The organism is Chitinophaga sp. SVR4-12A (assembly GCF_056754765.1).
In genome coordinates, this window is record NZ_JBPGWP010000001.1 from 5,570,511 (window position 1) to 5,628,181 (window position 57,671).

The 57,671-nt window shown below is 49.9% G+C and carries 43 protein-coding genes (1 of these 43 only partly in view); 27 read left to right on the forward strand and 16 right to left on the reverse strand.

Translation table 11 applies throughout. The features are described from left to right. The 9 genes from ACR9Y8_RS22670 to pckA all read right to left on the reverse strand — a co-directional run. Positions 1 to 2,046, reverse strand: partial view of a PKD domain-containing protein gene (locus tag ACR9Y8_RS22670; RefSeq protein WP_481215536.1) — the 5' portion only. The gene continues 594 nt to the left of window position 1, outside the view; the window shows 2,046 of its 2,640 coding nt (coding positions 1-2,046); it begins with the start codon at positions 2,044 to 2,046; its stop codon lies off the left edge, out of view. A gap of 117 nt (positions 2,047 to 2,163) precedes the next feature. Further along, positions 2,164 to 2,961 (reverse strand): alpha/beta fold hydrolase, encoded by a 798-nt coding sequence (locus ACR9Y8_RS22675; RefSeq protein WP_481215537.1) that lies wholly within the window; start codon positions 2,959 to 2,961, stop codon positions 2,164 to 2,166. Next, entirely contained in the window at positions 2,945 to 4,585 is a 1,641-nt protein-coding gene (gene lnt / locus ACR9Y8_RS22680; protein WP_481215538.1) for an apolipoprotein N-acyltransferase, read from the reverse strand. Before lnt ends, ACR9Y8_RS22675 begins: the two co-directional genes overlap by 17 nt. A 146-nt stretch (positions 4,586 to 4,731) precedes the next feature. After that, positions 4,732 to 6,204 (reverse strand): IMP dehydrogenase, encoded by a 1,473-nt coding sequence (gene guaB / locus ACR9Y8_RS22685; RefSeq protein ID WP_481215539.1) that lies wholly within the window; start codon positions 6,202 to 6,204, stop codon positions 4,732 to 4,734. A gap of 137 nt (positions 6,205 to 6,341) precedes the next feature. Continuing rightward, positions 6,342 to 7,460 carry a DNA-processing protein DprA gene (dprA, locus tag ACR9Y8_RS22690; RefSeq protein WP_481215540.1) on the reverse strand — a complete coding sequence of 373 codons (1,119 nt, stop codon included), beginning with the start codon at positions 7,458 to 7,460 and terminating at the stop codon, positions 6,342 to 6,344. Between the two features lie 56 nt (positions 7,461 to 7,516). After that, positions 7,517 to 9,400: an OmpA family protein gene (locus ACR9Y8_RS22695; protein WP_481215541.1), complete on the reverse strand. Its 1,884-nt coding sequence runs from the start codon at positions 9,398 to 9,400 to the stop codon at positions 7,517 to 7,519. 52 nt (positions 9,401 to 9,452) lie between these two features. Beyond that, positions 9,453 to 10,109, reverse strand: a complete 657-nt coding sequence (locus tag ACR9Y8_RS22700) for a 7-carboxy-7-deazaguanine synthase QueE (protein WP_481215542.1) — start codon at positions 10,107 to 10,109, stop codon at positions 9,453 to 9,455. A 25-nt stretch (positions 10,110 to 10,134) separates the two neighbouring features. Further along, entirely contained in the window at positions 10,135 to 11,022 is an 888-nt protein-coding gene (gene folD / locus ACR9Y8_RS22705) for a bifunctional methylenetetrahydrofolate dehydrogenase/methenyltetrahydrofolate cyclohydrolase FolD (protein ID WP_481215543.1), read from the reverse strand. A 467-nt stretch (positions 11,023 to 11,489) separates the two neighbouring features. Continuing rightward, positions 11,490 to 13,097, reverse strand: coding sequence for a phosphoenolpyruvate carboxykinase (ATP) (gene pckA / locus ACR9Y8_RS22710; protein ID WP_481215544.1), 1,608 nt, complete (start codon positions 13,095 to 13,097; stop codon positions 11,490 to 11,492). A gap of 250 nt (positions 13,098 to 13,347) precedes the next feature. Here pckA and ACR9Y8_RS22715 point away from each other — a divergent pair, with 250 nt between their 5' ends. From ACR9Y8_RS22715 to ACR9Y8_RS22755, 9 genes are all read left to right on the forward strand, one after another. Further along, positions 13,348 to 14,640 carry an aminopeptidase P N-terminal domain-containing protein gene (locus ACR9Y8_RS22715; protein ID WP_481215545.1) on the forward strand — a complete coding sequence of 431 codons (1,293 nt, stop codon included), beginning with the start codon at positions 13,348 to 13,350 and terminating at the stop codon, positions 14,638 to 14,640. Positions 14,641 to 14,699: 59 nt separating this feature from the next. After that, positions 14,700 to 15,080 (forward strand): four helix bundle protein, encoded by a 381-nt coding sequence (locus ACR9Y8_RS22720; protein ID WP_481215546.1) that lies wholly within the window; start codon positions 14,700 to 14,702, stop codon positions 15,078 to 15,080. Positions 15,081 to 15,167: 87 nt separating this feature from the next. Then, entirely contained in the window at positions 15,168 to 15,947 is a 780-nt protein-coding gene (locus ACR9Y8_RS22725; protein ID WP_481215547.1) for a CDP-alcohol phosphatidyltransferase family protein, read from the forward strand. Positions 15,948 to 16,003: 56 nt separating this feature from the next. After that, entirely contained in the window at positions 16,004 to 16,249 is a 246-nt protein-coding gene (purS, locus tag ACR9Y8_RS22730; RefSeq protein WP_298732030.1) for a phosphoribosylformylglycinamidine synthase subunit PurS, read from the forward strand. An 80-nt stretch (positions 16,250 to 16,329) separates the two neighbouring features. Continuing rightward, positions 16,330 to 16,998: a 16S rRNA (cytidine(1402)-2'-O)-methyltransferase gene (gene rsmI / locus ACR9Y8_RS22735; protein WP_481215548.1), complete on the forward strand. Its 669-nt coding sequence runs from the start codon at positions 16,330 to 16,332 to the stop codon at positions 16,996 to 16,998. A 115-nt stretch (positions 16,999 to 17,113) separates the two neighbouring features. Then, the gene (locus tag ACR9Y8_RS22740) at positions 17,114 to 18,979 is read left to right on the forward strand and encodes a M1 family metallopeptidase (RefSeq protein ID WP_481215549.1); all 1,866 of its coding nucleotides are present in this window, start codon (positions 17,114 to 17,116) and stop codon (positions 18,977 to 18,979) included. 172 nt (positions 18,980 to 19,151) lie between these two features. Continuing rightward, positions 19,152 to 20,756 carry a hypothetical protein gene (locus ACR9Y8_RS22745; RefSeq protein WP_481215550.1) on the forward strand — a complete coding sequence of 535 codons (1,605 nt, stop codon included), beginning with the start codon at positions 19,152 to 19,154 and terminating at the stop codon, positions 20,754 to 20,756. Positions 20,757 to 20,834: 78 nt separating this feature from the next. Beyond that, complete coding sequence (locus tag ACR9Y8_RS22750; RefSeq protein WP_481215551.1) at positions 20,835 to 21,515, forward strand: immunoglobulin domain-containing protein; 681 nt, start codon at positions 20,835 to 20,837, stop codon at positions 21,513 to 21,515. A gap of 134 nt (positions 21,516 to 21,649) precedes the next feature. Further along, positions 21,650 to 24,016 (forward strand): ABC transporter permease, encoded by a 2,367-nt coding sequence (locus ACR9Y8_RS22755; protein ID WP_481215552.1) that lies wholly within the window; start codon positions 21,650 to 21,652, stop codon positions 24,014 to 24,016. Positions 24,017 to 24,019: 3 nt separating this feature from the next. Here the strand turns inward: ACR9Y8_RS22755 and ACR9Y8_RS22760 are convergent, their stop codons facing one another. Genes ACR9Y8_RS22760 through ACR9Y8_RS22780 form a run of 5 tightly spaced genes read right to left on the reverse strand, consistent with a single transcriptional unit; the run spans position 24,020 to position 26,818 of the window. Further along, a complete protein-coding gene (locus ACR9Y8_RS22760) occupies positions 24,020 to 25,021 on the reverse strand; it encodes a patatin-like phospholipase family protein (protein WP_481215553.1) in 1,002 nt (333 codons plus the stop codon). Positions 25,022 to 25,027: 6 nt separating this feature from the next. Continuing rightward, entirely contained in the window at positions 25,028 to 25,567 is a 540-nt protein-coding gene (locus ACR9Y8_RS22765) for a hypothetical protein (RefSeq protein WP_481215554.1), read from the reverse strand. A gap of 39 nt (positions 25,568 to 25,606) precedes the next feature. After that, positions 25,607 to 25,855 (reverse strand): hypothetical protein, encoded by a 249-nt coding sequence (locus tag ACR9Y8_RS22770; RefSeq protein ID WP_481215555.1) that lies wholly within the window; start codon positions 25,853 to 25,855, stop codon positions 25,607 to 25,609. A 12-nt stretch (positions 25,856 to 25,867) separates the two neighbouring features. After that, positions 25,868 to 26,239, reverse strand: a complete 372-nt coding sequence (locus ACR9Y8_RS22775; RefSeq protein WP_481215556.1) for a hypothetical protein — start codon at positions 26,237 to 26,239, stop codon at positions 25,868 to 25,870. Between the two features lie 21 nt (positions 26,240 to 26,260). Then, positions 26,261 to 26,818 (reverse strand): RNA polymerase sigma factor, encoded by a 558-nt coding sequence (locus tag ACR9Y8_RS22780; RefSeq protein WP_481215557.1) that lies wholly within the window; start codon positions 26,816 to 26,818, stop codon positions 26,261 to 26,263. Positions 26,819 to 27,046: 228 nt separating this feature from the next. Between ACR9Y8_RS22780 and ACR9Y8_RS22785 the strand changes: the two genes are divergently transcribed. Further along, positions 27,047 to 27,949 (forward strand): cation diffusion facilitator family transporter, encoded by a 903-nt coding sequence (locus ACR9Y8_RS22785; protein ID WP_481215558.1) that lies wholly within the window; start codon positions 27,047 to 27,049, stop codon positions 27,947 to 27,949. Between the two features lie 120 nt (positions 27,950 to 28,069). Continuing rightward, positions 28,070 to 29,095 (forward strand): lipase family protein, encoded by a 1,026-nt coding sequence (locus ACR9Y8_RS22790; protein ID WP_481215559.1) that lies wholly within the window; start codon positions 28,070 to 28,072, stop codon positions 29,093 to 29,095. 232 nt (positions 29,096 to 29,327) lie between these two features. Here ACR9Y8_RS22790 and rsmG read toward each other — a convergent pair whose 3' ends face one another. Both rsmG and ACR9Y8_RS22800 read right to left on the reverse strand, forming a co-directional pair. Next, complete coding sequence (gene rsmG, locus ACR9Y8_RS22795; protein ID WP_481215560.1) at positions 29,328 to 29,948, reverse strand: 16S rRNA (guanine(527)-N(7))-methyltransferase RsmG; 621 nt, start codon at positions 29,946 to 29,948, stop codon at positions 29,328 to 29,330. Positions 29,949 to 30,060: 112 nt separating this feature from the next. Further along, positions 30,061 to 31,194 (reverse strand): glycosyltransferase, encoded by a 1,134-nt coding sequence (locus ACR9Y8_RS22800; RefSeq protein WP_481215561.1) that lies wholly within the window; start codon positions 31,192 to 31,194, stop codon positions 30,061 to 30,063. A gap of 145 nt (positions 31,195 to 31,339) precedes the next feature. On the opposite strand from ACR9Y8_RS22800, the gene tgt reads away from it, so the two are divergent. The 16 genes from tgt (at position 31,340) to ACR9Y8_RS22880 (ending at position 57,541) form a co-directional block, all read left to right on the forward strand. Further along, positions 31,340 to 32,470, forward strand: a complete 1,131-nt coding sequence (tgt, locus tag ACR9Y8_RS22805; RefSeq protein WP_481215562.1) for a tRNA guanosine(34) transglycosylase Tgt — start codon at positions 31,340 to 31,342, stop codon at positions 32,468 to 32,470. Positions 32,471 to 32,599: 129 nt separating this feature from the next. Next, a complete protein-coding gene (locus ACR9Y8_RS22810) occupies positions 32,600 to 33,679 on the forward strand; it encodes an LptF/LptG family permease (protein ID WP_481215563.1) in 1,080 nt (359 codons plus the stop codon). Positions 33,680 to 33,908: 229 nt separating this feature from the next. Then, positions 33,909 to 35,234 carry a citrate (Si)-synthase, eukaryotic gene (locus ACR9Y8_RS22815; RefSeq protein ID WP_481215564.1) on the forward strand — a complete coding sequence of 442 codons (1,326 nt, stop codon included), beginning with the start codon at positions 33,909 to 33,911 and terminating at the stop codon, positions 35,232 to 35,234. 197 nt (positions 35,235 to 35,431) lie between these two features. Next, the gene (gene recG, locus ACR9Y8_RS22820; protein WP_481216241.1) at positions 35,432 to 37,525 is read left to right on the forward strand and encodes an ATP-dependent DNA helicase RecG; all 2,094 of its coding nucleotides are present in this window, start codon (positions 35,432 to 35,434) and stop codon (positions 37,523 to 37,525) included. 159 nt (positions 37,526 to 37,684) lie between these two features. Continuing rightward, positions 37,685 to 41,356 (forward strand): DUF7948 domain-containing protein, encoded by a 3,672-nt coding sequence (locus tag ACR9Y8_RS22825; RefSeq protein WP_481215565.1) that lies wholly within the window; start codon positions 37,685 to 37,687, stop codon positions 41,354 to 41,356. A 239-nt stretch (positions 41,357 to 41,595) separates the two neighbouring features. Further along, the gene (locus ACR9Y8_RS22830; RefSeq protein ID WP_481215566.1) at positions 41,596 to 45,261 is read left to right on the forward strand and encodes a DUF7948 domain-containing protein; all 3,666 of its coding nucleotides are present in this window, start codon (positions 41,596 to 41,598) and stop codon (positions 45,259 to 45,261) included. Positions 45,262 to 45,267: 6 nt separating this feature from the next. Next, the gene (locus tag ACR9Y8_RS22835; protein ID WP_481215567.1) at positions 45,268 to 46,290 is read left to right on the forward strand and encodes a PorP/SprF family type IX secretion system membrane protein; all 1,023 of its coding nucleotides are present in this window, start codon (positions 45,268 to 45,270) and stop codon (positions 46,288 to 46,290) included. A 134-nt stretch (positions 46,291 to 46,424) separates the two neighbouring features. Then, positions 46,425 to 47,009: a hypothetical protein gene (locus ACR9Y8_RS22840; protein ID WP_481215568.1), complete on the forward strand. Its 585-nt coding sequence runs from the start codon at positions 46,425 to 46,427 to the stop codon at positions 47,007 to 47,009. A gap of 150 nt (positions 47,010 to 47,159) precedes the next feature. Continuing rightward, on the forward strand, positions 47,160 to 47,840 hold the full coding sequence (locus ACR9Y8_RS22845) for an HAD hydrolase-like protein (RefSeq protein WP_481215569.1): 681 nt from the start codon (positions 47,160 to 47,162) through the stop codon (positions 47,838 to 47,840). 154 nt (positions 47,841 to 47,994) lie between these two features. Further along, positions 47,995 to 49,122 (forward strand): TIGR03364 family FAD-dependent oxidoreductase, encoded by a 1,128-nt coding sequence (locus ACR9Y8_RS22850; RefSeq protein ID WP_481215570.1) that lies wholly within the window; start codon positions 47,995 to 47,997, stop codon positions 49,120 to 49,122. Between the two features lie 205 nt (positions 49,123 to 49,327). Beyond that, on the forward strand, positions 49,328 to 51,709 hold the full coding sequence (locus ACR9Y8_RS22855; RefSeq protein ID WP_481215571.1) for an alpha-L-rhamnosidase-related protein: 2,382 nt from the start codon (positions 49,328 to 49,330) through the stop codon (positions 51,707 to 51,709). Positions 51,710 to 52,142: 433 nt separating this feature from the next. Beyond that, positions 52,143 to 52,841 (forward strand): LOG family protein, encoded by a 699-nt coding sequence (locus ACR9Y8_RS22860; RefSeq protein WP_481215572.1) that lies wholly within the window; start codon positions 52,143 to 52,145, stop codon positions 52,839 to 52,841. 115 nt (positions 52,842 to 52,956) lie between these two features. Next, positions 52,957 to 53,601: an O-methyltransferase gene (locus tag ACR9Y8_RS22865; RefSeq protein ID WP_481215573.1), complete on the forward strand. Its 645-nt coding sequence runs from the start codon at positions 52,957 to 52,959 to the stop codon at positions 53,599 to 53,601. 112 nt (positions 53,602 to 53,713) lie between these two features. Next, on the forward strand, positions 53,714 to 55,087 hold the full coding sequence (locus ACR9Y8_RS22870; protein ID WP_481215574.1) for a glucosaminidase domain-containing protein: 1,374 nt from the start codon (positions 53,714 to 53,716) through the stop codon (positions 55,085 to 55,087). Positions 55,088 to 55,114: 27 nt separating this feature from the next. Further along, positions 55,115 to 55,651 (forward strand): hypoxanthine phosphoribosyltransferase, encoded by a 537-nt coding sequence (gene hpt / locus ACR9Y8_RS22875; protein ID WP_481215575.1) that lies wholly within the window; start codon positions 55,115 to 55,117, stop codon positions 55,649 to 55,651. Between the two features lie 117 nt (positions 55,652 to 55,768). Then, on the forward strand, positions 55,769 to 57,541 hold the full coding sequence (locus ACR9Y8_RS22880; RefSeq protein ID WP_481215576.1) for a YfbK domain-containing protein: 1,773 nt from the start codon (positions 55,769 to 55,771) through the stop codon (positions 57,539 to 57,541). Positions 57,542 to 57,671: the final 130 nt, after the last annotated feature.

Here is a 57,671-nt window from a genome sequence, read left to right on the forward strand (position 1 = left end):
AAGCGGCCTGGCCGTGGTGACTGCCCGTGCAGGAGACGTCACTACATCAGCCGGCGTCCAGGTATAGATGCTGCCGCCGCTGGCCCGGAGAGTTACACGGTCGCCGTAGCAAATGGTGGTATCTTCACCTGCGTATGCGTTAGGTGGATCTACTACACGATAATTCACCAAATCACGCGAACTGCAGGAACCCAATGTTACCTGGATAGCGTAGGATGCCGAGGGGGCAGGCGGCGTTACAAGCGCTTCGCTGTTATTACTGATGATACGGCCGTTGCTGAGATCATACCAGGCAAAGGCATAGGCGCCGTCTGCATGAGCTTTGAGCAGTATTGAATCGCCGGTGCAGACGGTGCTGTCTACCGGCCCGTATACCAGCAAAGTATCTTTCACATCAATGGCTACACGTTTACTGTTCACGCAGCCCGTAACATCGGTGAAGGTAACGGTATAAGCAGTATCCACGTCGGGGTTTACCGTCGGGGTGGCGGTGTTGGCGCCTGTAATGAAATAGTTGTTGGGTGTCCAGGCATAGCTGCCGTTCACAATACTTTCAGCACGGAGCTGCACGGCGTCTTTATGGCAAAGCGGCGTATCGCTGGTGGTGGTAAGCGGCGGCTTGTCATAAATGGTAATAGAATCATAGATGGTGCGTTCACAACCCTGCCGTGTGCGGATAAGCAGCTGCACGTTATATTTTCCGGGAGCGGTGTACTGGTATACCGGATTTCTTACCAGGGATGTGTCATTGTCAACAGCCGGAACGCCAAAATCCCAGCGGTAATAATTGATTGCGTCGTTACGGCCGCTGGTATTGGAAGTATTCTGGAACCGGGTAGCCTGGGTAGTACATAAACCACTGAATGTAAAATCGGGCCGCAATAACGGGAATACATATACGGTGGCTGTGGCGCTGTCACCACAGGCGCTGCTGCGGTCTACATACAATTTTACTGTATATACGCCATCGTCGCGGTAAGTATGTTTGATGGTGTCCAGGCTGGTGGTGGTGCTGTCCGTGCCATCGCCAAAATCCCAGAAATAGGTTTTGCCGGGCGTACTGTTGTTGATGAAGTTGATGGTATAACCATTACAGTCCGCATACTTATCGGGCATGGCAGCCGTAACCAGGCGTGTACAGGTAGTTACGGTAATGTGGAAATCTTTGCGATGGGTACCTATCAGGGCGCCGTTGCGGTATTCACCTACGCAAACAGTGATCACATATTTTCCAGCTGCAGGCGCTATACCGGAAATTACCCCGGTTTTGGAGTCAATGACGGCCTGGCTGCCCAGGGGAAAAGAACCGTTGTAAGGATTTTTATAAGGAACCGTAGCGTAGGGAGGACCAACAGCCGGAGGGGGTACGCCGCTCTGGTTGGTGGTTTGCCCGCCTCCATATGCGTCGCAGAAATAATAGGCCAGGCTGTCGCCGTCTTTATCAGTCGCAGAAAAATCGTAGGTGAATTTTTTGCCTGCGCACACCACTACTGCCAGGTCTTTGGCAAATACAGGACTGGAACTGCCGATGACGCCATTGTTCCTGCCGGGCAGCTCTGTATAATAGGTGGCGCCGTTACCCGGACGGTTCGGGTTATTGGGCACATGTGTGTCTATAATGTTCTCTATAAAGTTATCGCGGCAACAGCTTTGGAAGGCTACGGTATAGCCCAGGTTATTATCATTCACTTCAATCACCCCTTCATACATACCTATTTCAAAACAGATAGTGGGCGGGTTGACAATACAGGGATCCACCTGGCCGGATGTAACGGTTTGCACCGGGCCGTTGCGGTTAAACTGTTGCAGGTCGGTACGGGCGCCATTGTCTTTACTGAAAACGGCGAAATATACGCTGGGAGGCATCTCTGCGATATTGCCTCCGTGTTCACATACGCGGAACAGCTTTAACGTGACCTGGTAACGGCTTACGCCACTGCGGGGAGATCCCAGGTACTCGTAATACATTTCCCCTCCAATAATATGGGAAGCCCGTGCAATGCATACACAGGTCAGGCATACTATCAGGAGAGAAAAACGTTTCACTTACCGGGTATTGTGTTTTTGGTTGAAAGTCGAAAGGGTTTGAAAGTTCAAAGGTTTGACGGCGTGCCTTTCATGCAGGCATCCTTCAAACATTAAACGCCTAAACTTTTAAACGTATTATAGTTGGCAAAATTCAGCGAAGTGCTGCAATGCCAGCGAGCACTCATCCGCTACTTCCCACATGCCCATATGCCCTGTGTCTTCAAAAATATGAATGCTGCTGCGGGACGGCAGGGTTACCTGAGGCAACACACTTTCCATAGGCACAGCGGTATCATCTTTTCCTATCTGGAACAGTACCGGTACGGCGATCTTTTGCAACACTGCCTTCCGTTCCGGCCGTTTTATCATCGCTTCGTAGTATGCGATCAGTGCTTCCACCTTACACTGCATGCCCATTTGTATCAATGCGTCTACCAGGGCGGGCTGCCGGTTTTTAGTGGCAGGGCTGAACATGCCTGGCACTGCCTGGCGGATGAAAGCCTCGCTGCCATATTGTTCCATGAGCTTAATAGACTTCCGCCTTGCTTCTTTCTTTTCCTCCGTATCTGCAGCGGCGGTGGAGTGGATCAAGCCCAGGCCCTGTACCAGGTCAGGATACTTTTCCGCAAAAGCCAGCGCGATGTATCCACCCATAGAGTGGCCCGCTATCACAGCTTTGTCAATCCCTTCTGCTAACAGTATTGCGTGTACGAAATCTGCCATGCTCTCAATGCTAAGCGGGTAAGTGAGCGGTGAATTGCCGCTGCCGGGCAGGTCGGGCGTTATCACAGTGAATTGCGCCTGCAATTGCTGTTGCTGATGTTCCCATACAGTACTGTTTTCCGGGAAGCCGTGTATCAGTACGATGGGTGCGCCATCTCCTGTAAGCTGGTAGGCGCCGATGGCATCCTGATGGTTAATTTCTTTCCACATATCCTTTCCTGTTAGTGAACCGCAAAACGGTCGAATAAACTAATAGCAATATACAAAATAAGACTGCAGCCTTTGAAAGAAGGTCACCATACTTCACGTAGAACGTAAAAGAGGTCTCCCGTGTTACATTTCCTTTTATGACAGCCTCCTCCCAATATGGTTGGGCCTGCTGAATGTCCCCTAAAGGCGTAATGAAGCAGGAAATACCTGTATTTGCGCTGCGGGCTATCCAACGTCGTGTTTCAATGGCCCGTAGCCGTGCATACTGCAGGTGTTGCCGGTGCCCTTCCGTACGGCCCCACCAGCCGTCGTTAGTAATGATGAACAACAGGTTGGCGCCCAACCTGACATGTTGCGCAACAAACTCGCCATAAATAGACTCATAGCATATAGTGGGAAATGCCTTAATGTGTTCTTCGGTGTTTTCCAGTATTGCTACTCCCGGCGTGCGGCCATAACTACCGCTGATGCCGCCCATATCCAGCGCCCAGTTCTCCATAAAGGAGAGGTAGCGGGAGTAGGGAATCAATTCCACACCCGGCACCAGGCGGGATTTATGATATATCTGTATGGCCGGAGAAGCATCTATCTGCAGGGCCGTGTTGAACGCATCGAAATAAGCGCCGTCTTCCATTTTCCTGGCAGAATAAGGGGCTTCGTCCTTATTTGGATAGTGCTTCAGGGTGGTAGCGCCGGTGATGAGTTTGGCCCTTGGGTATTGTTTTAACAGCTCCCGTACGGCTTGTACCGCCGGTTGTTCATTCAGGGAATGCTCCCATGCGCCGTGCGGAAACAGCGCCGTTTCGGGCCATACAATATAGACCGTATTGCTGTCTGCCAGTTCTTTGGTGAGGCGGATAAATTTTTCGAGCTGCTTTCCTTCTGCACCGTCGGCAAATTTATCATATGGGTCAATATTGGGTTGCACTATCACTATTGGCAGTGAGGGCCCTTTAGGTACCGTGAGAATCTTGGTATTGGAAACAAATACCAGTCCGCTCAGCAGTAATGGCAACACGATCACAGCAGCCGGTTTCCATCCTTCTTTCCATATAGCATCAGAAAATGGGGCCGGGTAGTTGCGGCCTTTCTGCCAGCAGCTGTAGAGGGCAATATTAACGCCCAGTATCCACAGTGTACCACCGCTGGTACCAGTATATTCATACCACTGGATCCACCCCGGATGCATGGCAAACACGTTGCCCAGCGTTAGCCAGGGCCAGCTGAGTTCCCAGTTGAGATGGATGTATTCAAACGTTAACCAATATACGATGAGGGTAAAATAACTGATAGCGGGGCCGAAGCGTTTGCGGCTGTTTTTGAATCCCATCCACGGAATGGTCATGATCAGCGCATTGGTTACATTGGCTGCAACGCCGCTCAGCGGAACGGTGGTGTTGCCTACCCACCAGGTGGTGCCTGCATTCCATATGAGCATGGCCAGGTATATACAGCCAAAATAGCCCCAGCGGTTCTGTATCAGGTCTGTAAGATACAGCAAGGGTATAAAGGCAATGAAGATCAGCAGTGTAAGCGGCGAGGTGGGCCAGGCTGCCCACAACAGCAAACCGCTGCCGATGCTCAGCAGCCAGGGGAGGAAGGAAGGAATACTACGTTGAGCCATATATCATGCAATAGGTTTCAAAAATACGGTATTGATGTTAACGGGACATGAAAAATCGATGGGTAGCAGTCCATCGTCGATGTGCTGTAAATGAAAAAGAGCCGGGATCTTCCCGGCTCTTCGTCGATATAAGTTAGTCAGCACATTTATCTGCTATAGTTCGGCGCCTCTTTCGTGATCACCACATCATGCGGGTGGTTCTCTTTCACGGTAGCCGGTGTGATCTTGATGAACTGTGCATCCTGCAACGCCTTCATGTCTTTGGAACCAGTGAGGCCCATACCTGCACGCAGGCCGCCTACAAACTGTGTAATTACTTCAGACAGTGTGCCTTTGTAAGGAACGCGGCCTACGATGCCTTCGGGCACCAGCTTCTTGATATCGTCCTCGTCCTGGAAGTAACGGTCCTTGCTGCCTTCCAGCATGGCTTCCACAGATCCCATACCGCGGTAAGATTTGAACTTACGGCCTTCGTAGATGATGGTTTCGCCGGGGCTCTCTTCTACGCCTGCAAAGATGGAGCCTGCCATGATACAGGAAGCGCCTGCTGCCAGGGCTTTCACCATATCGCCGGTATAGCGGATGCCGCCGTCTGCGATCACCGGTACGCCGGTTCTCTTCAGTGCTTCTGCGGCATTCATGATGGCAGACAATTGCGGGAAACCTGCACCGGTCACTACGCGGGTGGTACAGATAGAGCCAGGGCCTACACCTACTTTAACAGCGTCTGCACCTGCGTCTACCAGGGCTTTGGCGCCGTCGCCGGTGGCTACGTTGCCTGCTATTACCTGTAGTTTCGGGAAAGCTTTTTTCAGTTTCTTCAGGCTGTTCAGCACTGCAATGGCGTGGCCATGAGAGCTGTCGAGACAAACCACATCAACACCCACCTGTATCAACGCTGCTGCGCGATCCAGTACATCGCTGGTGATGCCTAAGGCAGCGCCTACCAACAGGCGGCCATATTCATCCTTGATAGCGTTGGGATAGCTGGTCAGCTGCAGGATGTCGCGGTAAGTGATTAAACCTACCAGCTTACCTTGTTTGCTTACTACCGGCAGTTTCTCGATCTTGTATTGCTGGAGTATTTTTTCTGCTTTTTTCAGGTCGGTGCCTTCAGGAGCGGTCACCAGGTTTTCTTTGGTCATTACCTCGCTTACCAGGCGTTTAACGTTCCTTTCAAAGCGGAGGTCTCGGTTGGTAAGGATTCCTACCAGTTTCTTGTGCTCGTCTACAATGGGAATACCACCGATCCCGTTCTCTTTCATCAGCTGTAATGCCTGTCCGATGGTAGCGCTGGCTTCCAGTGTTACCGGGTCCAGTATCAGGCCGTTCTCGCTACGCTTTACCCTGCGAACCTGTTCTGCCTGTTTCTCAATGCTCATATTCTTGTGCAGTATGCCGATACCACCTTCCCTTGCAAGGGCTATCGCCAGGTTAGCTTCAGTAACCGTATCCATGGCAGCAGATACCATGGGTATGTTGAGCTTTAGTTGTTTGGTAAGTTGGGTGGAGATGTTTACTTCACGAGGCAATACTTCAGAATAGGCCGGGACCAGGAGGACATCGTCAAATGTAAGGCCGTCATCTACAAACTTCGGTTTATTTTTCCCTGCAGGCATGGTGCAATTATTTGTCTGTTTAAAAATAATTGCACGCAAATGTACGGCTATTTACTGAATTAGAAAAAAATGCTGGATGCGGGGAGCCCAATGCTTAATGATAAATTCATAATATGCTCAGCGCTAAGTGTTTAGTGCTACGCGCCCGCTATCAGCCTATATCGTTGCCCGGGCATGCTTTCTACCATATTATGCATTTCCAGTTGTAAAAGTGTATTAGTGAGCCGGTGGCCAGACCACAGGCATCTGTATTGAAGCTCGTCGAAATGCTGTTCGCTTGATTCGCCGAAGAGCGATACCAGCTGCTGCTCATCTTCATTGAGCGTAACAAAAAGAGATGGCTGATGTACCACAGGCTTACGTTGGGCGGCCGGCTTCCAGTTCATCAGCGTCAGTATATCTTCGGCGCTGGTGATGAGGGCAGCCTGGTTGGTTTTAATGAGCTCATTGCAGCCGTTGGAGAAGGGATCTGTTGCCCGCCCCGGAACAGCCATTACATCCCGGCAATAGCTGTTGGCAATATGGGCAGTGATCAGGGAGCCTCCTTTCAGTCCGCTTTCTATCACAATGGTGGCGTCTGACAGGCCTGCTACGATGCGGTTCCGTTTAGGGAAGTTCTGTTTGTCGGGCATCGTCATACTCATAAAATCTGTTAACAGTCCGCCATGGTCCAGCATGGCAGTGGCAGTAGGCCTATGTGCAGCCGGGTAGATACGGTCAAGGCCATGGGCCAGTACGCCTACTGTGCAGATCTGGTGTTCCAGGCATGCCTGATGTGCAAAAATATCGATCCCATAAGCTAGTCCGCTCACAACTGTGATGCCGTGTGAAGCCAGTCCGGCGGTGATCTCCTGACATATTTCCCTTCCATACCTGGTAGGGTTGCGGGTACCGATAATATTCACGATCCTGGGAGCATTCAGGTTGGCATTACCTTTAAAATACAGCAGCAGCGGGCTGTCTGCACAATGGTGAAGCCGCTGCGGGTAGGCAGGGTCTGTATAAAAGAGCGGCTGTATGTTGAATTTTTCAATGAAACGGATCTCCTGCTCTATGCGGTCAAAATCGCGGAATTGCTTGATGGCGGCGGCGCGTACAGCGCCTATCTCCGGCAGCCGTTCCAGTTCACGCTGACGGGCATTGAAAATGTTGCCGGCACTTTCAAAATGAGTGAGCAGCTTTTTAGCGGTAATATCTCCGATCTGGGGAATGCAGGTAAGGGCTACCTGGTAAAATAATTCTGTAGGCGCAAACATGGACGTTCTTACTTTTCCCTAAGTTAAGACATCCTTTCATGCCTTCAAAACATTGATCAAAGGCTGATCACTTTGAATTCAGTCCTTCTGTTTTGGGCCCTTCCTTCTTCTGTGTTATTATCTGCTACAGGTTTTGTTTCTCCGTAACCTTTGGCGCGCAGGCGTGAAGCAGCGATACCTTTTTGTGTGAGATAGTTCACCACGGCCTTGGCCCTGTTCTCAGACAGCAGCAGGTTATCTTTAACAGCGCCTACGTTGTCTGTATGCCCGCTGATCTCAGTAACCAGTCCTGCATTGTCTTGCAGCAGTTTCACCAGTTTGTCCAGTTCTATTTGAGAAGCCGGTTGAAGAGTGTATTGTTTGCTTTCAAAGAAGATATTGTGCAGTACAATAGTGGCATTGGTTTCTATCGGCTGCAGCGGAATGTTCTTCTCAGGAGGAGTAGCGGTTTCCTGTTGCGGCAATGAGAAATTATCTGAGTAGAACAGGTATCCGCGTTTGTTCACATTAAAGGCGTAGGATTTTCCAAGCGGCAGCGGCACCAGGTATTGGCCGCTGTCATTACTTTTTACCAGGGCTACTACAAACCCGCTTTGCAGGTCGGTAAGTTCCAGGTCGGCGCTCAGGCGTTGCTGTGTTTTAGCATCGTACACGTATCCTTTAACATAGAGGGTAGGCAGAGGCCTGGCGGCGGGGTACAGCTCAAAGCTGTAAATATCCAGCGCGCCGCGGCTATCTGAACGATCGGAAGCAAAGTAGGCGGTTTTACCGTCTGCTGCTACTATCAGGCTGGCGTCTTCGTCTATGGTATTGATAGGATAGCCCAGGTTTACGGCTGGGCCCCAGCTGCCGTCTGCCTGGCGGCGGCAGTAGAAGATATCCATGCCGCCATAGCCGGGATGGCCGTTAGAGGCAAAGAACAAGGTCTGGTTATCGGCGTGTACAAAGGGCGTAGTTTCGCGGCCCCTGGTGTTGATGTTAGGGCCCAGGCGTTCTGCTGGTCCCCATTGCCCGTTGGGCAGGCGGCGGCTCATGAAGATATCTGCGCCTGCATCAGGTGTTTCCCTGGTGAAGTAAAGTGTTTGTTTATCGGCAGACAGGCAGGGTTGTGATTCCCAATCCCGTGTATTAACGGCAGCGCCTATATTTTGTGGGGCCTGCCACCCGTCTTTTGTTTTTATAGAGTAATAGATATCGCAGCTGCCTTTGCCCTGGGGAAACTCGCAGCCTGTGAACACCAGCATCTCACCGTCCTGTGATATCTGCTGTGCGCCTTCATTAAACGCGCTGTTCACCGGCTCTCCCATATCAGTGGCTGCCTGCCACTCGAGGCTGTCGCGTTGTGAAATGTAGAAATCTTCATTCTTGCCATTCACACGGCGGGTAAAGATCAGTGTCTTATCATCTATAGTGAGGCTGGGAAAATATTCCGGGTCTTTTGAGTTAATGTGGTCTCCCAAATTATGTGGTTCAAAGGGCACCTGCTGAACGGCGGCGTTAACGGCAAACTCATAGTTGGCCTTTAGTGCGGCGGCTTTGGGGCTTGCACTTTTATTTTGCATGAGGTACTGATCGATCTGCTGCAGGGCGGTCTGGAACTGCCCGGTGCCCGCTAATGCACGGGAATAAGCCACCATGGCCGGGCGTAAGGCGCTGCTATCCAGTTGTTTGAGTTTCTCAAAGCTGGCGATAGCGTCTTTGTATTTCTTCATCGTCACATAAGTGATGCCCAGTTGGCCATAAGCATCTGCAAAATTTGGTTCTATACGGATGGCATCCCGCAGATAGCCAATGGCGGCGGAATCGTTATAATCCCTGATCGCTAAAATAGCGTTATCAAAGCTGGCCTGCGCCTTTTTCTTGGCGGTTTCGTACGTAACGGTCTGGGCCTGGGCGAACAGGCAGCTTAACAGGATATAGCCGAGGAATACAGATCTCATGTGCGATGTGCTGATGATGGATTAACGCGAAGATATACTTTAATATTTTTCCTTATGGTACGTTAATGTACTTGTGGATCTGCAGGGAAAGTTCCCACTGGGGATGATCTTTAATGTAGTCGATGATCAGCGGGGTCATTTCAGCGGCTTTTTCCCATTCCGGCTGCAGGTACAGTTTGCAGTGCTTATTAGCCATGGTGGCATATTTTTCTGCCCAGGCAAAGTCTGATTTGTTGAAGATCACCACTTTCAGCTCATGCGCCTGTGCGCAGATCTCGGGCAGGGGCGCCTTGAATTTTTTGGGAGACAAGGTGATCCAGTCCCATTGTCCGCTCAAAGGGGATGAGCCGGAGGTTTCAATATGGGTACGGAACCCGCGTTTATGCAGCGCCTTGCACAAGGCGTTGAGGTTATGCATTAAAGGCTCGCCGCCGGTAATAACGGCAATGCGGCCAGGGTGGCGGGCAGCTTCATCAGCCAGCCCGCTCACCGCTTGCTGAGGGTGCCTGGAAGCATCCCAGCTGTCTTTTACGTCACACCAATGGCAGCCAACATCACAACCGCCCAGGCGTATAAAATACGCTGCTCTTCCCTGGTGGTAGCCTTCACCCTGAATGGTGTAAAACTGCTCCATCACGGGAAGCGTGTCTGTCTGAACGTTGATATGTAGATCTGCCGCTGTCATATTTAAAGTAATATCTCTCTCCACAAAGGTCCTCATTTTTCCGCTATCCCTAGTTCATCAGTACTTTTTGTCCCAGGGATGCATGATAGGTATTCTTCAGCAGGGCTGCGATGGTCATGGGGCCAACGCCGCCGGGTACCGGGGTGATGTAGCTGCATTTAGGCGCTACTTCGTCGAACTTCACATCACCTATCAGGCGGGAGCCGCTTTTCTTGCTGGCGTCCGGCACGCGGTTAATACCTACATCCACTACAACGGCCCCATTTTTTACCATATCGGCGGTCACAAAATTGGGCTTGCCGATGGCGGCGATGATGATATCTGCCTGGAGGCAAAGCTCTTTCAGGTTGGCAGTTTGCGAATGGCATAATGTAACGGTGCAGTTACCGGGATGGGTATTCCTGCTCAGCAGTATGCTCATTGGTGTGCCTACAATATGGCTGCGCCCGATCACTACGGCATGTTTGCCTTTGGTGGCGATATTGTAATGTTCAAGCATGAGCATAATACCGTAAGGCGTAGCCGGGATGAAGGTGGGCAGGCCGCTAACCATTTTACCTACGTTCATGGGATGGAAACCATCCACATCTTTACTGGGATCAATGGTATTGATCACCAGTTCTTCGTTGATATGTTTGGGCAGGGGCAGCTGTACAAGGATACCGTCAATATCGGCATTTTCATTCAGGAGGGTAATATTGTCCAGCAGGTGCTTTTCGGAGATCTGTTCATCAAAGCGTAATAAAGTGCTGTTATATCCTATTTCAGCACAGGATTTTACTTTGGAAGCAACATAAGTTTCACTTGCCGGATTATTGCCAACGAGGATGGCTGCCAGGTGAGGTGTTTTTTTTCCGGTGAGCTTTAATTCGGCCACTTTATTGGCCAGCTGGGCTTTTATAGCCTCTGATACAAGTTTACCGTCTAAAATTTGCATGCGCAAAGGTAAGATTAATAACAATAAGGTAAACAGCAGCGGGCTGAAGAATCTTAATGAAAGAAAAGGAAAGACAAAATAAAAGAAATGGTAGAAATGATCATTTTGCCTGGAATACTTAGCGGAAAATAATTGATTACTAAAGAAGAAGAGAGGGGCTGGGTTTGGCGTAAGTCCCGCAAAACAAGTTCCTGTGTCAAATCGTTACGATGAATTACTGGAACTTGTTTTGCGAAGCGGTGAATACGCTATACGTGAACTTACAGTTGATGGTTTAGTGGAAATTATAAAAGCACAAGGCCTACAATATAGGCATATTTTCGTAAAAGTTAAATTTTCTACAAATTTTTTTTAGCCTTTTTGCTAAAAATCTGAAAGCAATCGAAACCATGTTGTAACAGGTATCTGCAAAACTGAAAGCATTTATAACGGTAGTGGTTGCTATTCAGTAAGTTAACCTGAAATAACTATACGGCTACCTTCGGTGCTGCTGCCAGGATATGCGCCGGCGTTTGGGCGGCATATTTTTCAAAGTTCTGTACAAATTGGTTGGCCAGGTTGTTAGCCTGCTTGTCGTAGGCTTCGGGATCAGACCAGGTAGTGCGTGGGTCCAGCATGTCTGCCGGTACGCCTGGGCACATTTCCGGAACGGCGAAGCCGAATATGCCATGCTCCTTGTAAGCCAGCTTGTCCAGCTCTCCTTTTAAGGCAGCCGTGATCATGGCGCGGGTATAACGCAGTTTGATACGCTCTCCAACCAGGTAGGGGCCACCGGTCCAGCCAGTATTCACCAGCCATACATTCACCTGGTGGCGTTGCATCTTTTCTCCAAGCATTTGCGCGTATTTGGCGGGATGCAGGGGCAGGAACGGCGCTCCGAAGCAGGCGCTGAAGGTGGACTTCGGTTCCGTGATACCTGTTTCTGTACCTGCTACACGGGCGGTGTAACCGGAGATGAACTGGTACATCGCCTGCTCCGGCGTAAGCCTGGATATAGGAGGCAATACGCCGTAGGCATCGCAGGTAAGTAAAAAGATGTTTTTGGGGATACCTCCAATGGATGGTTCGAGTGCATTATCAATATAGTGTAAGGGATAAGATACACGGGTATTCTCCGTGATCTTTTTATCCGCATAATTCACTTCGTTAGTGTCCGGGTAGAACCCGATATTTTCCAGCAGCGCTCCCGGGCGGATGGCATGGAAGATCTGCGGTTCATGCTCTTCCGTCAGGTTAATACATTTGGCATAGCAACCGCCTTCAAAATTGAATACGTTCGTGGCAGACCAGCCATGTTCGTCATCTCCTATCAGCTTACGCTCAGGGTCTGCGCTCAGGGTGGTTTTACCGGTACCGCTCAGGCCAAAGAAGATAGCGGTATCGCCATCTTTACCCAGGTTGGCGGAGCAGTGCATGCTTAATACGCCTTTATAATAGGGCAGTTCGTAATTAAGAATGGTGAAGATCCCTTTTTTGATCTCGCCGGTGTAGGCGGAACCGCCGATCAGGATCATCTTCTTTGTAAAGTTCACTACAGAGAAGTTGTGCTGACGGGTACCGTCTGTGGCGGGATCAGACATGCAGCCGGGCGCCTGGATGATGGTCCAGTCGCTATCCTGGTACTCTACTTCCTCTTCACTGGGGCGAAGGAACATGTTGTAGGCAAACAAGCTGGCCCAGGGAGTTTCGGTGATAACACGGATATTGGTACGGTGCTCAGGATCTGCGCAAGCATAGCAGTCCCTCATCCATACATCCTTGCCAGAAAAATAACGGGTGATCCTCCGGTAAAGTATATCAAAGAACTCCGGGGTAATGGGCTGATTAAAGTCGTTCCAGTTAACGGTGGCGGCGGTATGCTCGTCCTTTACAATGAATTTGTCTTTGGGGGATCTGCCGGTGAACTCTCCGGTGTTTACAGCCAACGCTCCGTTATCTGCCAATATGCCTTGCCGGCGGGCTAATGTTTGTGCAACCAATTGGCTGGGAGAAAGCTGGTGATAAATGTTGGCTGTATCTACTATTCCTAACTCCCGCAGCTCAGCTGTGGGGTTTCTTACGCTGCTCATTTGCATACAGCAAGATTGTTTTGGTGTAATAGCAAAACTAGGGAATTTTTGATGTTTTCGAATTTCCAGGCCTTGGTTTAGCTAAATTTAGTAGATATAAAGCTTTTTAAGTCTTTTTGTTGAAAATTATCAAATGGATTCGATTACATCCTAACGAAATTTTAACACCCGGCGGAGTAGGGGTACCGCTACAATAGCCTGTCTTATTACACAGTCAAAAATCCGTAGCTTTGAACCCGCTAAACATTAAACAATTATGAAGTATTTGCCTTTGGACCCGCAGCTCTTTGTGAAAAACCGCCAGCGCTTTACTGCCCTCATGAAACCGCAGTCTATAGCGATCTTTAACTCGAATGATGAACTGCCTTCCAATGGCGACGCTTTATATTCCTTTAAACAGAATTCAGACCTCTACTGGCTCACCGGTATCGTGCAGGAAGATACCATGCTGCTGCTCTACCCCGATAACCCGGATCCAAAGTACCGCGAAGTGCTGGTACTGGTACGGCCTAATGAAATGAAGGAGAAATGGGATGGCCACCGCCTGCGCAAAGGGGAAGCCCAGGCCATCTCGGGGATCTCTACCATCGTATGGCTGGACAGCCTGGACGCCTTGTTACAGCAATGGATCCACGAGGCGGAAAATATCTATCTTAACACTAATGAGAATAACCGCAAGGCGAGCCTGGTGCCCGTACGGGATTACCGCTATGCCGAAGAGATGAAAGCCCGTTACCCGCTCCACAATTACCTGCGGGCCGCCCCGATCTTCAAAGCAACCCGCGTAGTGAAAACACCGGAAGAGATAAAGGTTATACAGCAGGCCATCGATATTACCGAGAAAACCTTCCGCCGCCTGCTGGGCTTTATTCGTCCCGGGGTGTGGGAATACGAGATCCATGCAGAGATCTACCACGAATTCCTCCGCAGCAGGGCCACCGGCGAAGCTTATAGCTCCATTATCGCCAGCGGCGACCGTGCGCGTATACTCCATTATATATCCAATAACCAGGAGTGTAAGGATGGAGAGCTGATCCTGATGGACTTTGGCGCCGCTTACGGCGGTTACAATGCAGACCTAACCCGTACGGTACCGGTGAACGGCAAATTTACCGCCCGCCAGCGTGAAGTATACGACGCCTGTCTGCAGCTGCATAACTACGCCAAGTCTATCCTCAAACCAGGCATTACCATCGCAAAATATCATGAAATGGTAGGCGTGGAAGCCGGTAAGGCATTTGTACGCTTAGGCTTGCTTACTGAGGGAGACATCAAAAACCAGGACCCGGAAAGCCCTGCCTACCGCAAATATCTGTACCACGGTATTTCCCATCACCTGGGCGTAGATGTGCATGACCTGGCCCCTTCTTTCCAGCAGCCCATACCCGAAGGCGCTGTGCTTACCGTAGAGCCGGGCATCTATATAGAAGAAGAAAAAATGGGCATACGCATAGAAAATAACATCTGGCTGACGGCCAGCGGAAATGTGGACCTGATGAAGAACATACCTATTACTGCCGACGATATTGAAGCATTAATGAAGAAATAGTCAAAAGTCCATGGTCAATGGTCCATAGTCCATGGAATAGCAGGTATAAATGTGATCTTATGGCATTTAAGTTTGAAAAGCTACAAGTATGGCAGAGAGCATTGGATTTGACGGAAAAAGTAGATAATATTACTAAGGCCTTTCCAAAATCGGAACTATTTGTACTAGCTCCTCAGATCAAAAGGGCGGCGGATTCTGTTGCGTTGAATATTGCGGAAGGTTCTACAGGGCAAAGTAATGGAGAATTTAGCAAATTCCTTGGATATGCGGTGCGTTCCGCTGTAGAAGTGGTTGGATGTGTATTTATTGCAAAAAAAAGAAATTTGATAGATGAAATTATTTTTGCTGATTTGTACAATGAACTATCTGGATTGATAAAAGGTATCCAGGCATTAAGAAATTCATTAGATAAACCAATATCATCGTCAACAATTAACTGAACCGTCCTCGACTAGGTCTAAAGGTTGTTAATCACTATATTACGTGTCACAACTATGGACTATGGACTATGGACCATGGACTAAAAAATGAAGCAGCTTTCTAACGTCCTTACATTGGGAAACCTTTTTTGTGGCGCCCTCGCAATTATTTTCATATTACACGCCCCGCAGTATATCGCGGAGTTTAACGGTATTGAATATACGGTTACCAACCCGGAGCCGGTGTACTGGGCTTCCGGCCTGGTGGTACTGGCAGGTGTGCTCGATTTTTTTGACGGCCTGGTAGCCCGCTGGCTGGGTATACAATCGCCCATGGGCAAGGAGCTGGATTCACTGGCAGATGTGGTAAGCTTTGGCGTAGTGCCGGGCATGATCCTCTTCCGCCTGCTGCGCAGCGCTTATATGCAGCAGCCCGACGTGTTTGACGTATCTTATTTTAACCTGGCCCCGGCCTTACTGGTGCCCTGTTTTGCGGCTTATCGCCTGGCCAAGTTCAATCTCGATACCCGGCAGGCAGACTTTTTCATCGGGGTGCCAACACCTGCAGTAGGCCTGCTGGTAGCCTCCTTTCCGCTGATCCTGCTGTATAATTCCTTTAACCTGGGCCACTGGCTGCTGAATATCTGGGTACTGTACGCGGTGATCGTCGTGCTCTGTTACCTGATGGTGGCCGAAATACCCATGATCAGCCTCAAGTTCAAAAGCCTGCGCCCTGCTGAGAACTGGCCACGCCTGGTATTGCTGCTGTTAGTAGTGGTGGCTATCCCGGTACTGCACTACGCCGCCGTACCTTTTGCATTCATTTGCTACGTGATCCTCTCACTGGTGGCGCCTCCGGGAAAGATAAGCGCCCCTGCCAACAACTAAGCACCTGGCAACTCTCAACTATTTTAGTTAGGTTTGCACTCAAAATTTTTAGCAAAATGACATTTACTGCGCACATTAATGTGATGCCACTGAAAGAATTGCTCGACCCCCAGGGTAAAGCGGTGATGAGCGGTTTGAAGAACCTTGGTCTTGGACAGGTACACGATGTAAGGATCGGCAAACACATTACCCTGCAAATAGATGCCGCTTCCAAAGAAGAAGCCCAACAACTGGCAGAAAATGCCTGTCAGAAATTACTGGCTAACCAGGTAATGGAATTTTTTGAAATAAATATTCAATAAGCTATTGGCTGTTAGCTTTTAGCCGTTAGTCCTTAGCTACGTATAAAAGCTAATAGCTAACAGCTAAAAGCTAAAAGCTGATGTCCAAGCTCTTCATCGTTCCTTCTCCCATCGGCAACCTCGCTGATATTACTTACCGCGCTGTAAAAGTGCTGGAAGAATCGGAACTGATCCTGGCAGAAGATACGCGTACCTCCGGCATACTGCTGAAGCACTACAACATCAACAAGCCGGTAACTCCTTATCATCAGCATAACGAACATAAAGTGCTGCAGCATTTACTGCAGCAGCTGCAGGCTGGTAAGACCATGGCCCTGCTTACAGATGCAGGGACGCCCGGCGTCTCTGATCCCGGTTTCCTGCTTGTACGGGAATGCATACGCGCCGGTGTACCTGTAGAATGCCTTCCTGGCGCCACCGCCTTTGTGCCCGCCCTGGTGGTAAGCGGTATCCCCATGAACCGTTTTACATTTGAAGGTTTCCTGCCTCTTAAAAAAGGCAGGCATACCTTATTAACGCAACTGTCGCAGGATGAACGCACGATCGTCTTCTATGAATCTCCCCAGCGCCTGGTAAAAACACTGGAAGACCTGATCCAGTACTTCGGCGCTGCACGGCCCTGCTGCGTATGCCGCGAGCTCACCAAAATGTTTGAAGAGCACGCCCGCGGCACCCTGGAGGAAGTCCATGCCCATTTTAAAGAAAAAGGTGTTAAAGGGGAGATTGTAGTGATAGTTGGAGGGAAATAAATCCCAAATTCCAACCCCCAAATTCCAAACAGGAATGCCGCTCGTGTAGTTTGCGTTTGGATGTTGGAATTTGGTATCTGGAATTTTTATTTTGCAGTTTTAAACCAAGTATTGGATGAAGTTATCTATCGCAGGAGCAGCACTGCCTGTATTGTTATTGGCAGTCAGCGGGCTGCATGCACAGCCCGACCGTTGGCAGCAACGGGTGAATTACACCATGGACGTCAAGATGAATGTAGCCACCAACCGCCTCAACGGTAAACAGCGGCTGGAGTACACCAATAACTCACCCGACACGCTCTACAAAGTATTCTATCACCTTTACTGGAACGCCTTTCAGCCCAACAGCATGATGGATGTACGCAGCCGTGAACTGGGCAAGAAAGCCCTGCCTAACGGCCGCCAGGACTGGGATGCCCGTGTGCGTGACCGCATCTCCAAACTGCAGCCGGACGAGATCGGTTATCAGAAGGTACTGTCGCTGAAACGCGATGGCCGCCCCCAGCAGTACAAAGTGGTGGAGACCATCCTGGAAGTATACCTGGACAAACCCATTCTGCCCCGCTCCAAAGCCGTGTTCGAAATGGATTTTGAAGCGCAGGTACCTGTTCAGATCCGCCGCAGCGGCCGTCATAATTCAGAAGGGGTAGACTATTCCATGTCGCAATGGTATCCCAAGATGTGCGAATATGATTACGAAGGATGGCATCCTACCTTTTATGTGGCCCGCGAATTCTACGGCGTATGGGGCGATTATGAAGTGAAGATCACCATCGATAAAAAATATGTAATAGGCGGCACCGGTTATCTCCAGAATCCCAACGAAATAGGTTATGGTTATGAGGCCCCGGGCGCTACAGTTAAACGCCCTGCAGGTAATACCCTTACCTGGCATTTTAAAGCACCGAACGTGCACGACTTTATGTGGGCGGCAGATCCGGACTATAAACACATTACCCAGCAGGTAGACAGCTTCACCGCGCATTTCTTCTACCTGGAAAATGAGACCACCAAAGAAACCTGGCCACAGCTCGCTAAAATGGTCCCGAAAGCTTATGCATACATCAAAGCGCATTACGGGCCTTATCCTTATAAACAGTATTCGTTTATACAGGGCGGTGATGGCGGCATGGAATATCCCATGGGCACCCTCATCATGGGCAATGGCAAGATGAGCGGCCTTTATGGCGTGGCCATGCACGAATGGATGCACACCTGGTACCAGATGATGCTGGGTACCAACGAAAGCCTCTACCCCTGGATGGACGAAGGCTTCACCTCTTTTGCAGAAGACAATGTGATCCACAATACCATTGACAGCCTGCAGGTGGAGAGCGCCCAGGCAGGTTCTTATAACGGCTACTTTGCCCTGGTGAGAAGCGGACTGGAAGAACCAATGAGCACGCATTCCGATTTCTTTGACACCAATTTTGGCTACAGCACTACTGCCTACTCCAAAGGCGCTGTGTTCCTGGAGCAGCTGGGCTATATCATCGGCGCGCAGAACAGGGATAAAGGCCTGCTGCGTTACTACTGGACCTGGCGCTTTAAGCATCCAAATGCCAATGATTTTATTCGTGTAATGGAGAAGGAAAGCGGCCTGCAGCTGGATTGGTACCGTATGCTGTTTGTAAATACGCTGAAGCATATCGATTATGGTATTGACACCCTCTTCGAGAAAGATGGCAAAGCTGTTGTACGCCTGCGCAGGATCGGGGACATGCCTATGCCTATCGACCTGATGGTGACCACCACAAACGGATCAAAAGTGCTGCATTATATTCCCTTATCACTGATGTTTGGTGAAAAGCCGCAGGAAGATAATACCAAACGCATCACGCACGAATGGTGGACCTGGACGCATCCCACTTATGATGTTGAACTGGGCGTTCCCCTGCGGGAGCTGAGCTTCCTGGAGATTGATCCCAGCCAGCGTATGGCGGATATAGACCGTTATAACAACATGATCAAAATACAGTAATCAACATTTGGTTGTAAGATTGGAAAGATGGAGGGCCTGGCATGTTTCAATGTGTCAGGCCCTCCATCTTTCTACTTTAAATATATAATAATTTATAATTTGTAGGAGGAATAGCGTATCTTCGCGCCGGTTTTCATGAGAGAATATCCCTATACCTGAACCTATATACCGTATGACACGCTTACGTTCCGTGCTTACGCTCTTTTGCGTAGGCATAACCCTTCACGGCATTGCACAGACCGATACCACTGTGCGGCCATCCCGTCCGGCAAAGAAGCCCGTAAATAACACGAAGCTGGAGCTTGTATACAAGAACAGTATTCATGAGAGTTTCAGTAACGGCCATTACCGTTCTTATTCCGTATCACATCCCTTTATCCGCATCAATGACGGAGACCCTGTGCTCATCGACAAACGGGGAAGTATCCTCAGAAAATATTATGCAAAAGCGCCGCTGGCCAATGAACAGCTGAACCTGATGAACCAGCATCTTAACCGTGGGCGTACCGCTTTCTGGGTAGGCGGCGCTGTTGGCGTGGTCACAGCATTCAGCGGCCTCTTTGCTGCTGCCAAGGATGACGCCAGCACTTCTGTATTCTGGACACGCTTCGGAATAGGAGGGGGCATTCTGCTGGGCGGCGGCATCTATTCGCACATCCAGCAAAAAAAAGCAGATAAAGCCCTGCGTTTGTCTGTAGACCTCTACAACAGCCGCTATTACAAACCATTGCCTGCAGACTCTCTGCTTGCTGCGAAGGCCGGGGCTTCGTCTATCCCTACCGAACCTTCAGAAAAGAAATTTTACAAGGATACTGTCTACTATAATCTCACCAGGAACGAGCCGGAGAACTCCGGTCTGTTTGGTATTGCGATCTATCCGGCCAATGTTGACCTGGACGGCAGGAATATGAATATGAGTGTGGGATTTGAAGGCTATTACACGTATAAAAGCCTGTTCGGCATCAGCCTTTTAGGGTACATGCCTTACCTTGATGCTATCAAGAACCGTACAAATGAAAAGCCCTTCGGCTGGGAAATGTATGGTGTTCCTACCAGGTATCAGCGCATGCTGAGAGCAGAGCTGCAAACAAAGTTGAGCGTGCTGACCTGGGAAAAGGAGACTTCCTATGGAATAGCTGTACCCAGCGGCATACCAGGAGTAGCGGGCGTTGGCAGTGTAAAAGGTAAAAAGCTGAAAGCGCTTACAGCCAGGCTTGGATACCATTTCGAGAACAAGGTGATTGAAAATGACAATGGTATTCCCTTTGCTTCTACCACGCCGGATTATGTTTATTACAGCGCGGCTTTCCCTGAGGGCTATCCGCTCACACTGACTGAAACTTCCCTTCACTCCTCCAATGCGATGATGCGTTCCCATATTATAGCAGCGGGTATAGGCCTGAGCACATTCAGGGATATGGAAGTATGGCTGATTAAACAAAAGAAAAGCGATGCATCGACAGGCCAGCGCGACTTTTATATAGACCTTTTGTATGCGGCTTCAATTAGCCTGCAGGACATTGTTTACTATCATCCTTTACCGGAAGGTAACGGTGCCAGTATGCCACACCGGTTGAACCTCGATGCCACACCTATGAAGAAAATAGGTTTCCGCGTGGGATATGAAACGCTCAGCATGCTCTGGCCAAGGTTTGGAACAAAGTTCGGTATTGAAGCAGGCATGCGCCCGGGTCCTAAAATGGCGACAAGTGAAGACAACGCCTACTTCCGTCTCAGGATAGGGATTGTTATCGGCGCCCGCGCTGCTCAGGAATAATCATGGTCTCACTCAATCTTTACATTAATGCAGTTTAAATATACATTCAGAATACTTGCCGTTATTACATGCACCGCTATGCTGGCGGCCTGTGTCAAGGAAGATAAATGCCGTGAGGGATTTGTGCCTAAGGTAACCGTTAACAGTCCTACACTGGGCGATACGCTGCGCCTCTCTGTAGAGGAAGTGGATGGCGCTTATACCGCCTATCGCTGGCATGGCCCCAACCATTTTGTATCAACAGAAAGAGAGCCGGTCATCAGGCAGGCCACTGCTTTGCACAGCGGCCGTTATACCGTAGACGTTATTACTGAAGGCGGCTGTATCTATACCGCTACCACAGATTCTGTAGTAGTAAAAGATGCGCAGGACCATAGTTGTAACCTGGGGGTGAATACCATTGCGATGGACAATACCTACAGCTTTTATGACGTGGACGGCGTCCTGATAGACGACCTCTACTACATGACCGGTAATGCTGCCGGGGCCTATGTAACGATGAAATTTAACAACGGAGGCAGTGGGCTTACTCCCGGTGTTTATACTACTGCACCTATCAACACTTCATTTGGCCTGGGATATGTAAGCGTAAGGTTTAACTGGTGGAATGCGGGAACAGACTGGATGGCAGACAGCGGTAACAAAGTATATGTTTCGGTAAGCGGAGGCAAAATCAGCGTTACCTTCTGCAATATGTCTTTCCATACCATGGATGGCCAAACCGCCGGACAGGGAAGCCTGTACCTGGTGTATCCCTAGCTTGTAGTGATTACGGACGTTTACTGTCCTTTATCGGACATATTTACAGGCATCGCGCTTTTAAATGACTGATAATCATCGCGCTTCTTAATTGGCATGTTTTTACCTCCACTGGTGGGTAACTTGCATCGGCCATGATAAAGAACTATTTAAGGATCGCCTGGCGGAATTTGGTCCGCAATAAAGCTTTTACCACCATCAATATACTGGGGTTGGCGCTGGGCCTGACCTGCAGCCTGCTCATCATGCTCTGGGTACAGGATGAGCGCAGTGTGGATGGGTTTCACGTGCACGGTAAGCAATTGTACCAGGTATACGGGCGCTGGAAGTACGATGGCAAGGTAGACGCCAACTACTATACCCAGGGCCTGCTGGCGGATGAGCTGAAAAGAGTGATCCCGGAAGTGGAATACGCCAGCAGCCTGGAACGCAGCTGGAGCAATACTTTTCAGGCGGGCAGCACTATCAGCAAGATGAACGGCGGCTCTGCGGGTGCGGATTTCTTTAAAATGTTCAGTTATCCCTTATTGCAGGGCACTCCTGAAGCAGCCCTCAATGCACCGGGCGGTATCGCCATATCGCGTAAAATGGCGGAGTTCTTTTTCGGCAGCGCAGAGAAGGCGCTGGGTAAGCCTATCCGTTTTGAAAACAGGCAAGACCTGACTGTGACTGCGGTGTTTGAGAACCTCCCAGCTAATTCATCCCTGCAGTTTGATTTCTTAAGGACCTGGGTAGATTATGTGAAGGAGAATCGCTGGGTAAATAACTGGTCTAATACCAGTCCGCTTACCATGGTACAGCTGCGGACAGACGCCAGGCTTGCCAAGGTACAGGCTTCCATCAAAGATTTCATATACCGCTATCAGCGCAGGGATCCCGCTACCATCAACGAGCTGGATCTGCAACCTTTCCCGGAAACATACCTGCATTCCAATTTCAAGAACGGGAGCATTGATGGAGGGCGTATTGAATATGTGCGCCTCTTCAGCATTGTGGCAGTGTTTATATTGCTGATCGCCTGTATCAATTTCATGAACCTGGCTACCGCACGCTCTGCCAAGCGCGCTAAAGAAGTAGGCGTGCGCAAAGTGGTAGGGGCTTATCGCTCTTCGCTGATCCTCCAGTTCACCGGGGAGGCACTAATGATCACTGCACTTGCCATCGTGTTGGCAGTGATGATGGCAGCCCTGTTACTGCCCGCGTTCAACCAGCTTACAGGCAAACAGTTATCGCTACCGCTGCTGCAGCCTATGTTCTGGGCCGTACTGGCCGGATTGCTGCTGGTGACCGGGTTGGTGGCAGGCAGCTACCCTGCATTGTTCCTGTCTTCACTGCAACCGGTGCGTGTATTAAAAGGCGGATTGAAGTTTAGCCGGGGCGCATCCTTTTTCCGTAAAGGCCTGGTTGTTTTCCAGTTTGCGCTTTCTATCATTCTGATGGTCGGTATGGTCGTGATTTATGAACAGATAGATTATACGCAGACCACTAACCTTGGTTACAACAGGGAGAACCTGCTGTATGTTCCGATAGAAGGAGACCTGATCAATAAATACAAGCTGTTTAAAGAAGAAGCGCTCAATATGCGTGGTGTGCTCAGTATTTCGAGGATGAAAGAATCTCCTACGGTGATTGGCCATCACATAGGAGATGCAGCATGGGAAGGAAAAGATCCGGCGCAGACGGTGTTCTTTGCCGATGCTGTAGTGGGATATGATTTCGTGAAGACAATGGGCCTGCAAATAAAAGAGGGCCGTGATTTCTCCCCTGCATATGGAACGGATTCCACCAGTTACCTGATCAATGAAACGGCGCTGAAAGTAACAGGATATACGGATCCTATCGGTAAGACGATGGTGTGGGGTAACCGTCGGGGACAGATCATCGGGGTATTAAAAGATTTTCATATCAACTCGATGTATAAAGAAATCGAGCCGCTGATCATCCGGCTGGATGAGCAGCAGAAATGGGGCAATATCCTGGTACGTGTACGTGCGGGCAAAACAAGGGAAGTGCTGGCGGGGCTTGAAAAACTCTGCAAGACATTGAACCCGCAGTTTCCATTCTCTTACCAGTTTTCTGATGAAGAATATGCCAGGCTTTACGAGAGTGAACGGGTGGTCAGCAAATTATCCAACATCTTTGCGGGGCTGGCTATTTTCATTTCATGCCTGGGCTTATTTGGATTAGCCACCTTCTCTGCAGAACAACGTACACGCGAAATCGGCGTGCGTAAAGTGATGGGGGCAACGGTGAGCAATATCTTCACGCTGTTATCTGCCAGTTTCCTGAAACCCGTTGCTATTGCCATGTTCCTGGCATTCCCGGTGGCCTGGTATGCAATGGACCGCTGGCTGCAGCATTTTGCTTATAAGATCAGCCTGCAGTGGTGGATGTTTGCAGCGGCAGGTTTGCTGGCCATTATTATAGCTATGCTAACGGTGAGCTACCAGAGCGTAAAAACGGCGCTGATGGATCCTGTAAAAAGTTTGAGAGTAGAGTAGATCTTAGCTGAAGAGCTGTTCTGCTGCTGTCATTCCTTTTGCCAGCATTCCTTTCATCTCTGCAGGATCGAATACGAGTCCGCCCATACCGCCGCCCAGCGGGGCATCCGGCCGGATGATGTGGATGGTGAGCTCCTGCTTGCCGAGAAAAGGATTAGCGCCCGGCACATCGAAATACGCATCAATATCTTTTTGCGGGATACCTGCATCTTTCATTTTCTTTTTCACATCATCTATGTATTGCAGTGCGCGATTGTACAGCAGCGGTACCTGCACATCGTTCACCGCTACATCGTTGGTGAACCAGCCGATGGTTTGCTCTAAGATATCGAATGTGCTGGTGAAGCGCTGGTTGCTGGTTTCCGCTGTTTCAGGTGTGAGCAGGATGGCATAGATCTCTGTAGCGCCGTTGTCTATTGCCAGTTGGATGGGCGCATATTCACGCAGTCCGCCGTCTACAAACTGCCGGGGCTTCTCTGTCAATGCTGAGATTTCGATAGGCGGCATGAACACGGGCTGACAGCAGGAGGCAAGCACGGCTTCGCGTAGTGTTTGTCCGTCGCTGATCTTGACCACATCATAACCACTGTTAAGCATGGGCATACCACTGGTGCTGAAATAGGTGATACGGCCGGTTTGCAGGCATACCGTAGTAAGGAATAATTCTTTTTTCAGGGCGGCTAATTTTTTAAAGCGCTCATCCGTATAGACGGTAGTGATCTGCCGGGCCAGGGGAGATGCATCATAAAGTGAATTAGCGCGTACAAAACGGTTGACGATGTTCCCGGTAAGAATGATATCCTCCGTGGTTTTGGTGGTATACAGTTCTTCGAGCAGGGCCATTTCGCCGAGGGCTACCAGTGGCAGCATCAGTGAACCGGTACTGGTGCCGCAGAAGGTATCAAACTTTATATCAGGACGGTTTTCCGCGAGATACTTGATCACACCAACAGCAAAGGCGCCTTTGGAGCCGCCTCCGCTCACTACTAAAGCTGTTTTTGCCATAACCGTTTATTTTATGCCTTCAAAAGGATTTTCTGATGGTTTCTTTTGGAACAGGTTAATACCCAAGCTGGCCTGTAGCCACCATGTATTTAAATGATAATCGCGTAATGCTTTTAATGAGAACGTGGCCAGTTGTCCTGCTTCTGCCGTGAGGCCGCCACCAGCCAGGCGCTGGTCTTTGGTGCCCCAGAGGTGCTCTGCCACCAGCTGTATATTGAGTATGGTGCTGTACAGTACCTTTGGTTTGTCTGTAAGCATCAGCGCCAGTCTCGGGCCGGCTGTACCATAAAAACGTTTGTTCGTATAGGCGCCACCGGCGGCGGCTCCGGCGCGAAGCCGGCCTTTGATGATCGTGTACTGCGGTGCGAAAGTAAGACTGCCAAGGTAGAGATCGGGTGTGTGGTCAAAGGCGGTGACGGCGCCCTGCCCCAGCTCCAGGGGAAATACCCAACCCTTCGGAAATTCCTGCGCGGCCGCGCTGGAAAAGGATAGTGATCCGGTTAACATCATGCACCATAAAAGGCGCCATTTCTGGGGAAATTTCATGTATAAAAGTTAGCGAAAATTTCCCGTTTTCCGGCTTACTTATTCTAATATTTCACACTGAAATCCGTGCTCCCGCACAAAGGAGATCATCGTGTATTCATCTACCGTCATACCGGTGATACGCAGCACTTTATCGCAATCTTCCAGGTCTACATAACAGGTACTTACATCAAAATGATCTTGTATGGCGCTGATCATGTACTGTCTGTCCTCACGGGTAGCTATATTGGTTTTAAAGATACCTATCATAGCATAAGGTTCAGTATGGTTAAGAATGGCGTGTAGCATAGTCGTATATTTTTACTGTTCTCCGCTTGTTGTTGTGCCGGGTGTTTCTTTTTTATCTTCCCAGAAACCACCGCCAAAGCGCTGACGGCAGCGTTCTCTCATTTCCATCATTCTTTGGCGTTCTTCCGGCGTCATGGATTCCATGCGGCGGCGCATCTTGTCTTTCCAGTCTCTTTTCCATCCGCCATGGTGGCCGTGCCAGCCAAATAATAATTTGCCGAGCAATAATAATCCCAATGCCTGCCAGAAGGTAATGATAGGGCCATGGAAGAGGCAGGGTATCAGCCAGTTCCAGAGGCTCATTACTACAAATCCTATTACGGTGAGGAACAGTATACCTAAGACAATAAATTTAAGTACACCTAATCCTGGTTTGCGTCTCATGATATCGACAATTTACTTTTGTTAGTTGTTTAATAATTCCTGGTACAATTCCGCCAGCCTTTCCCGCAGGTATAATACGGCATAGCGTTTACGTGACAACAGTGTGTTAATGGACAGCCCGGTCTCGGCAGACATTTCCTTGAATGATTTGCCGGCTATTTCGTGCTGCAGGAATACCTCCCGTTGTTCGGCCGGTAGTTCGTCTATGGCTTCCATGATGGTTTCAGAGAGCATTTTCCGCAACATCGGCGTATCTGCCCTGGCAGAAGGGTCGGCTAATATTTCCGACAGGAACAGTGTTTCTTCTCCTTCAAACTCCAGCGTATTGTCGGAAAAGGTAGTTTCGCGTTTTTTACGGAACCAGTCGGTGATCTTGTTCCGTGTTACGGCAAACAACCACCCGGTGATAGAATCTATCTGGCTGCCTAACCTTAAATACTCGGTGAACTGGTAGAACACATCCTGTAAAATATCTTCCGCATCCGCTACATTATTTACCCGTTGCCTGATAAAATGTAACAAACGCTTGCGCTCCTTCTGAACGGTCTGCTGTATGCGCTCGTTTTGTTCTATGGCCATAGATGTTTTTGTAAGGAGCAACTCTTTCATCTTAGTTAGGAAGACGAAGGAATTAGCATGATATTTTACCGACCTCAAAAAAAATTGGTTTGAGGTTTGAGGTCTGAGGTCTGAAGTTCGTTGGAGGTTGAAGGTTAAGGACTTGTAAGAAAGCTTGTATCTAAACATCTAACTTGCAACTAACCTCAAACTTCAAACCTCAAACCTCAAACTTTTTTAAATTTACATATGTCACACGATCATTCTCACGCCCTCCCCGCTGGCAGTGTTAACCTGAACAGGGCCTTTATCTGGGGAATTGTGTTGAACCTGGGCTTTGTGGTAATAGAGTTTGTAATAGGATTTTTCACTGATTCCCTGGCACTTATCTCAGACGCCGGGCATAATCTCAGCGACGTAGCCAGCCTGGCGCTGTCGCTGCTGGCTTTCCGCCTGGCGCGTATCAAGCCCAATACGCGTTATACCTACGGGTATCGCAAAAGTACCATTTTGATCTCTCTATTGAATGCCCTGATCCTGCTGCTGGCAGTGGGAGCGATTGGCTATGAGGCAATACGGCGATTCAACCACCCGGCGCCGGTGCCCGGTGGTACCATGGCGATCGTAGCGGCTATCGGTATCGGCGTGAACGCCGCCTCCGCCTTCCTGTTCTTCCGGGATAAGGAAAGCGACCTCAATGTAAAGGGGGCTTATCTGCATTTACTGGCTGATGCGCTGGTGTCTCTGGGCACCGTGATCGCCGGCCTTATTATAATAGGTACGGGTTGGTACTGGGTAGACCCGCTAGTGAGCCTGCTGATCATCGTGGTGATCATTGTCGGCACCTGGAACCTGTTGCGGGATAGTCTGCGCCTTTCAATGGATGCCGTGCCACCCGGCATTGAAATGGACCGGATCAGGGAAGTAGCCCTGAAGATTCCCGGTATAAAAGACATTTATCATATTCACGTATGGGCCATGAGCACTACCGAAATCGCCCTTACGGCGCAGGTACTGGTCAGTGAACAACTCGGGAAGGAAGCCGTATCCCGGCTGAAGAAAACCCTCCGCCATGAGCTGGAGCACCTGGGGATCAATCATATTACGTTGGAAACGGATGCAGGGGAAAAAGAAGAGAATATTCCATTATAGCTTGGAAACACGGGAAATTTTACTAAATTGGAATAGTATTTCGCAAATCGTTAGAACCCTCAAAACCAGTAGCTATTCCATTTTTATAATTATTTATTCACCCTCAAACCACCATCTTCTATGGAATCCCAAGTTAAATCCCCTGTTAAAGCGCAGGCATTGGACCTGCAGAAAGCCGTTCATTATGCAAAATTAGTCAATCTTGCAGATGCCGTTTACCATCTGGGCGCTACTATGGTGCCGTTGGTATCCAGGAAACCGGAAAACCTGGCCAACCCTTCGTCAGGCGTATATGAAAAGATCTGTAATGACCCAAGCTACGCGGCGGTTGTAGACGTTGATTTCCTGAAAAATTACAACCTGTTGTACAACGTGCAGATGAATGACGATACGTTGATCGGCATTCAGCTGGCTTACTTTGGTTTTGTAGCGCAGAACAAAAATTCACCCTACAACTATGTAATGGCCATCCGCGGCACGGAAGCGGCGGTTGAATGGTTCGATGATGGACTCCTGAATCCATTGCCCTTTAAAGATGTTACAAATGGAGGGAACGTAGTTGCCGGTTTTTTAGCGCTTTTCGAATCAGGCCTGCTGGTTACACCTCCAGATGTAAAAAATCATACTTTACCACTCCTCAAATTAAAGGATGTAGCCGCAAACCCAACCTGGGCCATGCCGGATGCAGGTAACGTACCCCTGGTGATCAGCGGTCATAGCCTGGGATGCGCCCTGGCCACCTTGTACGCTATCTCTACTGCTAACAATTCCGGCGGTAAATGCGGAGAACTGACTGTTTATACTTACGCTTCGCCCATGGTAGGGGATCAGACCTTTGCCGACACCTACAACAAGAGCGTGCCGGAAAATTACCGGATCTGTAATATCCAGGATAAGATCCCCACGCTACCGATATGGCTGAACGGTTTGAGTAATGAATATGTACAGGTAAACGGCGAATATCCGATCGATTCATCGAAGTACCCGGAAATATATCATAACAAGGATAACGACCAGGACAGGGAAAAGACCGACGGATGTGCCCACGTTTTGCCTACCTACCTCTATATACTGGAAAAACTGGCCAGTATGAGCCCCAACCAGGATATGCTGAATGCGATGGGTTGTGGTTGCCTGTCAAAATAAAAAAGAAGTAAGCTCAGGGAAGAGACCGGCGTTTGGATTTATTGTAAATTCACGCCGGTCTTTTCGAAAAGGATACCCACTCACTCTCCGTATTGTCGGTCAAGGAACTTCCATCCTGTCGGAAAGGGAGCCCTTGTGTTATTTTAACTGCTTTATCCCTGGGATATCCTTGCAGTATCCTTGCTCTATCCTTACAGTATCCTTGCTCCCTGTCACTTTTGTTAAAATAGTATCACAATTTCACCGCCACCACATACTTCTCCTTAAAATACTCTTCCTGGAAAAGTTTATAGATCTCCACCATACTCGGGCGGCATCCGCTTTCTGAGATCTCCTGGGTAAGGTCCCCTCCCTTCAGGCAAATCAATCCGCCGGGGCGGCCTTCCGGGCCCTTTTTCAGCAGGGGCTTGCTCCATTTCCAGAGATCGCCCAGGGGAGCCACTGCCCTGGAAACCACCAGGTCGAACTTACGGTGCTTAATATCTTCCACGCGGCTGTGGGCGGTGGTCACGTTTTTCAATCCAAGGCCTTCTGCTACGGCCTGTACCACTTTGATCTTTTTACCGATAGAATCTACCAGGTGGAATTTCACTCCCGGGAAGAAGATAGCCAGGGGAATACCGGGGAAGCCCCCGCCTGTGCCCAGGTCCAGCACCTGCAGGTTATCCGGCAGCTCTACCGTTGCGGCAATGGCCAGGGAATGCAGCACATGTTTTTCGTACAGGCTGTCGATATCCTTGCGGGAGATCACATTGATCTTTTCATTCCATTCGCGGTACAAAGCGTCCAGCGCTGTCAGCTGGTCCAGCTGCGCTGGTGTAAAATCAGAGAAGTATTTGAGGATGATGTCCATGTTATGAAAGCAGTTAGCTACCAGCTTTTAGCAGTTAGCTAAAAGACTAGTAGCTATAATATTTTGAACCGCGGGCTAAAAGCTAACAGCTAGTAGCTAACAGCTGTTTCTTCTACCAATGATTTTTAGTCTTGAAAAATAAAGCCGGCGTGAAGATAATGTAATACAGGCACATAAAGATGTCCATCAGCCAGGAGAACTTGAAGAGGTCGGACTCATCGAGCTTGCGCAGGGCAAAGAAGAAGATGATGGATTGTACCAGCATTTTGGCGCCGAAGATGATCAGCACATACTCCATCAGTGGCCAGTAGAACAGGCTTACAATGAAGGCCGGGTAGAAAAGGAAATGTGAGAGAGAGAACAGGCCCAGCAGCAGTTTATGGCCAAAGCGGTAATGCTTGCCGGTGCTCATATGCCGGGTTTTCTGGCGGAACCACCTGCTCCAGTTGGTCTTCGGTTCAGAATAAGTAAAAGCCTGTTTGTCTATCACTACCGCCACGTTCTGCGAATTGCCTGCGCTGTTCACGAACAGGTCGTCATCGCCGGAGGCCAGGTGCTGGTGGTTGGTGAAGCCTTTGTTCCGGAAGAAAAGCTCTTTCTTATAGGCCAGGTTGCGGCCTACCCCCATGTAGGGAATGCCTGCCAGCGCAAAAGACAGGTGCTGTATGGCGCTGAAAGCCGTTTCATAACGGATCACCTTATTCAGGAAACCGGGCTTTTTATGATAGGGGCCGTAGCCCAGTACAATTTCTTTTCCTTCTTGGAAGCCCTGGCTCATGATAGACAGCCAGTTCACGCTGGCCGGGCGGCAGTCTGCGTCGGTGAGCAGGATATGCTCGTGCTGCGCGCCTTTAATGCCAATGGACAGCGGGTACTTTTTACCAGGAATGAATTTGGCAGCCTGTTTTAGCTCAATATGACGGTAATGCGGGTACCCGGTTTCTATGGAACGCAGGTAGTACTTGGTATCGTCCTCAGAATTATCATTCACCACGATCACTTCATAGTCCGGTTGCTGAATGGAGCCGTAACGCTGCTGCAGCACCGTAGGCAGGTTCTTCTGCAGGTTCAGTTCCTCATTCTTGGCGCAGATGATCAGGGAAAAAGGATGATCCGGTGTACCGTCGCTCTCGAACTTGCGGCGGTAGAACGCTACTCGGGAAAAGAATACCAGGTAGTAGAGCACCTGTATTCCGGCAATAGTAGCAAATACATAGAAGGTTATTAAACCCAGGCTTTCCGACATATGAGGACAAATATATATGTTTTTTGATTATTTGTACCTGCATTGGGGATAAAAAGATAATGTGAAATTTTCATTTTCATTAGCGTATCCGCAGCCGCCAGCCGGCGGACATATTCACGCATTCCGTTACCTTTGCCCCTGTTTTATGAAATTTGACCTTCTTTCTACAGATAGTAACAGCCGTGCCCGTGCGGGAATTTTAACCACGGCCCATGGCGCCATAGAGACGCCCATTTTTATGCCGGTGGGCACGGTAGGCAGTGTAAAAGCCGTTACCCAGGAGCAGCTGCGCAGCGATGTACAGGCGCAGATTATCCTCGGGAATACTTATCACCTGTACCTGCGCCCGGGCCTGGAAGTATTGTCAGCTGCCGGGGGACTGCACCGCTTTAATGGCTGGAACCGCCCGATCCTTACAGACAGTGGCGGTTACCAGGTGTTCTCCCTGGCCGCCAACCGTAAAATAAAGGAAGAAGGGGTGGTATTTCAATCGCATATTGACGGCAGCCGCCACCTGTTCACGCCTGAAAGCGTGATGGACATTCAGCGTACTATCGGGGCCGATATCATTATGGCCTTTGACGAATGTCCGCCTTACCCTTCAGAATATCACTATGCCCGCAAGTCGATGGAGCTGACGCACCGCTGGCTGGACCGTTGCATCAAACGTATGCAGGAAACGCAGCCGGCCTACGGCCATGAACAGACGCTGTTTCCCATTGTACAGGGCAGCACCTATAAAGATCTGCGTACCATCTCTGCTACCGAGATAGCGGCCCGCGAATGCGCCGGTAACGCCATCGGCGGCCTTAGCGTGGGAGAGCCGGAGCTGGAAATGTATGAGATGTGCGGCCTGGTATGCGACATTCTCCCGGTAGATAAGCCCCGCTACCTTATGGGAGTGGGCACCCCCTGGAACATCCTGGAGAATATCTCGCTGGGCGTGGATATGTTTGACTGCGTAATGCCCACCCGTAACGGGCGTAACGGCATGCTGTTCACCTGGCAGGGCGTGATCAATATCAAGAATAAGAAATGGGCCACCGATTTCTCTCCCGTGGATGAAGAGACCCAGTGCTTTGCCAGTAACCATTACAGCCGGGCATACCTGCGCCACCTGTTTGCTGCCAGCGAAATACTGGGCATGCAGCTGGCCAGTATCCATAACCTGGCGTTCTACCTGCAGCTGGTGAAAACCGCGCGTGAGCACATCATGGCAGGTACCTTTGCGGCGTGGAAAACGGGGATGGTTAAGCAGCTGCAGACGAGATTGTAACTGAGTTGTCAGTTGTCAGTCGTCAGTTTAAAGAAACGTGAAATTTTTAAACTCCAGCCAATCACTGACGACTGACAACTGACGACTGACAACTTATTATTACTATATTGCCTGCGCAAAAAAATATCGATGACAAAGATCGACTGGTATATACTACGTAAGTTCATAGGCACCTTCATTTATTCCCTCATGGTCCTGCTGATCATCTCAGTAGTGATCGATATTACGGAAAAGGTGGACGACTTCATGAGCAACAACCTCTCGCTGAGGACGATCGTGGTAGATTACTATTTTGGCTTTATCCCGCATATCGCGGCCCTGCTGTTCCCTTTGTTCATCTTTATATCCGTTATCTTCTTTACCTCCAAGATGGCGTACCGCACGGAGATCATCGCCATCCTGACCGCAGGCGTGAGCTTCCGGCGTTTTATGCGCCCTTACGTGATAGGCGCTTTCCTTTTCGGCGGCATCCTCTGGCTGGGCAACCGCTGGGTAGTGCCAAATGCCAACCGCATCCGCACCACTTTTGAAAATACTTATATCAGATCGCGCGACGCGGGGCAGACCCAGTATGACCGAACCATCCGTGTAGACAGCTTTACATACGTAACCTTCGCCACCTATGACCCGAATTACAAGAGCGGCAGCGGCTTCGTGATGGAAAGGGTAGAAGGGCTGAATATCACCTTCAAGTTAAGGGCCGACCGCATCCTGTGGGATTCTGTGTCTAACAGCTGGAAACTGGATTATGTTTCCATGCGCCGGATCAAAAACCTGAAGGAAACCTGGTGGAACAAACAGGATACTATCCTGAAGATCCCGCTATCTCCCAAGGAAATGGTGGAAGAGCGTAATATCCAGGAAGCCATGACCACGCCTGAGCTGAACAAATTTATTGCCCGGGAAGAACTGCGTGGGGCAGAAGGCCTGAATATCTACTATGTGGAAAAATACCGCCGTACCTCCTCCGCGGCGGCCGTCGTGATCCTGAGCCTGATCGGCGCCATTATCGCTTCCCGCAAGATCAGGGGCGGGAGCGGCCTGCACCTGGCCCTGGGCATCGTGATCAGCGCGTCCTATATTATCTTCCTGCAGTTTTCTACGGTGTTCTCTACCAAAGCCAACCTGGACCCGATGCTGGCCGTATGGATTCCGAACTTTATCTTCGGAGGCCTGGCCGTTTGGCTGTACATGAGAGCGCCAAAGTAAAAGTCGTTAGTAATCAGTCATTAGTCGTTAGTTAAAAATTCACATTTCTTTAATATTCATATTTTCTCCCTCTACGGGCTTTATAAATGCCTGTAACGCAAGTGTTTGTATTTACTAACGACTAATGACTGACGACTAGCGACTGCCAAAAACATACTAACTTAGTTAACAAATCATTACTTTTGACAATTGATCGATTTCGTTTTAACTACCAAACTATCGTATTAAAATGGGGTATATAAAAGAAAAGTTCAAGGTAAAGGCCGACGAGCTTAGCGCAGAAGTCAAGGACCTGTTAAAGAACCATGGCACAAAAAAGATTGATGATGTAACCATTGCACAGGTGTATCAGGGTATGCGTGGTATAACCGGCCTGGTAACAGAAACATCATTGTTAGATGCAAATGAAGGGATCCGTTTCAGAGGTTTTTCCATTCCCGAGCTGCAGGAGCAATTACCGAAAGCACAGGGTGGCAGGGAGCCTTTACCTGAAGGTTTGTTTTATCTGATGCTGATAGGCGAATTACCCACTGAAGCAGATGTACAATACCTGTCCAGCATGTGGGCCCGCCGTTCACACGTACCCAACTACGTTTTTGATGCTATCGAGGCGCTGCCGCTGACCGCTCACCCGATGACCATGTTCACGGTGGGTATCATGGCTCTGCAGACAGAATCTGCTTTTGCAAAGGCTTATTCAGAAGGCATCAGCAAAAAGGATTATTGGAGCCACATGTATGAGGATACCATGAACCTCATTGCCCGCCTGCCCCGTATCGCAGCTTACATCTACCGCCGCAAGTATAAGAACGGCGATCATATACAGCCTAACGGCATGCTTGACTGGGCTGCCAACTTCGCTCACATGCTGGGCTACGAAGATGAAGGCTTCAAAGAACTGATGCGTCTTTACATGACCATCCACTCAGATCACGAGGGTGGTAACGTAAGCGCCCATACTACTCACCTGGTAGGTTCTGCCCTGAGCGATGCCTACCTGTCATTTGCCGCTGGTATGAACGGCCTGGCAGGTCCCCTGCACGGTCTGGCCAACCAGGAAGTGATCCGCTGGATCCTGAGCATGCGCGAAGAACTGGGTGGTGGTATGCCTACCAAATCCCAGATCGAGCAGTATGTACGCAAAACACTGGCAGACGGTAAGGTAGTACCTGGTTACGGCCACGCGGTACTGCGCAAAACCGACCCGCGTTTCACCGCACAGATGGAGTTTGCCAGGAATCACCTGCCGAACGATGAGCTGGTGCGCATCGTATGGATGGTATATGAAACCGTGCCTCCCATTTTACAGGAGCTGGGTAAGGTAAAGAACCCCTGGCCTAATGTGGATGCACACTCCGGTGCGCTGCTGGTACATTACGGACTGGTAGAATATGAGTTCTACACAGTGCTGTTCGGTGTTTCCCGCGCACTGGGCGTACTGGCTTCCCTGTGCTGGGACAGAGCCCTGGGTCTCTCTATTGAGCGTCCGAAATCAGTGACCACCGAGTGGATGAAACTGTTTGTAGAAGGTAAAGTGGAAGCAATAGCAGATTAATCGGGAGTCCATGGTCCATAGTCCATGGTCGATGGACCATCCCGCAAAATAATGTTGTTAATAAAAATAGTCCATGGCTTTGATGTCATGGACTATTTAATTTGAATTAAGCCGGATATTTGAATAGCAGGATATGCTATGGACCATGGACTATGGACCATTGACTAAAATCACATCCCATCGCAACACAAGTAGCAATATTATCCAATCCCATAGAATACCTGAAGGGCGTTGGCCCGCAGCGGGGAGAGCTTTTGCGCAAAGAGCTGAACCTGCACACCTTCGGCGACCTGCTCAACTATTTCCCTTTCCGTTATGTGGACCGCACCAAGGTAGAAAAGATCGCGCAGCTGCACGGCGGTATGGACTATGTGCAGATCCGCGGCCGTATCACTTCGCTGGAGATAATAGGCGAGAAGCGCGGCAAAAGGCTGGTGGCCACGCTGCGTGACGAAACAGGAGAGATAGACCTGGTATGGTTCCAGGGCTGGCAATGGATGCAGAAAGCCCTGCGCGAGCAGGTGGCTTACCTGGTATTTGGCCGCCTCTCTGTGTTCAACGGCGTGCTGCAGATGGCCCACCCTGAAATGGACCTGCTGACGGAAAACATCGCCACCGGTAAACAGTTCCTGGAACCGGTGTATTACACCACTGAAAAGCTGAAAGCCAAAGGGCTAACGGCCAAGGCTATCGGAAAGCTTACTTTCAACCTGCTGGAGCAATTGTCTCCCCTGGAGATCCCCGAGAACCTGCCGGAGCCTGTTATACAGCAATACCGCCTCATGACGCGGCCCATGGCCTTTTTCAAGATCCACCTGCCGCTCAATGAAGAAGAGTCGCAGCAGGCCAGGCGCCGCCTGAAATTCGAGGAGCTGTTCATTTCCCAGGTAAGGATCTGCCGGATCAAGATCAGGCGACATAAGTTATCGCAAGGCTTTGTATTTGAATCTGTAGGTAATTATTTCAACGAGTTTTATAATAATCACCTGCCTTTTGCCCTGACCGGTGCGCAGAAGCGCGTACTGAAAGAGATCAGGCAGGATACCATGAACGGCCGCCAGATGAACCGCCTCCTGCAGGGCGATGTAGGCAGCGGCAAAACCATGGTGGCCTTACTCACCATGCTGCTGGCGGTAGACAACGGCTTCCAGGCATGCCTGATGGCGCCTACAGAAATACTGGCGCAGCAGCATTTTAAAGGCATCGCAGAACTGCTGCAGTCTATGAACCTGACCGTGGCGCTGCTCACCGGCAGTGTGAAAGGCAAGGCCCGCAAAGGGATCCTGGCAGCAGCTGCAGATGGCAGCCTCAATATATTGATCGGTACACATGCCCTGCTGGAAGATGAAGTGGTGTTCCGTAACCTCGGCATGGCCATTGTAGATGAGCAGCACCGTTTTGGCGTGGCCCAACGGGCACGCCTCTGGCAAAAGAATGCGATCCCCCCGCATATCCTTGTGATGACCGCCACGCCTATTCCCCGTACGCTGGCCATGACCATTTACGGCGACCTGGATGTGTCTATTATCGATGAGATGCCGCCCGGGCGCAAACCCATTACCACCGTTCACCGCACCGAGTACCAGCGCCCGCAGGTGATGGATTTCATTAAGGAAGAGATCAGGAAAGGAAGACAGGCCTACATCGTATACCCTTTGATAGAGGATTCTGAAAAGATGGATTATGAGAACCTGATGAAAGGCTACGAAGAGGTAAAGGCGTTTTTCCCCGAACCCCAGTTTTACATCAGTATGGTGCATGGGCGCCAGCCCGCAGAGATGCGGGAAACCAATATGCAGCGTTTTGCCCGTAATGAGACCCAGATCATGGTGGCCACCACCGTAATAGAAGTAGGCGTGAACGTACCCAATGCTTCCGTTATGGTGATCGAAAGCACCGAGCGTTTCGGGCTTTCCCAGCTGCACCAGCTGCGCGGCAGAGTAGGGCGGGGTGCGGAGCAGTCTTACTGCATACTGATGACCGGTTACAAACTGGGAGTAGATTCAAAGGAGAGGATTAACGTGATGGTACAGACCAACAACGGTTTTATCATCTCTGAAAAAGACATGGAGCTGCGCGGCCCCGGCGATATGGAAGGCACCCGGCAGAGCGGTGTGCTGGACTTCAAGCTGGCGGATATCCTGGAAGACCGCCCTATATTGGATGCCGCCCGTACCTCTGCAGAAAAGCTGCTGCAGGAAGATCCCGATCTTGCATTACCCGAAAATCATCCCCTGCGGGAATTTTTAGCTTCGCAACGGGGGAAATCCCAATGGAGTAAAATTTCCTGACAGGATATACGTTAATATAACGCCTATACTAACCCGCTCCGTTTTACGTTGCGTGTTTCGTAAACCGGGTGTAACGTCAAAGGCACATCATACGTTTAACAGATTCCATTTAAAGCCAGAACGCGCGTGTATACATTGAACTTTAAAAAGAAGAATCCCTTGAAAATCACTTCCCTTGCCGTTCTTTTGGGTATTTCGCTGGGCATGCTCCAATACGGTCAGCTGAAAGGACAATCGTCTTCAGCCACTACCAATTTTACGCCCCTGCGGTTTGTAGAGAACAAAGGCCAGTGGAAAGGGGATTTTCTATATAAATCAGATGTGGGGAATTCTTATATCTATCTCAGGAAGAATGGTTTTACCTTTTACCTGCTTGATCCGCAGGGCATGGAAAAGTTGGAAGAGTACTATCACGGGCATTCCCATTCTGCGGAAGGCAAACCTCCCTACGTTAATCCTGATGCAAAAACAGTCGCTAATAATAACGCTATTGCTACTGCCAATACCGGTTCGGCCCAGGCGCCGGGTAATGATCAGCCCCGCCAGCGGCCCGCATTGAAAGCCCATGCCTACATGGTTTCTTTCCTGGGCGCTTCGCCTAACCCTGAAATTGTGCCGGATAAACCAGCAGAAGGGTACAGCAATTATTTTCTGGGCAGCGATTCCGGCAAATGGCAATCCCATGTAATGTCTTACCAGTCAGTAATGTACAAATCACTGTACAAAGGCATCGATATGCAGGTGTATTCGGAAGCCTCACAGCTGAAGTACGACCTCATCGTACATCCCGGTGGGGATCCATCGCAGGTGCTGCTGCAGTATGACGGCGCAGATAAGCTGGAGATACAGAAAGAGCAGCTGGTGGTGACCACCTCCGTAGGCACGGTGATAGAGCAGATGCCTTTTGCTTACCAGTATGTGAATAATGAGCGTGTGTCCGTAAAAGTGAGCTATCGTCTCAAAGGCAACAAGGTTGGCTTTAAAGTGTCTGGTGCATATGATCCTCAGTATCCGCTGGTAATAGATCCTTCCTATGTGTTTTCTGCCGTTTCGGGCGCAAGAGCTGATAACTGGGGCTTTACCGCCACCTACGATGCGCAGGGCAATTTTTACGGGGGAAGTATTTCCTTTTCCCCGGGAAACTACCCGGTTACGCCGGGCGCCGTACAAAACTCTTTCCAGGGAGGAGATTTTGATATCGCTATCACCAAGTTCTCACCTAACGGCCGCACGCAGATCTACAGCACTTATATAGGCAGTGCGGGAAATGAGCAGCCTCATAGCCTGATCGTAGATTCCCAGGGCAACCTGGTTATCAGTGGCCGCACCAATAATTCCCAGGATTTTCCCTTTACAAACAGGGTAGGTACCCCCGGTGGATGGGACATTGCCATCGTGAAGCTCAACGCCACAGGGTCTGCCATCATTGGTGCGCTGTGCATTGCCGGGCCGCAGGACGATGCGGTGAACATACGGGAGGACCGTTTTTCAGGCCCTTTGGGATTGCTTCGCAACTACGGTGATGACGCCCGGAGTGAAGTGGTGGTAGATCCGGCAGACAATGTATATGTAGCCAGCTGTACCCGTTCTTCCACTTTCCCGGTGACGGCAGGAGCCTTTCAGCGCAGTTTCGGCGGCACACAGGATGGGGTAGTGATGCGGCTGAGCCCCGATTGCCGTAGCCTCGTTTGGGCCAGCTTTATTGGGGGCTCAAAAGAAGATGCGGCCTACGTGCTGGCCATCAGCGGCAACACATTATATGTGGCGGGAGCTACTGCCAGCTCCGACTTCCGTACTACGGCCGGGGCACTCTATACGGGTTATCGCGGTGGTATCTGCGATGGTTTTCTGAGCCATATTACGGCAGACGGGACCAGCATGCTGCAAAGCACTTATATGGGGGCCGATAATGTGTCGGCCGATCAGATCTACGGCGTACAAATGGATGCCAGGGGCTTTGTATACATTATGGGCACTACGGATGGCAACTGGCCTATTCGCCAGCCAGCCGGAACAGGGAGCTTCTATAACAACAATTCCAAACAGTTCATATGTAAGCTGCAACCCAACCTGTCTAATTTTGTCTATTCCACCACCTTTGGTAAAAATGACCCTAATCCCAGTATATCACCGGTGGCTTTCCTGGTAGACAAATGTGAGAATGTGTATGTGTCTGGCTGGGGTGGCGGGATCAATATTGACCTGAGGTATCCCAATTCAGGCACGAACGGTTTGCCCACGAGGAAACCGCTGCAGGGTACTACGGACAACGCAGACTTTTACTTCTTTGTGCTTCAACGCGATGCTACAGATGTACTCTTTGCCAGCTTCTTTGGCGGAAACCAGCTATATGAGCATGTAGATGGCGGCACCAGCCGTTTTGACCGTAACGGGGTGATTTACCAGGGTATCTGTGCCTGGTGTTATGAAGGGCCGGGAAGCAAGCCGCGTTACCCCCTTACCGTTCCGGCGCCCACGCCTCCCGGTTGCAACTACGGCGCCCTGAAGATCGCCTTCAACCTGGACGGCGTGAAAGCTGGTATTAAAACACTTGACCGGAGAGATAAATACTGTGTACCGGCTACCATCACCTTTGTAGATACCACCGGTATTGTTGCACAAAGCCGTACCTGGAACTTTGGAGATGGCTCCGCCGATGTGGGTGGGAACCTGGATACTGTTACCCATACTTTTACGCGGGTAGGTAATTACCGGGTGCGCCTGATCAAATGCGATCCCACCAGCTGTAACGGCTGCGATACCGCCTATGCAGACGTGCGGGTACAGGATGACCAGGCCACGGTAGACCTGACCGCTACGCGCCTGCAGCCCTGCGAAGACCTGAACTACCAGTTTACCAATAATTCCCAGGCGCCTGCAGGTAAGCCGTTTACCAATCAATCTTTTATACTGGACTTTGGTGACGGTACGCCGTCAAGAACAGTGGGCCTGGGCACCTGGACGCATGCCTATGCGGCAGACGGGATCTACCGGGCAACACTTACCCTCGTGGATACGAATTATTGTAACGCCCCGCAGGTAGATTCCATCACCCTGCGTGTGGCCGCCAACGTAATAGCCAGTTTTGAAGCGCCCGACCACGATTGTGCGCCTGCCACCATCGCCTTCAATAATACCACCAAAGGCGGGGAAACCTTTACCTGGAACTTTGGAGACGGCAGCCCGCTGTCTAACGATGTTTACCCCACCCATGTTTACCAGAACCCTGGTACCTACACCATTACCCTGCAGGCGGTAGATAACAACACCTGCAACATCCGGGACGATACCTCCCGCACCATCGTTATCAGCGGCGCGCCAACGGCCGGTTTCTCCTACACGCCTACCAAGCCGGAGGCCAACACGCCGGTGAGGTTTGTAAATGAATCTGTTGGGGCGATCAGTTACCATTGGGATTTTGGGGACGGCGAGACTTCTTCCGAGACCAACCCGGTTCATCAGTACAACAAGACGGGCACTTACAATGCGTGCCTGGTGGCCACTAACCAGTTTGGCTGTACGGACACCCTCTGCCAGGAGGTAGCCGCTGTTGTGGTGCCGCTGTTTGATGTGCCCAGCGCCTTTTCTCCCAATAAAGACGGTATGAACGACGTATTGCTGGTAAGAGGCTTCGGCATCGCAAAGCTTAACCTGAAGATCTTTAACCGCTGGGGGCAGCTGGTATTTGAGTCAAACGACCCTTCCGTAGGCTGGGACGGCCGCTTTAAAGGTAACCTGCAGTCAATGGACGCGTATGCTTACTCCGTTTACGTTGAATTCAGCGACGGCACCAAGGCCAATAAGACGGGAAGTATTACTTTGTTACGCTAAAAATAAAGGAGGGGGAGGATAACAATTTTTGCAACGGCGAAAACGTTGTATTATTGTCCTGCCATCCGGCCGGAAACCTCCTAATCTTTTGTTTATGAACAACGCAACCTGCTTGTCCGTTTTTTCGTATAACTTAACTGGTTGAATATAAATGATGCCGGGAATTTGGTAACAATTCACCCCCTTTCCCCGTTAATTGTAGTATATTAGTTAAGGAAAAAAACGTAAAATCTATTCCGTTGAAATTTACTTTCCTTGCCGGTTTTTTGAGTGTTGCTCTTTGGCTCATCTTAGCCCCGGCTCAGGCACAGGAGAACAGTAATTTCACGCCTTTGCAGTTTGTAGAGAACAAAGGCCAGTGGGAAGGAGACTTCTTATATAAAACGGATCTCGGCGGCGGAACCATCTTTCTCAAAAAAAATGGCTTCACCTTTTATCTGTTAAATAAGGATGACTATGTAAGGCTGACAGAATATCTGCACGGCCATGCTGAGCCAAATCGTACTCCTACAGTGGACTATGACGCAAAAAAAGCTACAGGCGTAGCAAACCCTGATCTCTCCGTAAGCAATGGCAAAGAAGTACCCGGTTTTGACAAGCCGCAGAAACCAGTTGTAAGAGGACATGCTTATGAGGTAACTTTCCTGAACGCTGCAGCCAACCCCCAGGTACTACCGGATAAACCGGTTGAGGGGTATAGCAACTATATCATCGGGAACGACTCTACCCGCTGGAAATCTAACGTAAAGTCTTACCAGCGCGTGATGTACAAAGACCTGTATGCGGGTATCGATATGCAGGTGTACTCAGAAGCTTCCCAGCTAAAGTATGATCTGATCGTTCAACCGGGCGCCGATCCGTCCAGGATACAGCTGCAATATAACGGCGCTACCAAACTTCAAATAAGAAAAGAACAGCTGGAGATCACTACCTCCGTTGGCACCACCACAGAACTGATGCCTTATGCATACCAGTACGTGAACAATCAACGTGTGCCCGTTAAGGTGAGTTACCGCTTAAACGGCAGCAAAGTAGGGTTTAAGCTGTCTGGCAATTATGATCCGCAATACCCGCTCATCATAGATCCCACTTATGTCTTTTCCAGTGTATCAGGCTCCCGTGCTGATAACTGGGGCTTTACCGCTACTTACGACAACCAGGGATATTTTTATGGCGGCGGCATCGTATGGGCGCAGGGCTATCCTGTTACCACAGGTGCCGTGCAAAACGCTTTTGCAGGCGGACAGTTCGATATTGGCATCAGCAAGCTTGCGCCTAATGGCCGCAACCTGGTGTACGCCACTTATATAGGCGGCAATGGCGATGAACAGCCCCATAGCCTTTTTGCAGATGCAGGAGGTAACCTGGTGATCAGCGGAAGGACCACTTCCAGCAATTTTCCGTTCACTACTGTTGTAGGCCCCCGCGGGGGATGGGACGTTGCCATCGTGAAGCTGAATGCTACGGGCACGGCCCGCATCGGCTCCATTATCATCGGCGGCAGCGGCGATGATGGGGTGAATATGCGCGAGAACCGGCAAGCCGGTAGCTGGGTATTATTACGCAACTATGGAGACGACGCCCGCAGCGAAGTAGTGCTGGATGGCGCGGGTAACGTATTTGTGGCCAGCTGTACCCGCTCTTCTGACTTCCCGGTTACTGCCAATGTTTTCCAGGGCAGTTTCGGCGGTTCACAGGATGGTGTAGTGATGCGCATCGATCCCAATTGTACCGCCCTGGTATGGTCCAGCTTCATAGGCGGTTCAAAAGAAGATGCAGCATATGTGCTGTCGCTCAACGGAGCCAGCCTGTATGTAGCGGGCGGCACTGCCAGCTCAGACTTCCGCACTACCGGTGGTGTGATCTATGGCGGTTATCGCGGTGGTATCTGTGATGGCTTTATCACGCATATCACCAGCGATGGCAGGAGCATCCTGCAGAGCACTTTCCTCGGCGCTAACAATGTAGCCGCAGACCAGATCTACGGTATACAGACCGATACACGCGGCTTTGTATATGTGATGGGCACTACAGATGGCAGCTGGCCTACCCGTCAGCCGCCTGGTACCGCCACTTTTTATAACGATAATTCAAAACAATTTATAGCGAAGCTGCAGCCAAATCTCTCAGACTTTGTTTATTCCACCACCTTTGGTAAACAGGCCGCAGATCCGAGCCTGTCGCCAGTGGCCTTCCTGGTAGACAGGTGTGAGAATGTGTATGTGTCCGGCTGGGGCGGTGGTATCAATAAATCACTCCGTTATCCTAACTCAGGCACCAGCGGTTTGATCACCAAGAATCCCTTGCAGCGGACCACAGACGACCAGGACTTCTACTTCTTTGTGCTGCAGCGTGATGCCACCGACGTGCTGTTTGCCAGCTTCTTTGGCGGCAATGGTTTGTATGAGCATGTGGATGGCGGTACCAGCCGCTTTGACCGGAACGGTGTGATCTACCAGGGTATTTGTGCCTGGTGTAACGTTTCTGCCAATACGCAGGCAAAGCCGCGTTATCCAACTACACCGGGTGCATACGCCACCCAACCGCCACCCTTCTGTAACCTGGGCCTGCTGAAGATTGCATTCAACCTGGATGGGGTGAAAGCAGGCATTAAAACACTGGACAGGAAAAGGAACTACTGCGTGCCTGCTACCATTACTTTTGTAGACACTACCGGTGTACCCGCGCAGACCTGGACCTGGAACTTTGGCGACGGCAGCCCGGATGTCAGCGGCACACAGGATACCGTTACACATACTTATTCACGGATCGGTGATTATACTATACGCCTCATCAAATGCGATCCGGCCAGCTGTAACGGTTGCGATACTGCTTACACAGATGTGCGCATCCGTGCAGACCAGGCTACGGTAGATATCACTGCAGACAGGCAGCCGCCCTGCGAAGAGCTGCGCTACCTGTTCTCCAACAATTCTGTAGCGCCTGCAGGTAAACCTTTTACTCCAACTTCCTTCCTGCTGGACCTGGGTGACGGCACGCCGCCGGATACGGTTGGTATGGGCGACTTCCCGTATGCACACCGTTATGCGCAGGATGGCATTTACAGGGTACAGCTTACATTGATAGATACCAATTATTGTAATGCACCGCATACAGATACACTGGTATTGCGTGTGGCCGCTAACGTGGTAGCCAGCTTTGTAGCGCCGGATAGCTCCTGCGCGCCGTCTACTATCAGCTTTGACAATACTACCAAGGGCGGTGAAAGCTTTACCTGGAACTTCGGAGATGGCAGCGCGCCTTCTACAGATGCTTATCCCATACATACATACCCGAACCCGGGCACTTACACCGTAAGCCTGCAGGTGGTGGATAACAACACCTGTAACATAACGGATGATACTTCCATCACGATCACCGTGTTTGGGCCGCCTTCCGCTGAATTCACCTTTACGCCGGTGAAGCCGGTAGAAAATACGGCTACTACCTTTGTCAACCAGAGTATCGGCGCCGTCAGTTACCTGTGGGAATTCGGGGATGGACAGGTATCTTCGGAAACAAACCCGGTGCACCAGTACAACAAGACCGGTACCTATGATGTTTGCCTGCTGGCTACTAACGCAGCCGGTTGTACGGACACCATCTGCAAGCAGGTAGCTGCTATTGTAATACCCTTGTTCGATGTGCCAAATGCTTTCTCGCCCAACGGAGACGGCATGAACGATGTGCTGATGGTACGCGGCTTCGGTATTGCAAAATTCAACTTTAAGATCTTCAACCGCTGGGGACAGCTTGTATTTGAATCCAACGATCCCACTGTAGGCTGGGACGGCAGGTTCAAAGGCACAGTACAACCCATGGACGCATATGCATTCGTAGTAAGCGTAGAGTTCAGCGACGGGACGACAGCCAATAAGACGGGAAATATCACTTTGTTAAGATGACGAGCCATGAAGCAGCAAGTAAAATATTATTTAGCCGGTATCGTATTGTTGTTCACAACTGTACAGGTTACCGCGCAGGATCTGCATTTTTCGCAGTTCTTTAATTCCCCCCTTACCACCAACCCTGCTAACACAGGCTTTATTCCGGATGGTAATTACAGGGTAGGTATTAATTACCGTAACCAGTGGGCCAGCATTCCGGTGCCTTATAAAACGATGTCGGCCTTTGCCGATTTCCAGCTGTTTCGCGACAGGCTGGAATATGGCTGGGTAGGTGTTGGCGGCGTTGTGCTCCGCGATGTGGCGGGTAGTGGCAACCTTACCTCTACCAAGGTGTACGGATCGGTGGCGTATCACCAGTTGCTGGGGCAAAGCAGCCTGCTTTCCCTCGGGTTTAACATGGGATCGGCCAGCAAGCGGGTGGATATCGCCAAGCTGACATTTGGCGATCAGTGGAATGGTAAGTTCTTTGATTCGCAGCTGCCTACGGCAGAACCTATCACGCAGTCGAAAGTAAATTACTTTGACATACAGGTGGGCATGAACTATGCTTACTTCCCTACGGATAACATTTATATCAATGGCGGCCTTTCTGTACAGCACGTGAACAAGCCGCATGAAAGTTTCTATGAAGGCAATAACCAGATAGACCGCCGCTATATCGGCTTCCTGAATGGTATCTTTAAGGTGAGCGATAACGTGATCGTTAACCCGGGCGCTTATTATGCCCGCCAGGCAGGATCAAGGGAGATCGTAGCAGGCGGCAACGTAGCTTACAATCTTTCAGGCGATGGTACCAAGCAGGTATTTGGCGGCGCTTATCTGCGCTTCAGCGATGCCGCAGTATTCCTGGTAGGCTATGAGATCTCCAGGGTAAGAATGATGTTCAGCTATGATGTCACCACTTCGCAGCTGGCTAATTCCAACGGCCGCCGTGGCGCTTACGAGATCGGTATTGTGTATACAGGGCTTTATCCCAACCGTGCTTTCAGTGGCGCCCGCAGGGCTACTTTATGTCCTTCCTTCTAACAAATGCAGCACGCAGAACGCTTAATGTTTAACGCGCCGGTATCAGGCATTCGGCGTTAGGCATTAAGCGTTCCGCGTTAATATTCTATCTTTGCGGGTAGTATAGTTACATACCACATAAACACAAGAAAACTATGAAACGTTTGCTTTTATGCCTGTTATTACTGGGTGGTATCCGGTTGGCCCATGCACAGTATTATAAAACGGATACCGCTTCCCGGAAAGGCTTTGATCCTTCCAGGATGATGATAGGGGGCTCGCTCGGGCTTGTATTCGGCGATTATACTAACATCAATGTGTCTCCCCTGATAGGCTATCGTTTTTCTGATATGTTTGCTGCAGGTATTAACATTAATGCGCAGTATGCATCGGAAAAGGATAAGTATGCCAGCGGCGAAACTATGTTCCGCTACCAGTACACTGTTTTTGGCGGCGGGGTATGGGGCCGTTTTTATCCCCTGGAAATGTTGTTCCTGCATGCACAACCCGAATACAACCATGTAAGCGAGAAGCTGACAGATTATACGGTGGATCCCAAGCTAACCAGCAAGTCCAGCTACGGTGTATCCAGCCTGCTGCTGGGCGGCGGCTATTCCCAGCCTTTAGGCTCGGGCTATTCCGCTTTTTATATCATGGTGCTGTATGATGTACTGCAGAATGTACGTTCTCCCTATCAGAACCGCCCGCAGATCACGATGGGCTTTAACGTAGGCTTGTAACCTCACTGAAAACATATGGAAAGGGATAAGGCGATAAATGGCCTTATCCCTTTTTTATGTACTTTATCCTAATGTTAAATAGTTTATAAATACTAAACCGTTTGGCCAGGCTTCCCTACCTTTGTGCCCATCTAAAAGACTGGTTTGACCATGGACATACAATTAGCAGTGTTCGATATCGCAGGAACTACCCTGCATGATGAATCCAATGTAGGCCTGGTATTACAGCAAGTGATCCGGGAATATGCAGGAGTAGCCGTATCCCTGCCAGCGGTAAATGAGGTAATGGGTTATGCAAAGCCCCGGGCCATCCGCTACCTGCTGGAACAACAGCAGGTTGCACGGTATAATGATCCGGCCTTTATTGACAGCCTGCACCAGCACTTTGTACAGCAGATGAGCGATCATTACCTGCATCATGAAGGTGTGCGTGAAAAGAACGGCGCAGGCGCGGTATTGAGCACACTGAAACAGCGTGGAATTAAGATCGCATTAGACACTGGCTTTGACCGGGCCATTACTGATATTATCCTGAAAAGGGTAGGCTGGCTAAACAATGGAGTGATAGATGCGGTGATTACCAGCGATGAAGTTCCGCAGGGCCGCCCCTATCCTTATATGATCTATCGCGCTATGGAACAGCTGGGTGTTCGCAGTATTCAACAGGTAGCCAAGATAGGTGATACCTTGTCTGACCTGGAAGAAGGCACCAATGCAGGCTGTCCCTTTGTGATCGGCATCACTACCGGCGCTTATTCAAAAGCAGCGCTACAGGAAGGACCGCATACGCATCTGGTGGATGCACTGGAAGAGATCCTGGATATTATTTAAATGTTTGAGGTTTGAGGTTTGAGGTTTGAGGTTCGTTAAATGTTAGAAGTCTGATGCATGCTCCAGGCCTGACACTTGCCGTCAATCTCCAACGTCTAACGAACCTCAAACCTCAAACCTCAAACTTCAAACCTCAAACTTCAAACCTGGATTAATGAAACACGCAGATATCGCCGTTATCGGCGCTGGTATAGCAGGATTGGCTACTGCCTATCAATTTGCCAGACAGGGTAAGAAGGTGGTGATCTTTGAGCGTAACAGCCGCGCGCTGGGCGCTTCTATCCGCAACTTCGGACTGGTATGGCCTATTGGCCAGCAGGCAGGGGAGCATTACTCCCGCGCCATGGCCAGCCGCCGTATCTGGAAAGAGTTGGCAGCTGTCACTGGCCTGGAATGCAACGAGACGGGCTCACTGCACCTGGTATATGAGAAAGATGAACTGGCCGTATTAGAAGAGTTTGTGCAGGCAGCGCCTGACAATGGCTATAGTTGTGAGCTGTTAACACCACAACAGGTGGGTGTGCGTAGCAGCGCCGTAAAGACTGCCGGTTTGCTGGGCGCCATGTACAGTCCTACGGAAATGACCGTGAACCCACGCGAGGCCAGCGCACGCATTGCCGCCTGGCTGGAGCATGAGCTGCAGGTAACACTGCGTTTCAATACGGCTGTTAACGGCATCTCCATGCCCTTCATCAATACCAAAGAAGAATCCTGGCAAGTAGATAAAGTATTTCTCTGCAGCGGCGCTGATTTTGAAACCCTGTACCCACAGGAGTTTGCAAACACAGGTATCACCAAGTGCAAACTGCAGATGATGCGTACCGTGCCACAGCCAGGCAACTGGCAGCTGGGACCTGCCCTCTGTGCAGGCCTTACCCTGCTGCACTACAGCGCATTCAACACCTGTACCAGTTTACCGGCACTGCGGCAACGCATAGAAAAAGAAATGCCGCAATACCTGCAATGGGGCGTGCACGTACTGGTATCACAGAACGGAGCAGGAGAGCTGACCATCGGCGACTCCCACGAGTACGGCCCTGACTTTGCACCTTTTGACAAGGAATTCATTAATGACCTGATCCTGCAATACATGCATACTTTTCTCCAGGCGCCTGCTGTTACCATACAGGAGCGCTGGCATGGCATCTATCCCAAACTGACCAATGGCCAAACGAACCTCGTGCTACAACCGGAAAAAGATGTTATCATCATTAATGGTCTTGGAGGAGCGGGGATGACATTGTCGTTTGGACTGGCGGAAGAAATCGCCAATAGTTTGTAGTTTGTAGTTTGAGGTTTGAGGTTTGAGGTCTCAGGTTCGTTAAAAGTTCCATGTTAGTGACAAGTGTCACGCCTGGGGCATGCATCAGACTTTTAACATTCAACGAACTTCAAACCTCAAACCTCAGACCTCAAACCTTAAACTATAGGACACTATAGGACAATTATCCTGCATTAATGCTTATCTTTCTAAGCAAATTCCACGTATGCAGCGATCTCTCTTGCAGGTACTCTGTTTGTTCTTTTTACTATCCCTCAGGCTGTCTGCACAGGACTTGCCGCGGGTGAACCCGTCATTACTGAAAGGTCCCTGGAAATCTTCCTGGATAGCTGCCCCGCAGGCTGCACAGCGTGATTACGGTGTTTATCATTTCCGTAAGACCATGGAGCTGGTGAACCAGCCGGAACATTACATAATCCATATTTCTGCCGACAACCGCTACCGCCTTTGGGTGAATGGAAAACCTGTATGCAGCGGTCCTGCCCGTGGCGATCTTTATAACTGGAATTTCGAAACCGTGGATCTGGCGCCTTACCTGCGTCCCGGTCGTAATGTGCTGGCGGCGCTGGTCTGGAACATGGGCGTATACGCGCCGGTGGCCCAGGTATCCAACCAGACAGGCCTGGTAATACAGGGCGATACCGGCGACGAAAAGGCCGTTAATACAGACAAAACCTGGAAAGTATACATTGATAAAGCTTATCAGCCCTGCTCTATAGATAACGGGCCACGCCTGCACAGCTACATGGTGATCGGTCCTGGCGACCAGGTAAAGGCAGCGGACTATCCCTGGGGATGGGAGCAGCCGGACTATAACGATAACACCTGGCCTGCAGCAGTTTCTGTCAGCACCCCGGTACCGGTGGGCCAGGGCTCTGATAACCTGTGGTGTCTCACGCCGCGTACTATCCCGCTGATGGAAGAAACGCCGCAGCGGCTGCTGAAAGTACGAAGGGCGGAAGGTATTACGGCCGCAGATAATTTCCTGGGCGGTGGTCAACCGCTCACAATACCTGCCAATAAGAAAGTAAGCCTCCTGCTGGATCAGACCTTTAACACTGTGGCTTATCCCGAACTGACTGTCAGCAAAGGCGCGGGCAGTAGCATTAAGATGACGTATGCAGAAGCCCTGTTCAATGCACATGGAAAGGGCAACCGCAATGAAATAGAAGGCCGCGAGATCAGGGGGAATTTCGATGTGTTTGAGCCCGATGGCGGCAATAAACGCCTGTTCCGCCCACTGTGGTTCCGTACTTACCGCTACCTGCAGCTGGACATCACTACAGGCAATGAGCCTCTGATACTCGAAGATCTGCAGGGCATGTATACCGGTTACCCTTTTGTACAGAAAGCCAGCTTCTCCAGCAATGATACCTCCCTGAAAGCGATATGGGATGTGGGATGGCGTACGGCAAGGCTATGTGCCGGTGAAACCTATTTTGACTGTCCATACTACGAGCAGCTGCAATATGAAGGAGATACCCGTATACAATCACTCATATCATTGTATGTTACGGGAGATGATCGCCTGATGCGTAAGGCCATTCATGACTTCTACTGCTCCCGTGTACCGGAAGGCCTTACACAGGGCCGCTATCCGAGTAACCGGCTGCAGGTGATCCCGCCTTTTTCGCTGTATTGGGTATCGATGGTGTATGATTACTGGATGCACCGTAAGGATGATGCTTTTATACGGCAATATCTTACCGCCATGCGTGGTGTGCTGGACTGGTACGAAAAACATATCGACAGCAGCAAAAATATGCTGGGGCCAATGGACTGGTGGGGCTTTGTTGACTGGAACCATGCCTTCCCGAATGGTACGCCTGATGGAGCTACAGATGGTAACTCGTCAGTGATTACGTTGCAGTATACCTACACCTTACAACAGGCTGCAGCATTGTTTGCGCATTACGGCCATCAACAGGAAGCGCAGCATTATAAGCAGCTGGCAGCAACCATTAACCAGGCTGTTTATGAACGCTGTTTTGACCAGGGCCGTAATGAAATGGCTAATACGCCTGAACGTAAAACGTTCAGCCAGCATGCCGGCATTATTGCTGTGTTGGCAGGCGCCATACCGGCCGACAAAGAAAAGACCGTATTGCAACGGGTGCTCGAAGACAGCACACTCAGCCAGGCCACTTTCTACTATCGTTTTTATCTGAACCAGGCATTGAAGAAGGCGGGCATGGCATCGTTGTATTACGAGCAGCTGAAGCCGTGGCGGGATATGCTGCAGATCGGACTGACCACCTTTGCAGAAAATCCTGAGCCTACACGCTCTGACTGTCATGCGTGGAGCGCCAGCCCAAATTATGATTTCCTGGCAACCATCTGTGGTATCATGCCCGACAGTCCCGGCTTTGAAGCCGTGAAGATCCAACCTGCTATGGGCGCGCTGCAGGAAGTATCTGGCACCATGCCGCATCCGAAAGGGGATATAACGGTAAAGCTTAAACGAATGGGAAGCGATGGCGTATCGGCAGAGATCACTTTACCGGAAGGCCTCAGCGGTAGTTTTATATGGAACGGTAGCATACGGGCATTGAAGAACGGAAAACAAAACTTTTTAATAAAAAATTAGGATATAAGGAACATTATTATTAATTTTTGATAAAACCACGTTATTATGCATCAGGCAGATCAGTGTTTCATCACTTTCTAACCCGTTTTAATTCTTTTCTAATAGCACCAAAAGAGTTTTCTGTACGTGAAGGCATGTGCATAATATACCGGTTTTACGGCTTCCGTCTATAGCAAAAAATTATAGCTGACTTTGGATAAAGATAATGCAGCGCTTATTGAACATAAGCGACTGCACGTTCATAACGTGTTAAATGTACAGCAGGTTTCTATCAAGTTACCTGCTCTTTTTTTATCAGGTTGTTAGTGGTCAGTTAACAGTTATCAGTTGTAAATTGACGATAATCGCAAAACTTCAATCACTGACAACTGTTGGCTGGCAACTGACAACTGAAAATTTCGCTAAATTGCTGTCCTGATAAACATATTGAAAGATGAATGGCACTTTAAAAAACCTGAAGGAGAGAGATTGGACGGAGACTAAAGCCCACTCCAGCTGGCAGATCTTCAAGATCATGGCAGAGTTTGTAGAAGGCTTCGAGGCCCTGGCCAAAATGGGGCCCTGTATATCGGTATTCGGGTCTGCCCGTACCAGGCCGGGTAATAAATATTACGACCTTACCGTGGAAATAGCCCGCCGCCTGGCAGAAGACGGGTTCGGCATTATCTCCGGCGGCGGTCCCGGTGTAATGGAAGCGGCCAATAAAGGTGCCCAGCTGGGTAAAGGAAAGTCTGTAGGCGTTAACATTACCCTTCCGCATGAACAGTATCCTAATTCTTTTGTGGACCACGACAAGAACCTGCACTTTGATTACTTTTTTGTGCGCAAGGTAATGTTCACCAAATATGCGCAGGGCTTTGTGATGATGCCCGGAGGCTTTGGCACCATGGATGAATTTTTTGAAGTGGCCACCCTTATTCAAACCAAAAAGATGACGGAAACGCCGATGGTGCTGGTGGGTAAAGAGTACTGGAGCGGCCTGCTGGACTGGATCCGCACCGTGATGATGGAGAAAGAGAGCAATATCAGTCCGGAAGATCTTGGTCTGCTGAAGCTATTCGATACGGCAGATGAAGTGGTGGAATATTTCCGTGTATTCTACACTACCAACAAGTTAAGACCTAATTTCTAATAAGTATAGCAGCTGCTGAATGCTCAATGCCGGGCGCCTGATATAAGGGCGTTGGGCCTTGAGCATTCAGCTTTTTAGCATTTTTCCGTAGGTTTGCAGAAATTTTTCCTTGCATATGGACGTTATTCCTGTAGCGGTAGAAGCATATGCGGATAAGTACAGCAGCCCTGAAAGCAATGTACTGAACCGCCTGAACCGTGAAACATACCTGAAGGTGGAGCAGCCACACATGCTGAGCGGCCACCAGCAGGGGTTGTACCTCACCATGGTCAGCCAGATGTTGCAACCGCGCCGCATATTGGAAATAGGCACTTACACCGGGTATTCAGCCATATGCCTGGCCCAGGGACTAAGTGCCGACGGACTTTTATATACACTTGACATCAACGAGGAGCGCGAAGAGATGTGTAAACGCTATTTTAAAGAAGCCGGCCTTGAACAAAAGATCCAACTCCGCATAGGCAAAGCGGCCGATATTATTCCCCAGCTACAGGAAACATTCGACCTGGTGTTCATCGATGCCGACAAACAGGGCTATGACCAATACTACGATTTGGTGTGGGATAAGCTGCGTCCCGGTGGTATGATACTGGCCGATAACGTGCTTTATCATGGCGAGGTGCTGCAGGAAGAGCAGCAGCAAAGTGCCAACGCCAAAGCCATGGTAAGGTTCTGCGAAAAAGTAAAAGCAGACAACAGGGCTACGCAGCTGCTGCTTACCATCCGCGACGGATTGTTGATGATCAGGAAAAACAACTAACTCAACAACATACTATTTACTATCCCATTAAATTTTCATCATGCGAGTAAGAAAATTTTGTTTAGTGGTTAGTTTTCTTATTGGCTGCATGCCTCTGTTGAAAGCACAAACCATGACCACACAGCAATATATTGCCAGGTATAAGGATATTGCTGTAGACGAGATGCGCCGTTCGGGCATCCCGGCCTCTATCAAGCTGGCCCAGGGGATCCTGGAAACGCAAAGCGGTAACGGCTGGCTGGTGCTCAACTCCAACAACCATTTCGGGATCAAGTGTAAGAACAACTGGGTAGGAGAGACCGTTAACTATGATGACGACGCCCGGCAGGAATGTTTCCGTAAATACGGCAGCGCTGCAGATTCTTACCGCGATCATTCCGCCTTTCTGAAGAACAATCCCCGCTACGCTTTCCTGTTCCAGTTTGACCCGGAAGATTATAAGTCCTGGGCCTATGGCCTTAAACAGGCCGGTTATGCTACCAGCAGAACCTATCCGCAGCAGCTTATCAAAATAATTGAAGACTACAACCTGGAGCAATACACGGAGGAAGGAATGGGAGTGGCAAGAACTACGCCTGTTGAAAATAACAATCCTCGTCCCGGTGTACAGGATCGTCCTGCCAGCAGCAAGCCGGTAGCATCCGCCAAACCACCTGTGAAGCAGCCTGCCGTAAAGCAGTATCCCAGGGGACAGTTTGAGATCAACGGCCGTAAGGTACTCTACCTGCCCGCAGGCACATCGCTGATCCAGGTGGCCAGCGAGCAGCACATCCGCCTCAGCAGGTTGTTGAAATACAACGATCTTTCCAGCGATGCGCCGCTGACTTCCAATATGCTCATCTTCCTGCAAAAGAAAAGCAAAAAGGGTAAAGACGATTTTCATGTAGTGGCGGCGGGAGAAACCATGCATGCGGTAGCCCAGGCAGAAGGCATCCAGATAAAGTGGCTGCGCAGGCGTAATAAACTGCATGAAGGAGAGGAGCCGGCAGCCGGTGAGAAGCTGGCCCTTGACGGTTATGCCAGTAACACGCCCCGCCTGGCAAAAGGATCTAAAGCCAAAGAGGATGAAGAAGCTGAGAACTACTCGCTCAGCAAAGAAGGACAGGGTGTAAAAGAGGAACCGGAGGAAGAAGTGGTTGTTGCTCCGGCAGCGCCTGCCCCTGCACCGGCCTCCAATAATACCAGCGGCATACCATCCGGAATGATAGAAGATTTGAAGAAGCTGGGAGAGGGAAATACATCCGGTAGCAGCACCGCCCAGGGTCCTGCCAGACCAGTGCCTGCTCCGGCCCCTGCACCGGTGAAGCCTGCTGCGCAGCAACAGGCACCTGCACGGGGCATCCTGCAATATCATGATGTACAGCCGAAAGAAACGGCCTATGGCATTGCCAAACGCTATAATATCACCATTGAGCAGCTGCAGCAATGGAATAACCTGCCCGGCACCGACATCAAGATAGGTCAACGCCTGCTGGTAGGAAAATAAACAACAATTGCTAAAACAGATATCCGCATGTCGATCATAAAAGTGCACGATAAACAGTTCCAGCCTTATATCGGCGCAGAAGAATTACAGCTTCGTATACAGGAAATGGCCGCCCAGATCAATAAAGACCTGGAAGGGGAAAAGCCTTTGTTCATCGCCATCCTGAACGGCTCATTCATGTTTGCCGCCGATGTTTTCAAATACCTGACCATTGAGGCAGAGATCTCTTTCATCAAGCTGGTATCTTATAAAGGCACTAAATCTACCGGCAACGTGGTCACGTCTATCGGCCTGGATGAAGACCTGTATGGCCGCACCGTAGTGATCCTCGAGGATATCGTAGATACAGGCAAAACACTCCATCAGTTCCTGCCGCAGCTGGAGCACCAGCAACCTAAAAAACTGATGATCGCAGCGCTGCTTACAAAGCCCGAAGCGCTGCTGCATCCTATCAAGATCGACTACCTGGGTTTTTCTGTGCCCAATAAATTCCTCCTGGGTTATGGCCTTGATTATGATGGTCTCGGACGTAACCTTCCCGAGATCTATCAGCTCATCGAGTAGATAATTAATAATGAATAATTAATAATTAACAATAAGGGCACTACCACTAACAGGACGGAACACCTGTGCTGCCACTATTAATTATTCATTATTCATTATTAATTATTAATTTTAGTCATGCGTGAGCTGCTAGCTTTGCTTTTCTGCATATTATCCACTGTACCAGCGGGCGCACAAACAACATGGGTAACGGGAGCGGTAGAAGACAGCATAACCCATAACCCTCTGCCCGGGGTAACCGTGAGCGTTGTGAATGATACGGTTAAGGTAGTTAGTAACTCCTATGGCCTTTTTCGTATAGTCATACCCTCCGGCGGCACCCATCTTTTGTTTGAACTGCCGGGATATAGCAGCCGCACCATAGCCATAGAGCGTTTCAGCCGTATGCTGGTGGCGCTGGTACCGAAAGACAAAGAAAAGTCATCCAGCGAGCTCGCGATTGCCAAAGCAAAAGCCAAAGCCAGGTTTGCCCATAGCTCCAATCCCAATTACGGCAACACCGGTATGGGCATCAACACCTTCTTCGATGAAACTTACGGCACCATTTACGAGAACAAGTTTGTAGAGACGATGAAGAGCGCTACTTCCAATTTTGCCCTGGATGTAGACCGCGCCGCATATAGCAATATCCGCCGCTTTGTACGCCTCAAAGAACATGTACCTGCGGATGCTGTGCGCATCGAGGAAATGGTGAATTACTTTCATTACGATTATCCTCCTCCTGATAGCAACCAACTACTGGCCATTCACAGTCATTATGCGGTTTGTCCCTGGGAGCCTAAACATAACCTGCTGCAGATAGCTGTACGCGCCAAACAGGTGGATATAGACAGCCTCCCCGCCAGTAACCTGGTATTTCTGATAGATGTATCAGGCTCTATGGGCACGCAGAATAAACTGCCGCTGCTGCAGGCGGCCTTCCGTGTGCTGGTGAATAACCTGCGCCCTAATGATCGCGTAGCCATCGTAGCTTATGCAGGTACGCCGGGCATTGTGTTGCCTGCTACCAAAGGAGATCAGAAAGAAAAGATCCTGAACGCGATTGATTACCTGAGCGCAGGCGGCGCCACTGCAGGAGAAGCGGCTATTAAGATGGCGTACCAGATCGCGGTGGAGAACTTCATCCCCAATGGCAATAACCGCGTGATCCTGGCTACTGATGGTGACTTTAACGTAGGGCAGACCAGCGATCATGAAATGGAGGAACTGATCATGCAAAAGAAGGAAAGCGGTGTACTGCTCACCTGTCTTGGTTTTGGCATGGGCGATTATAAAGATTCCAAGCTGGAAGCATTGTCCAGCAAAGGCAACGGCAACTTTGCCTATATCGATAACCTGGAGGAAGCCAACAAGATCTTTGCCCGTGAATTTGGCAGCACGCTCTTTACCATTGTGCAGGATACCAAAGCCCAGGTATGGTTCAATCCGGCTGTAGTGAAGGCTTACCGTTTGATCGGTTATGAAAATAAAGTGTTGAAAGAAGATAATACCACCGGCGATAAAGTGGTAGGAGGCATTATCGGGGCTGGCCATTGTTCTGTAGCGTTGTATGAGATCATTCCCCGGGATAGTACTGCTGCTGCAGAAGACAGCGTACTGGGCGAGGTAAAGCTCTGGTACCGCCAGCCTGCTGATAGTGTTACGCTTACCATGGATTATGAGATCCCCGGTAAGGTCACTGCTTTTCAAGATGCTTCAGATGATTTCCGTTTTGCCAGTTCTGTAGCTTTATTGGGAATGTTACTGCGTAAATCCGGTTATAAGGGCCAGGGCAATGCAGCTATGGTAACGTCTATAGCTAAGAAGTCACTAGGGCCTGATAAAGGCGGCTACCGCAAGGAGTTTTTGAAATTGGTGAAGGAGTTGAAGAAGACGGACAATGTGAAGTAGTGAACATCATGCAAATTCGAGCTGGGTAAGCTCTCTGCCCAATGCCTTTACCTACCGGCAGATGGTCAAAATTTTGTGCTTTTTAGATAAGAAAAAAATATCCTTTACTTCAGAGTAAGATCTCGGAAGC

Coding starts and splice junctions, on each gene's coding strand:
- ACR9Y8_RS22675 (WP_481215537.1), bottom strand. CDS start 2,961: ATGTGGAAAGAAATTAACCATCAGGATGCCATCGGCGCCTACCAGCTT.
- lnt (WP_481215538.1), bottom strand. CDS start 4,585: ATGGCTCAACGTAGTATTCCTTCCTTCCTCCCCTGGCTGCTGAGCATC.
- guaB (WP_481215539.1), bottom strand. CDS start 6,204: ATGCCTGCAGGGAAAAATAAACCGAAGTTTGTAGATGACGGCCTTACA.
- dprA (WP_481215540.1), bottom strand. CDS start 7,460: ATGTTTGCGCCTACAGAATTATTTTACCAGGTAGCCCTTACCTGCATT.
- ACR9Y8_RS22695 (WP_481215541.1), bottom strand. CDS start 9,400: ATGAGATCTGTATTCCTCGGCTATATCCTGTTAAGCTGCCTGTTCGCC.
- folD (WP_481215543.1), bottom strand. CDS start 11,022: ATGCAAATTTTAGACGGTAAACTTGTATCAGAGGCTATAAAAGCCCAG.
- pckA (WP_481215544.1), bottom strand. CDS start 13,097: ATGCAAATGAGCAGCGTAAGAAACCCCACAGCTGAGCTGCGGGAGTTA.
- ACR9Y8_RS22715 (WP_481215545.1), top strand. CDS start 13,348: ATGAAGTATTTGCCTTTGGACCCGCAGCTCTTTGTGAAAAACCGCCAG.
- ACR9Y8_RS22720 (WP_481215546.1), top strand. CDS start 14,700: ATGGCATTTAAGTTTGAAAAGCTACAAGTATGGCAGAGAGCATTGGAT.
- ACR9Y8_RS22725 (WP_481215547.1), top strand. CDS start 15,168: ATGAAGCAGCTTTCTAACGTCCTTACATTGGGAAACCTTTTTTGTGGC.
- purS (WP_298732030.1), top strand. CDS start 16,004: ATGACATTTACTGCGCACATTAATGTGATGCCACTGAAAGAATTGCTC.
- rsmI (WP_481215548.1), top strand. CDS start 16,330: ATGTCCAAGCTCTTCATCGTTCCTTCTCCCATCGGCAACCTCGCTGAT.
- ACR9Y8_RS22740 (WP_481215549.1), top strand. CDS start 17,114: ATGAAGTTATCTATCGCAGGAGCAGCACTGCCTGTATTGTTATTGGCA.
- ACR9Y8_RS22745 (WP_481215550.1), top strand. CDS start 19,152: ATGACACGCTTACGTTCCGTGCTTACGCTCTTTTGCGTAGGCATAACC.
- ACR9Y8_RS22750 (WP_481215551.1), top strand. CDS start 20,835: ATGCTGGCGGCCTGTGTCAAGGAAGATAAATGCCGTGAGGGATTTGTG.
- ACR9Y8_RS22755 (WP_481215552.1), top strand. CDS start 21,650: ATGATAAAGAACTATTTAAGGATCGCCTGGCGGAATTTGGTCCGCAAT.
- ACR9Y8_RS22760 (WP_481215553.1), bottom strand. CDS start 25,021: ATGGCAAAAACAGCTTTAGTAGTGAGCGGAGGCGGCTCCAAAGGCGCC.
- ACR9Y8_RS22765 (WP_481215554.1), bottom strand. CDS start 25,567: ATGAAATTTCCCCAGAAATGGCGCCTTTTATGGTGCATGATGTTAACC.
- ACR9Y8_RS22770 (WP_481215555.1), bottom strand. CDS start 25,855: ATGCTACACGCCATTCTTAACCATACTGAACCTTATGCTATGATAGGT.
- ACR9Y8_RS22775 (WP_481215556.1), bottom strand. CDS start 26,239: ATGAGACGCAAACCAGGATTAGGTGTACTTAAATTTATTGTCTTAGGT.
- ACR9Y8_RS22780 (WP_481215557.1), bottom strand. CDS start 26,818: ATGGCCATAGAACAAAACGAGCGCATACAGCAGACCGTTCAGAAGGAG.
- ACR9Y8_RS22785 (WP_481215558.1), top strand. CDS start 27,047: ATGTCACACGATCATTCTCACGCCCTCCCCGCTGGCAGTGTTAACCTG.
- ACR9Y8_RS22790 (WP_481215559.1), top strand. CDS start 28,070: ATGGAATCCCAAGTTAAATCCCCTGTTAAAGCGCAGGCATTGGACCTG.
- rsmG (WP_481215560.1), bottom strand. CDS start 29,948: ATGGACATCATCCTCAAATACTTCTCTGATTTTACACCAGCGCAGCTG.
- ACR9Y8_RS22800 (WP_481215561.1), bottom strand. CDS start 31,194: ATGTCGGAAAGCCTGGGTTTAATAACCTTCTATGTATTTGCTACTATT.
- tgt (WP_481215562.1), top strand. CDS start 31,340: ATGAAATTTGACCTTCTTTCTACAGATAGTAACAGCCGTGCCCGTGCG.
- ACR9Y8_RS22810 (WP_481215563.1), top strand. CDS start 32,600: ATGACAAAGATCGACTGGTATATACTACGTAAGTTCATAGGCACCTTC.
- ACR9Y8_RS22815 (WP_481215564.1), top strand. CDS start 33,909: ATGGGGTATATAAAAGAAAAGTTCAAGGTAAAGGCCGACGAGCTTAGC.
- ACR9Y8_RS22835 (WP_481215567.1), top strand. CDS start 45,268: ATGAAGCAGCAAGTAAAATATTATTTAGCCGGTATCGTATTGTTGTTC.
- ACR9Y8_RS22840 (WP_481215568.1), top strand. CDS start 46,425: ATGAAACGTTTGCTTTTATGCCTGTTATTACTGGGTGGTATCCGGTTG.
- ACR9Y8_RS22845 (WP_481215569.1), top strand. CDS start 47,160: ATGGACATACAATTAGCAGTGTTCGATATCGCAGGAACTACCCTGCAT.
- ACR9Y8_RS22850 (WP_481215570.1), top strand. CDS start 47,995: ATGAAACACGCAGATATCGCCGTTATCGGCGCTGGTATAGCAGGATTG.
- ACR9Y8_RS22855 (WP_481215571.1), top strand. CDS start 49,328: ATGCAGCGATCTCTCTTGCAGGTACTCTGTTTGTTCTTTTTACTATCC.
- ACR9Y8_RS22860 (WP_481215572.1), top strand. CDS start 52,143: ATGAATGGCACTTTAAAAAACCTGAAGGAGAGAGATTGGACGGAGACT.
- ACR9Y8_RS22865 (WP_481215573.1), top strand. CDS start 52,957: ATGGACGTTATTCCTGTAGCGGTAGAAGCATATGCGGATAAGTACAGC.
- ACR9Y8_RS22870 (WP_481215574.1), top strand. CDS start 53,714: ATGACCACACAGCAATATATTGCCAGGTATAAGGATATTGCTGTAGAC.
- hpt (WP_481215575.1), top strand. CDS start 55,115: ATGTCGATCATAAAAGTGCACGATAAACAGTTCCAGCCTTATATCGGC.
- ACR9Y8_RS22880 (WP_481215576.1), top strand. CDS start 55,769: ATGCGTGAGCTGCTAGCTTTGCTTTTCTGCATATTATCCACTGTACCA.